Below are 47460 nucleotides of genomic sequence, written 5' to 3'. Positions count from 1 at the left end.
GCCGGGGAGATCGGGGTGATGGCGGCGATGCTGGGGGCCGGGGGGATTCTCGGGTCGTTGGCCGCGCCGTATCTGCATCGGTGGCTTAGTGCGTATGGGCTGGTCATCGGGGTGTTTTGGGCGTTGACCGTGCTGACGCCGCTTGCGGTGTTCGTCCATAATGGGTATGTGATGGGGGCGTTGTTCGCGGCTATTGCGTTTTTGCCGCCTGCTGCTAATACTGCTATTGCTACTTATCAGTTGCTGTCCACTCCGGACGGGTTGCGGGGGCGGCTCGGGGGAGTGCTCGGGGTGACTGGTGGGTTGGCTGCTGCTGCCGGGCCTGCGTTGGGTGGGTGGTTGGTTGAGGCGTTGCCTGCGGTGTCTGCTGTGTTGGCTTGTACTGGGTCTATTGCGGTGGTGACTTTGTTGACTACGTGCAGCCGGACTTTGCGAGGGTTGCCTGCTGCGCCTCGGGTTCCGGAGCTTGAAGAGACTTCTGGTCAGTGACGGAGGAAGGGATTTTCTGATGAATGACGACGCTGTGTTTCAGGTTTTGGTTAATGACGAGGAGCAGTATTCGCTTTGGCCCGCGGACAAGGAGGTTCCGGCCGGGTGGCGGGCGGACGGGACCCGGGGGAGTCGGGAGGAGTGCATGCGGCATGTCGACGAGGTGTGGACGGATATGCGGCCTCGTTCTCTTCGGGAGAGGATGGCTGCTGAGTAGGTCGTTGCGGGGTTCGGCTCGTCGCCTGGCGGCGACATTGCCGTGGGGGTTGCGTGGGGCACCCCGAAGCTGATTGTGCTGACGGTCTTGGGGTGCTTGTCAAGGCGGGAAAGATGCCTTGACAAGCACCCCAAGACCGCAGGGAAGGCTTCGTATCGGGGTGCGGGGGAGGGGCTGGGTGCCTCGATAGTTGGGTGCGCCGGTGCGTTGGTGCGGTGGTCGGGTGGTCCGTGAAGGGCCCCTTGAGGGAGTCTGGGTCCGTGAAGGGGCCCCTCACGGACCTATCGCGGGCGTGCGGAGCTGCTTGGGGAAGCTGCGTCCGTGAAGGGCTCCTTGAGGGAATCTGGGTCCAATGCCAGGGACTTAAGCGGCGTGGCCTCACGCCTACCGACCGTCCTCAAAGGACGTCACTTTCGCCGAAATGCCCGAACTATGCCCACTTAGCCGCTTCCGCGCGTCCGTGAGGGGAACCCTGAGGGACTCTGAGTCCCTCAGGGTTCCCCTCACGGACAGCAAACCCTGTGCCACCCCCACGACCAGGACAGGCACTTCGAACCGCGCCCACAGCGCCGCCTTAAGTCCCTGGCATTGGAATCTGGGTCCGTGAAGGGGCCCCTCACGGACCTATCGCGGGCGTGAGGAGCTGCTGGGGAAGCTGCGTCCGTGAAGGTGGCCCTCACGATCGGGCGGAGGGCCGTGAGGGGAACCCTGAGGGAATCAGAGTCCGTGAAGGTTCCCCTCACGGACTTGAGGTTCCCGGCATAGGGTCTGAAGTGGACTGCTACTCCGTCTTTTCCGCGTTCAGGCGGGCGGCTTCGCGGCGGACGTCGGCTTGCGTTTCGCGTTCGCGTTGCAGCCAGGTGGGGTTGTCGGCCTTCAGGGCCTCGATCTGGTCCGTCGTCAGGGCTTCGGTGACGCCGCCTCGGGCCAGGCCGCCGATGGAGATTCCCAGTTTCGCTGCCACTACCGGGCGCGGGTGCGGGCCGTTGCGGCGCAGGTCGCGCAGCCATTCTGGCGGGTCGGTCTGCAGGGCGTTCAGTTCGTCGCGCGAGACGGCGCCCGCGCGGAACTCTGCGGGGGTGGCTTCGAGGTAGACGCCCAGCTTCTTCGCTGCCGTCGCCGGCTTCATGGTCTGGGGGGTCTTCTGCGCCGTCATGCCCACCAGCGTAACCGGCACCCCCGCGCCGGTAGCCTTGCCACGTGACAGGAGCCGACCAGACCTCGGCGTTCCGGCTCGCCTACGTTCCGGGTGCGACCCCCGCGAAGTGGGTCCGGATCTGGGGCGAACGCAATCCCGAAGTGCCGCTTGACCTGGTCGCGGTCACCGCTGCCGACGCACCCGAAACGGTGCGCGAGGGGCGCGCGGACGCGGCGTTGCTGCGGTTGTCCGAGGACCGCGAGGGTCTGCACGCGATCCCGCTCTACACCGAGACCACGGTCGTCATCGTTCCCAAGGATCACCTGGTCGCGGCGGCCGACGAGGTGTCCATTGCGGACCTCGCGGACGAACTCGTCCTGCATCCGCTCGACGACACGCTCGGCTGGGACGAACTGCCCGGCAAGCCCGCGCTCGAGCGGCCGGAGACGACGGCGGACGCGATCGAGCTGGTGGCTGCGGGCGTCGGTGTGCTGCTGGTGCCGCAGTCGCTGGCTCGGTTGCACCATCGTCGTGACCTCACGTACCGGCCGGTCGACGACGCGCTGCAATCTCGGGTCGCGTTGTCCTGGCCGGAGGGCGAGACCAGCGACCTCGTGGAGCAGTTCATCGGCATCGTTCGCGGGCGCACGGTGAACAGCACCCGCGGGCAGCAGGAAACGCAGTCCAAGACGGGTAAGGCGGCTCCGGCGAAGAAGAAGCCGCCGCCGCAGCAGCGCGAACCGGCTCGTCGGCGGAACGTGCCCAAGTCCGGCGGGCGCGGTAAGCCTCGTCGGCGTCGTTAACGCTTAGGGGAAATCGTGGATCTCGGTCTGCAGGGCAAGTGCGCGGTCGTCACGGGGGCCAATCGCGGGATTGGGCTGGCGGTCGCCGAGGTGCTCGCGGCGGAGGGTGCTGATCTCGCGCTCGTGGCCCGGGACGCCGAAGCCCTCGACTCGGCGGTGGAGAGCGTCGGCAGCCACGGCACGAAGGTCGTCGCGATTCCCGCCGACACCACTGACGACGCTGCGGTCACGGCGATGGCGGAGCAGGTCAAGGCGGAGTTCGGCGCGGCGGACGTCTTGGTCAACTGCGCGGCTCCGGCGTCTAGCGGGGTCCGGACGCCGCTCGAAGACCTGCGCGACGACGACCTGCGCCTCGAGATCGAGACCAAGGTGCTCGGCTACCTGCGCTGCGCCCGTGCGCTCGCGCCGGGGATGCGGGAGCGGGGCTGGGGCCGGATCGTGAACGTCAGCGGGCTCAACGCGCGGCTGGCCGGTTCGACGTTCGGGTCGATTCGCAACGTCGCGGTCGCGGCGATGACCAAGAATCTCGCCGACGAGCTGGGGCCGCAGGGCATCACCGTGACGGTCGTGCATCCGGGATACACGGTGACCGAGCGGACGCCGGAGAAGTTCTCCGAGATCGCTGCGGCGCGCGGGATTTCGGTGGCAGAGCTGGAAAAGGGGCTTACCGTCGGGGTGAGCATCGGGCGGTTGGTGACGGCGGCTGAGGTGGCGGACGTGGTGGCGTTCCTGGCGTCTCCGCGCAGCGTCGCGATCAACGGGGACGCCATCGCGGTCGGCGGCGGCGTCCCCGGCCAGATCTACTACTGAACCGCCTGGAGTTCCCGCGCCGGGAGCGGATAGCCGAGACGGCCCTTGGTCGCCGCGAGCACGATCAGCGCGGCGGCGGCGAACGCGGCGAACAGCAGATGTTCGGCGAGTTTCGGGTCCGCGCTGGGGAATAGCTCTGCCCAGGCGACGGACAGGTAGTTGTTGATCCCGGCGTGCAGCAGCAGCGCGATCGGCAGGCTTTCGCCGGTGCGATTGAACACCCACGTCATCACGAAGCTGATCGCGATGGCGGTCGCGACGAACTCCAGCACCGACCAGACTGTCACGTTCGGCCAGTGGCCCCATTCGGTGAAGAACAACGGCAGATGCCAGACGCCCCACAGAGGACCGAGGATCAACGTGCCGCGCAACGGACCGTACTTCGGCTGCAAATGCGGCAGGGCGAAATCGCGCCAGCCCGGCTCTTCGGCGAGGCCGGTGGTGAGCACCTGCAGGACAAAACCCAAGACCCACACCAGGATCAGCGACGCGGCGGGGATCCGGAACGCTCCGGCGAACGGCAGACTGGAGAGCGTCAGCATGACCGGGACCGCGAAGAGGGCGAGTGCGTACCAGCGCCAGTTCACCCGCCAGCGCAGCAACCGGCCGACCCACGCGCGCAGCCCGGGACGGCCTTCGGCGAGTGCGGTGACGAGGAACGCGGAGAAGATCGGGCCGAGGTAAGCGCCGGGGAGCATGCCCAGGATTTGCGTCGTGCCGAGTACCGGCGGGAATCCGAAGTGGACTATGCCGAGGCCGTTGTCCGAGAGCACGTACGGGAGCCACGCGAGCCAGCTCAGGGCGATGGCAAGGGTGAAGAAAGTTGTGATCGGGCGGCGTGCGACGAAGGCGCGCAGGGTGGTCATGGCGGTCGTCCTTCGTTAGTCCGTTGTGGACGGTCGGGTTCAGTGGCGGGTGCGGTAGTTGGCGATGAGGGCGATGCCCGCGGCGAGGGTGACGACGCCGAAAACGGTGCTCAGCACAAGGTTGACGCCGAGGGCCGACGTGACGGCGTTGGCTGCGGCGCTCAGCACCAGCACGCCCCACAGCAATGGCCGGGCGCTTGGTCGCGGAGGTGATTTCGTCATGCCGCAAACGCTACGAATCGGGGCTCGCCATAACGATCCCGTGCGCGGGAGGATTGAGGTACAGCAGGCTGTACTTTCGCGCTTCACGGCAGCAACGGGGCGGATTTCTCGGCTAGGGTTCGGCGGCGTAGGAGGTGCGATGGCAACCGCAGGCGAACCGCGGCCTCGGCCGTGGACTGTGCGCGTTCGGGCCGCGCTTGACGCCTTGGAACACCTCGTCGGCGGGATCGGGACCTCGGTGCTGGCGTTGCTGGTGCTGCTCGGCGTGGGCACGGTCGCCTTGCTGTGCCTGGTCGGCGTCGGTTTGCTGCTGGCGCGGCCGATGTTGAGCGTCGTGCACGCGGTCGCCGACCGGGAGCGGATCCGGCTCACCGCGATGAAACCGGACGTCATCAGCCCCGGCCCGGGGCCCGATCGGCTCGGTGCGGCGTTGCGGGACCGGACGGTGCAACGCGAACTGCTGTGGGTCGCGGTGCACGGCGTGGCGGGCCTGCTGCTCGGCTTCATCGCGTTGACGATCGTGCTCAACACCGCGCGGGACGGGCTTTTCCCGCTCTACTGGTACTTGCTCCCGCCGGACGACGCGACGGCATCGCTCGGCTGGCCGGTGCACAGCCTCGCGGAAGCGCTTCCGGTGTCGCTGCTCGGCGTCGCGTGGGCGTTCCTGTCGGTCGCGCTGCTGCCGGCCATGGCGCGGCTGCAGGCGTTGCCCGGTCGACGGCTGCTGCCCGCGGGCTCGGACGCAGACGTCACGCTCCGGATCGCCCACCTCACCGCCACCCGAGCCGCCGCGCTCGACGCGCATTCCACCGAACTCCGCCGCATCGAACGTGCGCTGCATGACGGCACGCAAAACCGGCTGGTCGCGGTGAACGTCCTGGTCGGTGCGGCTCGCCGGGCAGCCGCACGAGGCTCGGAAGACGTCGACGAAATCCTTGGCCGCGCGCAGGACGCCACCGAGGCCGCGCTCGCCGAATTGCGGGCGGTGGTGCGCAGTATCCTGCCGCCCGTGCTCGCGGACCGGAGCCTCGCCGACGCCTTGACCGCGCTCGCCGCGGACTGTCCAGTGCCGTGCACGATCGACGCCGACCTGCCTGGCCGGTACGCCGTTTCGGTGGAGGCGTCGGTGTATTTCGTGGTCGCCGAGGCGCTCACGAATGTCGCCAAGCACAGCGGTGCCCGCCGGGTCGAGGTGGTGTTGCGGCGGCAGGACGACGTGCTCCACCTTCGGATCACCGACGACGGCCGCGGCGGCGCGGTCGAAACCGGCGGCTCGGGGCTCGGCGGGATGCGCCGTCGGATCGAGGCGCTCGACGGAACTTTCGCGCTGGCGAGCCCCGCCGGCGGACCGACCACTCTGACTGTGAGCCTGCCATGCGGATTGTGATCGCCGAGGACGACCCGTTGCTGCGCGAAGGACTCGCGCTCCTGCTGCGCGCGGAAGGCCTGGACGTCGTCGCGACCACCGACAACCCGACAGATTTCCTTGCCGCAGTGGACAAACACGAGCCGGACATCGCGGTCGTGGACGTCCGGATGCCGCCGACGCACACCGACGAGGGCATCGTCGCGGCCGTCGAAGCTCGCCGTCGGCGTCCGGGGCTGGCGGTGCTCGTGCTGTCGGCGTATGTCGAGCAGGCCTTCGCGACGGATCTCCTCGGCATCGGCAGCGCGCGGCTCGGGTATCTGCTGAAGGAACGCGTCGGGCGGGTCACGGAGTTCATGGAAGCGCTGAACCGGGTGGCCGACGGCGGGACGGCCATCGATCCGGAAGTGGTGGCGCAATTGCTGACCCGGACGCGCGCGGATTCCGGACTGGAACGGCTCAGCCCGCGGGAACGCGATGTGCTGGCGTTGATGGCGGAGGGATTGGGAAACGGCGCGATCGCCGAACGGTTAGTGGTGACGGAGGGCGCGGTGCACAAACACATCCGCAGCATTTTCGCGAAACTGGATTTGGCTCCGGACGACCGCGCGGATCGACGGGTCACCGCGGTGCTGCGGTATTTGGAGGAAGCGCGTCGTTGATCTTTTGCGTAACGCTGGATGAATTCGTGAGGATCTGGCGATACGCGGCATGGATCGACCGGCCCAGGGCGAAATGCCCCGCATTCACCGACCTTCGGCGTCGCCCAGTTCACCCGGACGAGTGCAGTCTCGAAGGTGCGAACCGGTGACACGGAAGTGGCCTAATCGCGTCGTCGCGCCGGGTGCGGACGCGCGCGAGCGCCGCACCGGAGAGCCGGTGCGGCGACAGGGCCGGCGGCTACTTGCCCGAGCCCGCCTTCTTGGTCTCGTCCGTGCCGCTCTTGCCGCCGGCCGGAACGTCCTCTTCGGACCAGTCCAGCCCGGCCTCGGCGACCACGCCGTCGAAAATCGGGGTGGCCACGGCCTGTTCGGCGCTCACGACGCGCTCACCACGTCGATGATCGCGTCGGCCGCGATCCACTGCGGATCCGCGTCTCTCGCCTGGCCGTCGACCTGGACCGGGACCCAGGTGACCGCGGTCGCGTCGTCGATGACCGGGGCTCCGCTGACCACCCCGCGCCTGCACAATTGCCGCCTGCCGGTGCGCTGGCCGACCAGGTAGGTGACCCGGTGGCCGGTGGACAGTTCGGGCCGGTGCTGTTCGCCGTCCATGTGTTCCTCCCTGCACGCCACCCTTGTGGGCGACGCTCGCTTCATCGACGCGACTTGCTCCCCTCGGATCGATGACGCACTCCCGGTCCATGATCTGGGTCACATCGAAGCAACTGCCGCCGTGAACACGACCGCTGCATCGAGGCAGACCCGACCACTGACAGTCATCCCTCTATACCCAAAGTAACAGGTACAGTGCCGTATCCGATATGTGACCCGGCGATACACTCGCGCGGATGACGTCCTCAGGTACTCCGCCCGACGGGCGGGCCACCCGGTGGGCAGGGCAGCGGGAACGCCGGCGCCGGGAGTTCGTGGAAGCCGGGATGCGCGCGATCGCCCGGTTCGGGCCGGAGGTGTCCACCGAGCAGATCGCCGACGAGGCCGGCGTCGCTCGCACGCGCATTTACAAGCATTTCGCCGACACCGCGGATCTGCAGCGCGCGATCGCGTTGCGCGCGGCGGAAATGATCGGCGCGCAATTCTCCCCGCTGTGGGGAGTTTCCGGAACTCCGCGCGACATGGTGCACGCGACGATCGGCGCGCATATCGAATGGCTTTCCGAACATCGCGAGCTTTACCAATATCTGATGCGGCAGTCGGTGACCGGGCCGCGCGACGTCGTCGCGGACTTCAAAACCGCGATCGCCCGGCAGCTGACCGTGCTGTTCGAGTACTACCTCGGCCTGTTCGGCGCGGACCAGCGGGTCGGCGAGACCATCGCGTACGGACTGGTCGGGCTGGTCGAATCCAGCACCGCGCACTGGCTCGAGGCCCCGCGCGGCATCGACCGCGACGACCTGCGCCAGCTGCTCGCCCGCTGGGTCTGGTCGATCCTCGACGACACCCTGCGCACGGTCGGCGTGGCGCTCAACCCGGATTCTCCGTTGTCCGACCTGGACTACCGCACCCTCGACTGACCGTGAAGGGCCCCTTGAGGGAATCAGATTCCCTCAAGGGGCCCTTCACAGACTTTCGGACGAGAGCGTCAGGCCTTCCGGCCGACCGCGCCCGCGATGCACTCCTGGACCTGGTTCAGCGGCTGGTAGCGCGGGCCGTCCGGCCACCAGTCCTCGCACAGCACCAGGCCCGGGTCGACCAGTTCGGTGCCGCCGAACATCCGCCCGATCTGCTCCCACGTGCGGAAGACGCCGCTGCCCATCGGGCTGTGCGTGAACTTGTCCTCCATCCGGCGGGCGATCTCGCTGTGCTCGGGCGTCTCGGGGTCGAGGAAGTGCGCGATGACGACGAACGACCCGGACGGCAGCGCGTCCACGTAGGTCCGCATCATCTCCGCGTAGTCGTCGCCGAGGTAGTGGTGCAGGGTTCCGTTGTGCAGCAACGCGATCGGCTTGGTCCAGTCGAGGAACTCGCGCGCGGTCTCGTTCTGCAGGATCTGCTCGGGCTTGAAGATGTCCGCGTCGACGAAGCGGGTGTTCTCGTTCTCCTCGAGCAGCGCGCGCCCGTGCGCGAGGACCACCGGGTCGTTGTCCACGTACAGCACGCGGGCTTCCGGGATGATCCGCTGCACGACCTGGTGCGTGTTCTCCGCGGTGGGCAGGCCGGAGCCGCAGTCGAGATACTGGGTGACCTTGCCCTGGGTGGCGAGGAACCGGCAGGCGCGGATGAGGAAGTTGCGGTTGGCCCAGGCGAGGTCGGCGACCTCCGGGGCCACCGTCGCGACCTGGGCGAGCACCCTGCGGTCGATCTCGTAGTTGTTCGTGCCGTTCAGCGCGGCGTCGTACACCCGGGCAATGCTCGCTCGCGTGATATCGACCCCGACCGGGTGCGAACTGGGCGATTCGACGGCCTCGGTCATTTCTGGCGTCACCTCGGATGTGTCGGACGTCTCTTTGGCCTACTCACCGTAGACCTCCCCGGCTGTCAAGCGACCGCCAGGAGGAGGACACCCGGTGTGGGTGACAGATTCTTGATTCATTCCAGAAAATCCGGCAGACTCGCGGGCATGCCGACGACCACGGACTTCGAGCAGCTGCTGCGCGGAGTGCAGTTGCGGATCACGCGCCCTCGGGTGGCCGTGCTCTCCGCGGTGCACGCCAACGCGCACGCGGACACCGAATCCGTGATCGGCATGGTGCGCGCGGATCTCGGCGAGGTTTCCCACCAGGCCGTTTACGACGTGCTGCGCGCGCTGACCGAGGCGGGGCTGCTGCGGCGCATCCAGCCGCCCGGTTCGGTCGCGCGGTACGAGGCCCGGGTCGGGGACAACCACCACCACGTCGTGTGCCGCTCGTGCGGTGCCATCGAGGACGTCGACTGCGCGGTCGGGGAAGCACCTTGCCTGACCGCTTCCGAAGCACACGGTTTCGTCATCGACGAGGCCGAGGTCGTCTACTGGGGCCGATGCCCCGCCTGTTCGACGGCAGCAAACTGATTCTGATTTCCGGAAGGATTCCCGTGTCTGACACCCCGAACGCCGAAGTCGGCGAGATGAACGAGGAGACCGCTGGCGGGTGCCCGGTCCGCACGGGCCGCTTCGCGCACCCGACCGAGGGCGGCAGCAGCCGCGACTGGTGGCCGAACCAGCTCAACCTGAAGATCCTCCGGAAGCATCCCGCCGTGGCGGACCCGATGGACGACGGCTTCGACTACGCCAAGGAGTTCCAGAGCCTCGACCTCGACGAGGTCGCCCGCGACGTCGACGCGGTGCTCACCGACTCGCAGGACTGGTGGCCCGCCGACTTCGGCAACTACGGCCCGTTGTTCATCCGGATGGCCTGGCACAGCGCGGGCACTTACCGGATCGACGACGGCCGCGGCGGGGCCGGTGCCGGGCAGCAGCGGTTCGCGCCGCTGAACAGCTGGCCGGACAACGGGAACCTCGACAAGGCGCGCCGCCTGCTGTGGCCGGTCAAGAAGAAGTACGGCAAGAAGATCTCGTGGGCGGACCTGATGGTCTTCGCGGGCAACCGCGCGCTCGAGACCATGGGCTTCAAGACCTTCGGCTTCGCCGGCGGCCGCGCCGACGTGTGGGAGCCGGACGAGGACGTCTACTGGGGCCCGGAGCGCACCTGGCTCGGCGACGAGCGCTATTCCGGCGACCGCCAGCTGGAGAACCCGCTGGCCGCGGTCCAGATGGGGCTCATCTACGTGAACCCGGAAGGCCCGAACGGCAACCCGGACCCGATCGCCGCGGCGCGCGACATCCGCGAGACGTTCGGCCGGATGGCGATGAACGACGAGGAGACCGTCGCGCTGATCGCGGGCGGGCACACCTTCGGCAAGACGCACGGCGCGGCCGACGCGGACGTGCACGTGGGCCCGGAGCCGGAAGGCGCCTCGATCGAGCAGATGGGCCTCGGCTGGAAGAACAGCTTCGGCAGCGGCAAGGGCCGGGACGCCGTCACGAGCGGGCTGGAGGTCACCTGGACCCCCACTCCCACGAAGTGGAGCAACTGGTTCTTCCACAACCTCTTCACCTACGAGTGGGAGCTGACCAAGAGCCCGGCGGGCGCGCACCAGTGGAAGCCGAAGAACAACGCCGCCGCGAACACCGTGCCGGACCCGGAGACCGGTGACCTCAACCGGGCGCCGAGCATGCTGACCACCGACCTGGCGCTGCGCTTCGACCCGGTCTACGAGCCCATCTCGCGCCGGTTCTACGAGAACCCGGACCAGTTCGCGGACGCCTTCGCCCGCGCCTGGTACAAGCTCACCCACCGCGACATGGGCCCGATCCAGCGCTACCTCGGCCCGCTGGTGCCGCAGGAGGAACTGATCTGGCAGGACCCGATCCCGGCCGTCGACCACGAGCTGGTCGACGACGCGGACGTCGCGGACCTCAAGGCGAAGATCCTCGAGTCCGGCCTTTCGGTCGCGCAGCTGGTGTCCACCGCGTGGGCGTCGGCGTCGACCTACCGGCACAGCGACAAGCGCGGCGGCGCGAACGGTGCCCGCATCCGCCTCGAGCCGCAGCGCGGCTGGGAGGTCAACGAGCCCGACGAGCTGGCTCAGGTGCTGCGCACGCTCGAGGGCGTCCAGGAAGCCTTCAACAGCGCGCAGACCGGCGGCAAGAAGATCTCGCTCGCCGACCTGATCGTGCTGGCCGGCGTGGCGGGCGTGGAGAAGGCGGCGAAGGACGGCGGCGTCAGCGTCACCGTCCCGTTCACGCCGGGCCGCACCGACGCGACGCAGGAGCAGACCGACGCGGACTCGTTCGCGCCGCTCGAGCCGAAGGCCGACGGGTTCCGCAACTACCGCGGCAAGGCCATCCCGCTGCCGTCGGAGTACCTGCTGGTGGACAAGGCGAACCTGCTCAACCTGAGCGCGCCGGAGATGACCGTGCTGGTCGGCGGCCTGCGAGTGCTGGGCGCGAACTACCAGAACTCGGCTCAGGGCGTGCTGACCGACCGGCCGGGCACGCTGACGAACGACTTCTTCGTCAACCTGCTCGACATGGGCACCGAGTGGAAGCCGGCCGACGGCGAGGGCCCGAACGCGGAGTCCTTCGAAGCCCGCGATCTCGCCACCGGCGAGGTCAAGTGGACCGGCACCCGCAACGACCTGGTGTTCGGCTCGAACTCCGAACTGCGCGCCGTCGCCGAGGTGTACGGCAGCGACGACGCCAAGGAGAAGTTCGTCCGCGACTTCGTCGCCGCGTGGCACAAGGTCATGAACAACGACCGGTACGACCTGGTCTGAGTTTCCTGATCGGCTGATCGGAGAAAGGGCTCCTTGCGGGAATTCCCGCAAGGAGCCCCTTTTTTGTCGCCGGTTTCAAACCGCGCTGGGTCAGCTCTGGACGAGCTTGCCCATCGCGTTGACCTCGTCGACGTCGCCGGTGCTGAAGAACGACCACGGCACGGTCACGAAACCGCTTGCGCCCCAGCCGGATCCCCAGCTGTTCTCGATCTTCACGCCCTGGTCGTTGTAGGCCACGATGGTCACCTCGTGCCCGCCGACGACCGGGTCGCTGCTCGAGTCGCCGGGCATGTACGAGTAGTCGCTCGCGGTCGAGGAGTCGAGGTTCATGAAGCTCTGGTGCACGTTGAACCCGATCGCGACCGGCTCGCCCTGGGAAATGGCGTTCTCGATGTCGTTCCGCGCCGCGTCGCCGCTCGTCGACAATTGCGTGTAGCCGGACAGCTTGTAGTGCGCGGCATTCGCTTTTTCGTTCTGGTCGGGCTGAGTGGTGTAGTCGAAATCGCCCTGCCAGTAGTCGGATTTGGTGTCGATGCCCTGCTGCTGTTCCATCGGCAGCGCGACGCTCGCCCAGGTGCCCTGGTCGTTTCCTTGGGCGATCTGGGAGTAAATGAACATCGGGGCCATCGGGCCGCCGGTGATGCCCTGCTCGTTCATCAGGACGCCGTAGCCGGTGTATCCGGTGGCCCAGGTGACGCACGCGCCGACCTGGCCCTGGTCGCCGGGGGCGTTGGTGTACTGGGTGAGGTCGCCGCTGGAGGGCAGTTCGGCGGTGGTGCGCGGGTGCACGGGGAGCGCGGAGTGCGCGTGGGCGTGCATCCTGGCCTGCGAGGCCTTCAGCCCGGCGACGTTCAGCCCCAGGCCGTGCTTGAGGTGCTGCGGGTGGTGCTGGGCGGCGGCGGTGGCGGCAGGAGCCGCGCCCATCGCCGCGGCCAGGCCGGCCGCGGCGAGCAGGGAAACGAGTGCGGACGTTTTTCCGATCTGCATCCTGGTACTCCTTTGGACATGCAGAAAAAGAAAGCGGAAAGGGTGGAGAGGTGGATCCGACCACTGCAAAGGTAGATCGGCGGAAATTTTCCGGGAACCTACGAAAGGAGGGAGCGCATCAACTGCCGGAAATGGAGAGGATCGATCAAGCGGACATTACGCCCGTTAACGCCGCTATTCCGGCGTACTAGTCCATTATGGACTCTTGGGGAAGGCCTTGTGCTCGCGGTGCGGTTTCTCGGCAGCGGGTGCGGTGTCGGCGGTCCGCGGTGCGGATGTCCGTGAGGGGAACCCTGAGGGACTCAGAGTCCCTCAGGGTTCCCCTCACGGACGTTGCGGATCGCGGCTGAGCAAACCGGCGGTGGTCTGAACCAGTCAGTCGGGCAGCGGGGTCGTGCGCGCGCCGTTGAGGAGCGCGTCGATCGCCCATCGGGAACGCGTGTCCGCGTTGCCGGAGAACAGGTTCTCGCTCGCCGCGACGATGTTCGGATGCGTTTCGGGCGAGAGGCCGCGGACGGTTTCGGCGAGCGCGTCGTGCTGCCGTTCGGCGTCCGGGCGGTCCTTGCGGGTGCTGTGCTCGACCGCGCTGGCGGTGGCGACGAGCAGTAGCAGGTCGACCGTCCACGCGGCGGGGCCGGACGGCACCCCGGCTTCGGCGAGCAGGCCGAGCACGGTGTCGACGATCGCGAGGTAGTTCGGCCCGTTCAACGGGGTGACGAGCGCGACGCGGGCGAGCCCGGGGTGGGCGTACAGGACGTCGCGGTAGGTCGACACGACTGTCCACAAGCGACTCCGCCAGTCTCCTTCGGCTGCCCTGGGGACTTCGCCGAGAAGTTCGTCCAGCACCGCGGCGTGGAGTTCGTCGGTGTCGCGGACGTAGACGTAGAGCGAGGCCGGACCGGTGTCCAGTTCCTTCGCGAGCCGCCGCATGGTGACGCGCTCGGCCCCTTCGCGGCGCACGACGTCGAGAGCGGCCGCGACGATGCCTTCGCGGCTCAGCGCGGGCTTGGCGGGACGTTCCCGGCGGTTGTAGCCACTCGCGGTCATCCGCCCATGGTAGGCGCACGCCGCCCGAACGGTCTGGACCTTGGCCGGTCTACTCGGCGAGCACGCGGTCCAGGGTGGGCTGGACGTCGGTGCGCAGGACCGCGCCGAGATAGACCGCCGCGACCCGTTGCTGCTTGTCCACGACGAGCGAGATCGGCACCGCGGCCAGCGGGAGGCCGCGCAGCTGCAGCGCGACCCGGCCGGACGGGTCGAAGATCGATTCGTAGCCGAGCTTGAGGTCCTTGACGAAGTCGGCGGCGTACTTCGGGTTGTCGCGGACGTTGAGGCCGAGCACCCGGATCCCGCGGCCCCGGCCGGAGTCCGCGATAGCCTGCAGGGTGCGCGATTCGGCGCGGCACGGGCCGCACCAGGCGCCCCAGAGGTTGAGCAGGACGACTTTGCCGGAGTAATCGGCCAGCGAGATGTCCTTGCCTGGCTCGCGCAGGCTCTGGCCTTTGAGGTTCGCTACCTTTTTGCGCTGCGGCACGGGATAGTGGATGGTCGTCTGCCCGCCCGGCGAGACGAATTCGAAGGTGTCGGACCGGCCGGCCGCGTCCTTGCCGGTCGCGCACGCGGTGAGGGGCAGCAGTGCCAGCAGAAGAAGGAGCCGAGCGAAGCGCACGCGGCATGGTATCGCCGGTGCGCCCGGCGGCTTCCGACGCGGTTTTCTAGGCTGGACCCCGTGTGGGAGACAGTGAGGGACCGGCTGCGGAGCCGACTGGCGGACGGCCTGGCCCGGTCCGGGCTCACGCTGCCCTGGTGGGTCCCGATGTGGACGACGGCGTTCACGGTGATCGGGCTGATCGTCGCGGTCGGGCAGCGGGTCGGGCCCGCGCTGCCGGTCGCGATCGCCGGGTTTCTGCTGGCCACGTCGTCGACGCTGCTGTTCGCGTGCACCGGGCGGCTCGCGCCGTCGTGGCTGAAGGCGCTCGGGATGCTCGCCGGGATCGGGCTGCTGCTGGCCTATCCGGTCGTGCCGGACTTCGCGCCGGTGCCGTTGGCCGTGCTCGCCGGGGAGCTGGGGGCCATCGCATCGGCGCGGGTCGCGTTCGCGGCCGCCGGAGGGGCGGTCGCGGTGCTCGGGACGGCCGCGCTGACCGTCGGTTTGGTCGGGTTTCCGGTGTACCTGCTCGCGGTGCTGGTCGGGACGGCCGCCGGGTTCATGCTGCGCTGGTACGTGCGCGCGCTGGACGCCGAGCGCGGCAAGCAGGAAGCCGTGCGCGAACAGGCGCGGCTCGGCGAGCGGCAGCGGATCGCGCGCGAGGTGCACGACGTCGTCGCGCATTCGCTGAGCATCACGTTGCTGCACGTCACGGGCGCGCGGCACGGGTTGCGCACGGATCGGGACATCGACGAAGCCGTCGCGGCGCTCACCGAGGCGGAGCGGATCGGACGGTCGGCGATGGCCGATATCCGGCGCACGGTTGGATTGCTCGCACAGGAGTCGTCGGGAACGCGGCCGTTGCCCGGTGCGGGCGACATCGCGGACCTGGTGGCCGAGACGTGCGCGGCCGGGCTGGTCGCGGAGTACGAACTGGAGGGCGACGTGACCGCGGTCGACACCACGGTGGGGCTGGGGCTCTACCGGATCGTCCAGGAGTCGCTGGCGAACGTGGTCAAACATGCCCCGGCGGAGAAGGCGTTGGTACGGCTGGAGATCGACGCCGCGGACGCCCGGCTGACTGTCCGCAATGGACACAACGGTGCCGCGCGCAACTCGGGCGGCTCGGGGTTGGCGGGTATGACGGCGCGCGCGGACCAGCTTGGCGCGCGGCTGACGGCCGGGCCTGCTGGCGGCGAGTGGGTCGTCGCCGTGACGGTGCCGCTGGCCCGCGAGGCCGCGTCGTGACCGCAGCGTCGGAGGAAATGCGGGTACTGCTCGTCGACGACCAGGAATTGGTGCGGTCCGGGCTGCGGTTGATCCTGCGCCGCCGCGACGGATTCGTGGTGGTGGGGGAGTGCTCGGACGGTGACGAGGTCCCGGCCGCGCTCGAAGCGGCCGGCGAGGTCGATGTCGTGGTGATGGACCTGCGGATGAAGCGCGTCGACGGCATCGAAGCGACGCGGCGGCTGCGTGCGTCCGGCTCGCGCCCGCCGGTGCTCGCGTTGACGACGTTCGATGACGACGAGCTGCTCGCCGGAGTGCTGCGGGCGGGCGCGGTCGGATACGTGTTGAAGGATTCTCCGGCGGAGGACCTGATCCGCGCGGTGCGAGCGGTCGCGATGGGCGAGGCGTGGCTCGACCCGGCGGTCACCGGACGCGTGCTCACGACTTACCGCGCGGCGGCTTCCGATCGCCCGACGATGCCGTCCGGGTTGTTGACGCCGCGCGAACTGGATGTGCTGACGGCGGTGGCGCGGGGTTTGACGGACGCGGAAATCGCCGGAACGCTGGGGATTTCCGCGAGCACGGTCGAGGCGCATTTCGAGCGGCTGTGTGTGAAACTCCGCCTCCGCGACCGGGCGGCGGCGATCGTTTACGCCTTCGACCACGGCCTGGTCACCCCTGGCGCGGCACCGGCTCCGGCCGGGCCGGACTCGTTGCGGTTCAGCGTCCTCGGCCCGTTGCGGGCTTGGCGGGGACCGAACCTGCTCGACCTGGGCCCGGTGCGGCAACAGGCGTTGTTGGCGGCACTGGTCCTGCGCCCCGGCGAGACGGTCAGCCCGGGGGAGTTGCTCGACGGCGTATGGGGGCTGGAACCGCCGGGCACCGGAGGCCGGGTGGTGCCGGTCTACGTGCACCGGCTGCGGAAATGCCTGCGTGCGGTCGGTGAACGAACGGAAGACTCGGTCATCGGCAGCGATCGCGGCGGATACCGCTTCGCCCGGGAGCGGGTGCGGCTGGACGTCACCGAGCTGACCGACCGGATCTCGGAAGCCGCCACCGCCACCCACGGCGGCGATCCGGCGGCCGCGGTCGATGCTTACGCCGGTGCGCTGGCCCTGTTCCACGGCGAGCCGCTGGCCGGGTTGCCGGGCCCGTTCGTCGAGGGGGAGCGCCTGCGCCTGACCGAGCGGCGGTTGACGTTGGTGCAGGAGAAGGCCGTGCTGCAGCTGAAGCTGGGGCGGACCGACGACGTGGTGCACGAGCTGTCGGCGCTGCTGGCGGTGCATCCGCATCGGGAGCCGTTGGCGGTGCTGCTGATGCGGGCGCTCCATGGCGGCGGCCGACGGGCGGACGCGCTGGCGGTCCATCGGCGGATGCGGGAGCGATTGCGGACGGATTTGGATGTCGAGCCGGGGGCGGAGCTGGACCGGGAACTGCGGGTGGTGCTCAGCTCGGACCGGGGTCCCTCGTGAGTGAACACGGGACCCTGCACCATGTCGAGTTGTGGGTGCCGGACCTCGCCCGCGCGGTCGCGTCGCTGGGATGGCTGCTGGAAGAGCTGGGATATCAGCTGTTCCAGAACTGGGAGGCCGGACGCAGCTGGCGGCTCGGGCCGACGTATCTCGTGGTCGAGCAATCCCCGGCGCTGACTGCGGAGCGGCACGATCGGTGTCGACCGGGGCTGAACCACCTCGCTTTTCACGTCGAGGACGCCGCGACGGTCGAGCGGCTGGCCGCCGACGCCGCCCGGCACGGGTGGCAGCTGATGTTTCCGGAGAAACATCCCCATGCGGGCGGCGCGGAGCACTATGCCGCGTACCTGCAGAACGACGACGGCTTCGAGGTCGAACTCGTCAGCTCTGCTGGGCCGAGCTGACCGGAGTCCGCGGGCGGCTCTGGCCCGGGTACTGGGAATCCGACGAGTCCGGATCCGAGTCCGAGGAATCCGAGTACTGCGAGCCTGACGAGTTGGAGTACTGCGAAGACGACGGATACCGCGACGAAGTCTGCGAAGAATCCGAAGAGCTGGAATCCTCCCCGGAACCGCTCTTCGAAGCCTCGCTCAGCTTCGTCATCAGCTGTGTTGCCGCCTCCAGCCCCTGAGTCACCGAGGTGATCAGCTGCAGCAGATTGTCCGAATCCGAAAGCAAAACCCCGAGCTTCTGCGCGATCTGCCCGCCGTACTGGGTAGCGATCGCCACCGCCTGCGGGATCGCCGCCGCGATGCTCGCGCCGAACGTCGCCTGCGCCGCGGCGAACGCTTGCGTCATCAGCTGGATAATCTGCCCGACGGCCTCCGAAATGAGCCCGCCGACCTCCTGCTGGGCCTTCGCGACCACCTTCCCGGCCCCAGTAGCCGCCTTCGCCATCGCGATGCCCGCCTGGCCGACTGCCTCGACGCAGTCCGCGTGCTGCGAACTGTTGTCGCGGTAGCTGGAAGCCGAAGAACCGCTCCAGCCCGACGTTTCCGGCCCTGCCGACTGCCGGTAATCGTCCGCGACGGACGACACCTGCTGGCCGCCGCCTTCCATGCCCTGCGAGTGCGACGACACCGAATCCGGGTTGCCCTGCAACTGTTTCAGCGGTTCTTCCAGGAACCGCACCAGCTCGGTGATCATGCCGAACCCGGCCGACGTCAGCGCGGCGAGCGGGTCCTGCGACGCGCCGAGCAGGTCGAGCGCGGTGGTGGCGCCACCGAGTCCCGCGGACACCCAGTCGTGGTTTTCGACCGCCTGCGTGGTGGTTTTCAGGTCTGCCAGCAACTGGCTGGAGTCGGTCACGGAAGCTCCTTCCCCGGCAGCGAAGCAGCGTTGCCCTGGTCGCGGCGTTCGTAGCTTTCCGCCGCCTGGGTCAGGTTCGCGCTCACTTTGTCCACAGTGGACGATGCATGCGAGACGGCGTCGTTGGTCTTGCCGACCGCCGACTGCAGGCCCGCGGTGAGGAACTGCACGAAGACGCCGAGTGCCTGGTCGCCGAGTCCGGACGGGGCGCTGCGAACAACATTGCCGAGGCGGTCGGCAAGATCGCCAACAGTCGCCGCGTGTCGCCGCAGCTGCGCGGGGTCGACCTCGAAGCCCGCGGTCACGAGATGATCCCCGGGTTTGCGAAGTAGTCGTCCTCTTGGCGCGGCGCGGCAGGAGCGGCCTCGACCGGCAGGTTGTCGCGGACCAGCTGGAGGGCTGGGCCGTCGCCGACGTAGTCGGTCATGATGTCCACGACCTGCGCGCCAGCCTGGCGGTGCGCGTCGTGGACGGTCGCGAGGATGAGCCGGGCTAGCGCGTCGGCTTCGAGTGCTCGGGCGGCGGGGCTCAGCCGCAGGTCGGTCAGTGCGCCGCTCGGGCCCACCTCGACTTCGACCTCGCCGCGCGGAGACGCGGCCCGTCCGCCGACGCGGCTGAGGCTCGCGCTCGCGGCCTCGGCGTTGGCCTGCATCCGGGACAGGTTTTTCTGGTAGTCGGCGAGCCAGGCCGCCGAGTCTTGGATCGGCACGGAAGGTCCTCCGGTCGGGTTCGGTGCGGTCATCGCGGCCGCCGCGCGGCGGTGGCCAGCTCGCCGAGGGCGAAGCGCAGGTCGGCCTGGCGCAGCGAGTTCACGCTGAGCCAGCCGTCGCGCGCGGGGTTGATCCGGACGCGGCCGCGCGGACCGTCCATCCAGGACAGTTCGCGGCCCTCCCGGGTGCGCCCGTCGCGGGTCGCGCCGAGCTGGCCGCGGCCGGTCAGCGGGACGACCAGGCCGACGAGACTGTCCAGCGCCGCCGGGTCGCCGCCGCTGTCGCGGACCAGATCGCGAAGCCGGTGGGCGCGGGAGACGTCGTCCTCGTCGTCGGTGAGCGCCATTGCCTCCTTGACCGCGTGTGCGGGCAGTGTGACCGGCATCGTGCGGGCCGCCTCCACCTGCGGAATTTCCGCGAGCACGGCGTCCACCAGCGCGGTCTCGTCTACGCGGCGCACCGACAGCGTGTCGGCCTCGAGTCGCTGTCGGCAGATCAGCGCTGAGGACCGATAGACGAGTGCGGTGACGGCGGTCGCCCCCTCGGCGTCCGCCACCACCAAATCAACGATGCCGCGGCGTTCGCGCAGTGCGGTCACGGCTTCCGCGGCGAGGCCGTCCGGCCCGGAGTCGTCGGCGAGCCCGCGTGCCTGCAACGCCTGTCCGGCAGTGGCGAACAGGATCTCGCGTTCGCCCTCGATCCGGCCATAAGACGGGACCTGCAGCGGAAACGGCCAGCTCGCCCCGGCGTGCGCGGCCAGCAGGTCGGCCTCGACAAGTCCGATATGGACAGTCTCGTCACCGGCGCGGGGCAGTACGGCGGTCATTCGGCTTGCCGTTCGAGCCGCTGAAACGCTTGCTGCACCCCGGATTCGTGCTCCTGATAGCGCCGGATGCCTGCCTGCAGCGCCTCGTGGAACCCAGTCAGTTCAGTGTCGGCCGCGCCCAGTTCGCCGGTGAGCCCGGCGTGCCCGGCGGCCTCGCGCAGCCGCTGCGCCAGGTGCAGCGCGGGCGGCGCGGTGCCGAGCTGCGGGAGCCGGTCGGCGAGCCGTCCCGCCGAACCGACGAGTTCCCCGGTCTGCTCGCCGAGTCTGCCCAGCGCCGCGACCTGGCGGTCCAGCGCGTTCGGGGCGACCTCGTGGCCGGTCATCGGGTGCTCCTGTCTTTCTTGCCGATCACAGCCCGATCACCGGGCTGATGGTCTTGTCCTCGGGGTGCAGGAGCGGCTGGTCGAGCACCGGCATCTTGTTCTTGTGCTCCTCTTCCTCCTCCTGCGAGGCGCCCGCGCCGCGGCCGGGCATCATGCCGTTGCCGCCGGCCGCGCGAGCGGCGGCCATCTCCGCCATCGCGGCGTTGCGGGCGAGCATCGCGCCCTCCATGCCGAGCGCGGAACGAAGCCCGGCGGACAGGCCCGATTCGACCGGGGCCGCCGTGGTCAGCGCGCCCCACGGCATTCCGCTGCCCGCGCCGGATCCGGCTCCGCCGAGCGGACCGACGTAGCTCGACGCGCTGGTCGACTCGTCCGCGCCGTAGGAATCCGCGGTCGTCGCCCCGGCGGGCGGCGGATTGATGGCGTGCGAACTCCTGTGCAGGCTGGCTTCGTAGCGCTGCATCACGTGTACCGCTTCGGCTTTCTGCTCCGCGGCCGCGACATTCGAGGCGAACAGGCTCGCCCCGCCGCCCGCGACCGCGCCGATCGCCGCGCCCATCAACGCACCGGGGCCGGCTCCGATCCCGCCCGCTCCGGCCCCGAGGATTCCGCCGATGACCGCGCCCGCACCCGCTCCGGCCGCCGCGGCGGCGACTGCGCCCCCAGTCGGGTCGCCTGGCGGCTTCGGCATGGTGTTGCGCGCTACGGCGAGCGAATCGCCCGCGTTCTGGGCCGCGCCGCCGACGGTTCCGGCGCGGTCGCCGATCCCGGACGCGCGGTCGCCGAGCGAACCCAGCCGTCCGGACGCGCGTTCGGCGGCCTGTCCGCTCCAGTTCTCGTGCAGCGTCCCCTGCTGCGATTTGAGCGAATCGGCGTGCGTGCGCATTTCCGAACCGTGCCGCTGCCATTCCGCGGCGACCGTGCTGACGTCGCCGACGTCGGCCTTCTCCCACAGCATCTGGTACAGCTGCTGGTGCGTGTAGGCATTCCAGTTGGTGCTGCCGGGCGGGACCGGGGCCCCGAAGTAGCCCTCCCACACGTTGCGCAGCGCGGACACCACCGGCCGCGCCAGGTCGCCCACCGGTCCTGCCTTGTCGAGTCCCGCGAGCGCCGAGTCCGCCAGGTTCTCCACCCCGGCCGACGCGGCGTCGACCACCGATCCGGATTCTCCGGTCATACCCCCGCCTTCGCCTTTGCCCGGCGAGCTGCCGCCGGGCACTCGCGCACGGTAGGGGGCGGCGATGAAATCACGATGAAAGCTGTGCTCACCGGGGCGGGACGAGGTCTCCGCTCTCGATCCGGTCCGCAGTGCGGGCGAGCCACACCGCGTCGTGCCGGAGCCGGGAAACCAGGAAATGCACCTCGATCATCTGCATTTCCGGCAAATCGGCGTTATCGAGCGTCGTGGAAAGCTCGCGATTCTGGTCCCGGACTCGTTCGGCCCGGTCGCGCAGCAGGGTCACCGCGCGCGCCGGCGGCAGCGCGCCGAGGTACGCCAGCGCGATCAGGAACCGGGAGTCGAGGTTGGGGTCGGCGTCGCGCAGTTGCCGTTCGATCCGCTCGCGGAAATCGGCGAGGCCTTCCTCGGTCAGCCGCACCGGCTGCGGGTCGCCTTCGTCGTCCGGTGCGACGAGCCCGTGCCGGGTCAGTGTGCCGACCAGCGTGTACACGGTCGACGTCTTCGGGTTCAGGAACGGATAGCGCGTGCGGAGTTCGCGCAGGAGCGCGTACTGGTGGCGCGGGGTTTCCACGAGCAAGCCCAGCATCGGCAGCACTAGCGGATTGTCGAGAGCGTTCGTCGGCACCGGACCAGGGTAGCGCACGCTAGTCGTATACGAGTACGTTGCTCGTATACGACTACTGAAGAGGGATGGTCATGATCACCTTTGGCGTGTGGCCCGGCGTCGTCAGCTCGGATCTGGTGCGGTTGGAAACCTTCATCGACGCGCCGCCGGAGGACGTCGAACGGACTGCGGACGCGTTGCGGGACTTGGCGAAGGGCACGGAACGGTTCTACGTGCGGTGCTATCGCAACTACCGGGGCCCGCACGAGCCGACGCCGCCTGACGCGGTGCCGTACCTCGGCGACGGGCGGGTGGTCGACTACGTGCTCGGCTACGGGAGTCCGGAGGTCGATCCGCACGGATTCGCCGATGCGGTGCGCGCTGCCGTGCGCGAGGTCGCCGAGTTGGGCGGCGGGAAATTGCAGGTCTGCGAGGAGGTCAACGTGGCCGCGCCGCTGGACGGCGGCAGTCCTGGTTGTTACGAAGCGCTCGGTGCCGGGCTTGCCGCGGCGTTGGACGAGCGGGCGCGGCTCGGGGTCGACGTGGCGATTGGGTTCAACGCGGCGGTCGCGCTGCCTGGTGATCCGTTCTGGGAGGCGGTGCGCTCGGCGGTAGACCCGGAAGTGCTGAGTTGTATTCATTTCCTGGGCTTGGACTTTTTCCCGGATGTTTTCCGTCCAGTGCCTGCCGATGCATTGATCGGTGCGGTGACCCACATGGTGCGGTCGTTTCGCGAGTCCGCGTCGGCGATCGGGATCCCCTCAGGGGTGCCGATTCACATCACCGAGACCGGTTGGCCGACCGGGCCGGAGAATTCGGAGGAAAAGCAGGTTCAGGTGATGGAATCCGTCGCGCGCACGGTGTTCGGGCTGGCTTCTGAGATCGGGGTCGACACGTACGAGATTTTCGGGCTGCGGGACGGGTTGTCGAGCGGTCCGCGAGAGAATCGGTTCGGACTGCTGCGGGACGACTATTCCGCGAAACCGGTGTACGAGACGGTGAAGCGGCTGATTGCCGAGCATTCTTCCTGACCGCGGAGGCGGCGAAAGATGGACATTCCGCCGCGCGCAGGACTCGGTTAGTTCCATCTGGCCCCTGGTAACCGGGAAGGCGAGGCACGATTCTGGATCGGTCATAGATCACCAGTGCCCTCAGGGAGATACCGTGCGCAGAAATAAGTGGGTGGCAGGCGCGTTGGGTGCCTGCGCACTGGTCATTGGCGTGGCGCCAGCGGCCAGCAGCCAAAGCGGCCAGCAGTCGCCCGAAACGGCCCGGCAACCGGCCGGGGCGGCTTACCGCGACGGCGACTCCGCCTCCGCCACGCTGAAGGACGCAAAAGGCGACAAGGTCGGCTCCGCGTGGTTCACCGCCGACAGCCGTGCGAACGCCGTCTGGGTCGAGGTGTACCTCACTGGTCACTTCACGCCCGGTTTCCACGGCATGCACGTCCACGAAAAGGGAAACTGCACCGTCGGCGACCCGAAAAACCCGTTCACCGCGGCGGGCGGCCACCTGATGCCGATGGACCCGCATACCGGGCTGCCCATCGGACAGCTTCCGTCGGTGCTCGTGCAGCCGAACGGACGCGGGTATACGAAGTTCGTGCTGGACACCTTCACCTTGGACCAGTTGTTCGGTCCTAACGGGACTTCGATCATCGTGCACTCGAAGTCCGACAATTTCGCGAACATTCCCGCCGACCGCTACGCCGTCCGCAACGATCCCAGCGCACCGGTGCCGGACGAAAAAACCAAGGCGACCGGCGACGCCGGCTCCCGGTTCGCCTGCGGCGTGATCACCCGGGACCAGAACTGACCAAGTCCTTTGTGGACGCCAGTTCGGGTGTGGTCCGTGAAGGGCTCCTTGAGGGAATCTGATTCCCTCAAGGAGCCCTTCACGGACCGAAAGCCCCGGCGGCTACTACGATCGCCGCATGTGCTGCGCAGGTCTTCGATGAGTAGTCAGCCGGTCACGCTCTCGCGGCCCGTGCGGTTCTTCAGCTTCGCGTCCGCGGCGAGCCTGCGCTGGACCGGTTTCGGCGGGGTGCTGCTGCTGGCCGTCGCGGTGTACGCCGGGGCCGCCGGGATGTCCGGGGTGCTGCCGTTCGCGGGCGGCATCGCCGGGGTCGGCCTGGTCGTGCTCGCGTGGGCGCTGCTCGGCGGGCGCGTGCTCGCCTCGGACACCCCCGACGCGGGCTGGCTGAAGTGGACGCTCGCGTTGTGGTGCGGGCCATTGCTCGTCGTGCCGCCGTTGTTCAGCGGGGACGTTTTCAGCTATCTCGCGCAGGGTGCGGTGGCCGCGCACGGGTTCGATCTCAACGCCGTCGGCCCGCAGCAGGCGCTGGGATCGGCGTCGGACATCGTCGGCCGGGTCAGCGTTTACTGGCGCGAGACGCCGTCGCCGTACGGGCCGCTGTTCGGTGCGGTCGAGCGGGTCATCGCGCAGGTGTCCGGCGGGAATCCGATCGTCGGCGTCGCGCTGCACCGGCTGGTCGAAGTGGCCGGGCTCGTGCTGATCGCGTGGGCGGTGCCGCGTTTGGCGACTGCGGCGGGTGCGTCGCCGCGGGTCGCGTTGTGGCTGGGCGTGCTGAACCCGCTCGTTCTGTGGCACGTGGTCGCCGGTATGCACAACGACGCCCTGATGGTCGGCCTGATGGTCGCGGGCGTGGCGGTCGCTCTGGAAGCGCTGGGCGACCGGATTCGCTGGTGGCCGCTCGCCGGCGGGGTGCTGCTGATCGCGCTCGGTGCCGAGGTGAAGGTGCCCGCGCTGGTCGCGCTGGCTGCGGTCGGGACGGCGATCGCGCGTCGCCGAGGCAAGATCGGCGAATTCCTGCTCGCCGGCGCGGGGATGGTCGTTGTCTTCGTAGCGGTGTCTGCGGCGGTGTCGCTGGCGACCGGGATCGGTTTCAGCTGGGTGTCGGCGCTGACGACCTCGGGGGAGGTCAACAGCTGGATGGCGCCCACGAACTGGTTCGGCTTCCTCGTCGGCGGCATCGGTTCGCTGTTCGGCGCGCACATCACGCAGACGATGATCGGAGTCGGCAAGATCATCGGATACGTGCTCACCGCGGCCGGGATCGTCGTGGTGCTGCAACGTCAGTGGACCGGCCGGATCGACGCGGTCCGCTCTCTCGGGCTGTTGCTGAGCGCGGTCGTGATTTTCGGGCCGGTCGTGCAGCCGTGGTACCTGCTGTGGGCGGCGGTTCCGCTTGCCGCGTCGCTGCCCGCCGGACGCGTGCGGTCCGTGCTGATCACGCTCGTCGCGGTGTTCTCTCTCGTGCTTCCGCCGGTGGGCGGCAATTTCAGCGGACGCGTCGGGTTGCTGGTGCTCGCGTATGTGATCGGGCTCGCGGTGGTGGTCGCGGCGTTCTTCGGACTGCGGAAAGCCTCCACAGTGGACTAGTGCTTCGCCAGCCCTGTTCGGCGGCTCGCGCGGACGCGATCACCAGCGGGGCCGCCGGGTCGAGGGAGGCCGTGCGGCTTCAGCATGCCGATCCGTGCCCTCGTGGCCGTTTGCTCGTGTCCGTGAGGGGAACCCTGAGGGAATCAGAGTCCCTCAGGGTTCCCCTCACGGACAGCGCACCCCGCACCCACAGCGCCGCCTTAAGTCCCTGGCATTGGGTCGTGCAGGCCGTCTCGGGTGCAGGCCGCGATGATCGCCGGAACCCTGACCGAACGGCTGGACGCGCTCGCGGACGTCACGGCAGGAATCGCGCATCGCGCGGGAGCCTTGCTGAAGGTAGCGGCGCAAGCTGAAGGTGCGGAGTCGGAAATCGCGGAGGCAGCACAGTCCGGGCGGCGAGAGACGGCGCGGCTGTGCAAAGAATTCTGGTCGCGCACGGCGGCGGACGGGTTGGTGGAGTCCACTGTGGACGATACGCAGCTCGCGAACACCATGGACGCCTTGCTGTGTGCGGACACGATGGTGCACCTGCGCCGAGTCCACGGCTGGTCCGCGAAGGAATACGGCCGCTGGTTGCGAAAGGCGTTGCGTGCGCTGGTCGCCCCGGATAGGTTGCGGTGAGCAGCCGCCGTCGGGGGAGAACACTCATGGACATCGATGTGCTCGTGTTCGACGTGCTCGGCACGCTCGTCGACGAACCGGCCGGAATCCGCGCAGGGATCCGGAAATTCGCGCCGTCGCTCGCTGACGCAGAGGTCGAACAGCTGCTCTCGGTATGGCAGAAGCATGTTGAGCAGGAGCAGGGCCGGATCGTCGCCGGGGAACGGCCGTACGTCGCGAGCGAAGTCATCGATCGCGAAGCCGCGCAGGCCGTCGCCGATGCGGTCGGCACTGGCAATGCGGCCGAACTGGCGCTCGCGGCCCGGCGACTGCCGCCGTGGCCGGACACGGTCGCCGGGCTCGCTCGCCTTGCGGAACGATTCCCGCTGGTCGGCCTGTCCAACGCGAGCCGGACCGTGCTGCTCGACCTATGCGCGAACGCCGGACTGCGCTGGCACACCGTGCTGTCCGCCGAGGACGCTCGCACCTACAAGCCCGCTCCGGACGTCTACCGCCTCGCCATCGACGTCGCGGGCCGCGCGCCGGAGCGACTGCTGATGGTCGCCGCGCACGCTTGGGACCTGCGTGGGGCGCAGGAAGCCGGGTTCCGGACCGCGTACGTCGGCCGTCCAGTGGGCGACCCGCCCGCTTCCACCGACAATTTCGACCTGCAAGCCGACGGACTCGCGGACCTCGCCGACCAGCTTGAGCGCGTTACTCGTCGCGGCTGAGCCCCGGACCAGGCATGATCTCGGGCGTGACTGCGCCCCGGGTGACCGATCTCAGCGACTTCGAACGCCGTTTGGTCGAGCTGGCCCGGGAAGGCGAGCTGCTGGGCGGCAAGCAGCTCGACGTCGCCGAGCTGGCCGAAACCGAAAGCCCGGACCACGTCGTGCGCGCGGAGGTGTTGCGGGATGTCCTGCTTGGCAGGCACGGCGACCTCGACCCGCGCGGGATCATGCTGGCCCGGGCTCGCATCACCGGCGAGCTGAACCTCGACGGCGCCACCGCGACCGCGGGCCTGATGCTGCTCACCTGCGTCTTCGACCAGCCGGTGCTCGCGCGCCAGGCGAGGTTGCCGCACCTGTACCTGATCGGCGGACGACTGCCGGGCCTGCACGCGTCCCGGGTGCGCATCGAGGGCGACCTGCACCTGTCCGACGGCGTCCGGATCACCGGGAACAGCCCGGACGGCGCGATCCGGCTGATCGGCGCGCGCATCGGCGGCAGCCTGCTGTGCCGGGACGCGGAGATCTCCAGTCCGGACGGACTCGCGCTGGAGGCGAGTTCGGCGGAGCTGGGCAGCGGCCTGTACCTGCATCAGGGGACGCGGATCACCGGCTCGTCGACCGACGGCGCGATCCACCTCAACGGCGCGTGCATCGGCGGTCCGTTGGAGTGTCAAAGCATTAAGGTCTCCAATGACCTCGGACCGGCCATCGAGGCGGACACCCTGACGGTAGGCCGCAGCATGCTGGTCCGGGACTCGGAACTGAGCGGCAACGGCGAAATCGGCGCGGTGCGGTTGCAGGGCGCGCAGATCGGCGGACAGCTCGAATTCTCCGCGACCACGCGCATCACGTCGCCGGAGGGGCGACTGCTCGGGCTCTCCGACGCGAAAGCCACCACGGTGTTCATGCCGGGCGACCTCGTTTGTCCCGACGGCAGCACGGGTGCCGATTGCGAACATTCCGAACTGGCTTGGCTGGACGGATTCACTTACACGGCAATCGATCCGTCCTTCGGCTGGCGTCGGTGGCTGCACCTGCTTCGCTGCCACACCGAGTACTACGACGCCACCGGTTACCAGAAACTGGCGGCGGTCGAGCGAACCGCAGGCCACGACGGCAACGCGCGCACCATCCTCATCGCCCAGCAGGACGACCTGCGCCGCCGCTCGCCGGACGCCCTCGGCGGGCGAATGTCGCGGCTGTTCCACTGGATCTGGGGTGCGCTGGCCGGATACGGCTACCGCGCCCGGCGTACGGCGGCGGCTTTGCTGCTCGCGCTGGTCGCTGCCGGAGTGCTCGGTTTATGGGCTGGGGCAACGGAAACCCGGCCCGGGCATCATGCCGCTGAACGTGTCGCGAGCGGTGCTGCGTGCTCGCCGGTCGAGTTGATCGGCCTGGGGCTCGACCGGGGTCTGCCGATCGCGCCGACCGGCCTGCGGAGCCGCTGCGACCTCGATACGGCGAGCGTCTCCGGCCAGGTGTTCACCGCGGCGATCTGGGGTGTGCAGATCGCGGTGTGGGGCCTGGCGACGCTGGCGCTGGCCGGGTACACGAACCTCGTCCGCAAGACCGGCTGACTTCCCGCGCTGCTCACAGCAGATCTGCCGTCGGCAGAGAAAGCAGCCGTGCCGGGGTCCGCGGCGGCACAGTCGGGGACATGACCAACGAATCGACTCCGCCGATGTTCGACCAGCGGCTTCGGGAACGGTTCCTGAGCCAGCGGGTCCTCGTACTGGACGGCGTGCTCGACGACGACAACGGGACGGTCCTCGCGACCCAGATGCTGTCGCTGGCCGGCGAGGACCCGGTCAAGGACATCGCCTTGTGGATCCATTCGCCCGGCGGTTCGGTTCCGTCGATGCTCGCGATCCGCGACGTCATGCGGCTGGTGCCGTGCGACGTGTCGACGCTCGCCCTCGGGCTGGCCTGCAGCGCCGGGCAGTTCCTGCTGTCGGCGGGCACTCCCGGGAAGCGATTCGCCCTGCCGCACGCGCGAATCCTGATGCACCAGGGTTCCTCGGGGATCGGCGGCTCGGCCGTGGAGGTCGAGGTTCAGGCCGACGACCTGCGCTACACCCGCGACACCGTGCTGGGCCTCACCGCGCAGGACACCGGACAGCCGTTCGACCGCATTTTCGCCGATTCCCTGCACGACCGGTGGTACACCGCCGAACAGGCGCAGGACTACGGCTTCATCGACCAGATCGTCGACCGCCTGGAGCAGGTCGTGCCGGTGCGCACGCACGCGATGGGCCTGGGGGTACGCGCATGAGCACCTACACCATCCCGAACGTCGTGACCCGCAGTCCCGGCGGCGAGCGGATCATGGACGTCTACTCGCACCTGCTGTCCGAACGGATCGTGTACCTGGGCACGGCGATCGACTCGGGCGTCGCGAACGCGTTGATCGCGCAGTTGTTGTTCCTGGAGTCCGACAATCCGGAGCAGGAAATCAACCTGTACATCAACTCCGAGGGCGGCGACCCGGCCGCGATGCTCGCGCTGTACGACACGATGCGCTTCATCAAGGCCCCGGTGGCGACGACCTGCGTCGGCCAGGCGGTCGCGACGGGTGCGGTGCTCTTGGCGGCCGGTGCTGAAGGCCGACGATCGGTGCTGCCGCACGCGCGGGTGGTGCTGCATCAGCCCGCCGCGCAGGGCCGCGGCACGATCCCGGACCTGATCCTGCAGGCGGACGAGGTAGTCCGCGTCCGGACGCAATTGGAGGAGATCACTTCCCGGCACACCGGCCACGACGTGACGGAATTGCGGCACGACACCGACCGCGACCGGGTGTTCGACGCGGCTGGCGCGGTGGAGTACGGACTGGCGGACCAGGTAATCGCGGCCCGTCCGTGAGGCGAGGTCCGCAGGCCGGTCTGGGGTTCCGGCCTGCGGCTTCGTTCGTTCAGGCAGCCATCAGCACCGGCCCGGCCGGACGGCGCGACGGCCGCGGCCCCACCACGCTGATCCGCCGGATGTCCCCGGCGATCCCGCTCAACAGCCCGGCCAGATTCACCCCGAGCGCCCCCGTCACCGCGGCGATCATCTCGCTCGACGGTTCCTTCCGGCCGCGCTCGATCTCGGACAGGTACTGCGGCGAGATCCCGGCGCGCTCAGCGACGTCGACGAGCCGCTCGCCCTGGGTCTCCCGCTCGCTGCGGAGACTGCGGCCGAGCACCTCGCGCCACAACGGTTCCGCCTCGTCCTCCCGGACGGGGGCGCGGCGCTGGTGGAAGGGAAGGATGTCCGCCATAGGCCCCAGCCTGGCATCCGCCGGGGTTGCGGCGACAGTGGTTCCGCTCAGGGCAGAACGCCGGTTGTCATGCTGCGGCGAGGTTGCCGGGCACTGGGGCGGTTGGTGATGCGGCGATGTCTGCTGCTGGTTTTCCGGTGTCTCGGGGTCGCGCCGACGGTGGTTCCGCTCAGGGCTGAACGTCGGTTGTCATGAGGCGGCGAGGTTGCCGAGCATGATGACGCCGAGCACCAGCGCGATTGCTGATACGGCGATGCCCACCGCTGACACCGGTTTTCCGGTGCGCTGCCCGATGACGCCGACGAGTCCGCAGGCGAGCCCGGCCAATCCGAAGGGGAGCGCGAGGTACGCCCGGATGCCGGTCAGGTCGATCGGCAGCAGCGGGAGCACGCAGCCGAGGATGCCCAGCACCAGCGCCGCCACTCCCAACCAGACGCCGTTCGCCGGAGCGGGCGCGGGCCACGACTGGGCTGGCGGGTAGGGGGAGTAGCCCGGGTACTGCTGAGCGTTCGGCTGAACGGGCCAAGGCTGCCCGGGCACCGGTCCGGCGTGTGCTGGGCCGGGTGTCGGTGTGGGCCAGGGTTGACCGGCTACCGGCTGAGTTGGGCTGGGAGACGGCGCGGGCGAAGGTTGCCCGGCGACCGGTTGCACTGCGCCGGGCGTCGGCGCGAGCCATGGCTGCCCGGCCGCTGAGCCGGGCGTCGGCGAGGACGAAGGTTGTCCGGCGACCGGTCCCGCTTGTGTTGGGCCGGATGTCGGCGCGGGCGAAGGTTGCCCGGCGACCGGTTGCACTGCGCCGGGCGTTGGCGCGAGCCATGGCTGCCCGGCCGCTGAGCCGGGCGTCGGGCCGGACCAGTCCTGCGGCATCGGCTGCTGCGCGGGTCCGGCGGCTGGCACGGGCTGCTGCGATGAACCCGCCATAGCCCCCTGCGCGTCCCCCGAATGCGGCGTTCCCGCTGGCGACGCAGAGTCCCCCTCGCGCAGCGGAGCCGGTTCGGACGCTGGGCCATCGGTCATCGGAAAGCTCCTCACCGCGCGAAAGAAACGTCGTCACACCTTAGAGCGCCAGCGCGAGAAGCCCAATCCGCTGCCCGCGGGGTCGATAGGGTGCCCAAGAGGCAGCCACAAGCGACCGACGAGGTGACGCATGGACCGGCGCGAACTGATCGACCAGGCTCTCCGGGGTGTGGAGGCGTGGGAACGCAAATGGGGTCCCTACACCCCGTCCCCGGCAAGCCAGCCGGACGTCGATCTCCCCGCCCTGCTCGACGCCTACGCCGCCCGGATGGACGCGTCCTTCCCGTTCTTCCACCCCCGCTACGCAGGCCAGATGCTCAAACCGCCGCATCCGGTCGCGGTCGCCGCCTATCTCGCCGCGATGGTGGTCAACCCGAACAACCACGCGCTCGACGCCTCGCAGGCCACCTCGCCGATGGAGGTCGAGGTCGTCGCGGACCTGGCGCGGATGTTCGGGTTCGCGCAGCCGTCGCTCGGCCACCTCACCTCCAGCGGGACGATCGCGAACCTCGAAGCCCTCTGGGTCGCCCGCGAACTGGCTCCGGGCAAGGCAGTCGTCCATTCGCAGGACGCGCACTACACGCACGGCCGCATGTGCCAGGTGCTCGGCGTGGAATCCCGCGCGGTGCGGGCACTTCCAGACGGACGAGTTGATATGTCAGCCGTCGAAGCTGAAGTCCGCGGCGGCGGGGTAGGCACGGTGGTGCTGACTCCAGGCACTACCGGACTCGGTGCGGTCGACGACATCCAGCAAGCCCTTGCGCTGAAAGAACGTTACGGCGTCCGCCTGCATGTCGACGGCGCGTACGGCGGCTTCTACACCTTGCTGGACGAATACGAGGCTTACCGCGCGATCGGCTCATGCGATTCCGTCGTCGTCGACCCGCACAAACACGGACTTCAGCCATACGGATGCGGTGCGGTGTTGTTCGCCGACCCGGCAGTCGGCCAGTTCTACAAACACGATTCTCCCTATACCTACTTCACTTCCGACGAGCTGCACCTAGGCGAGATCTCCCTGGAATGCTCCCGCGCGGGTGCCGCCGCCGGAGCACTTTGGCTTACCTTGCAAGCATTTCCACTGGAGCGCGACCGTGGCCTGGGCGAACTTCTGGCCGCATGCCGTCGGGCAGCGAACGATTTTGCCGCACTGCTCAAGGAATCCGACCGTTACGCGCTGCACCTTGAGCCCACTTTGGACATTGTCACCTACTGGCCAAGGCGGGCACGGATGAGCGAGATCACCGAAGCCGCCAACACCATCCTCCAGGACGGCATGGCCGATCAGGAAAACCCGCTGTACCTGTCCACTCTGCGCGTCGACGCGGACGCTTTCGCCTCACTGCACCCGGATGTCGAACGCGACGCCGAGACCGTCACGATCCTCCGTTCGGTGTTGATGAAGCCGGAGCACGAGGCCTGGATCCCGCAGCTCAAGCAAGCGCTCGACCGGTTGGCGGAGTGAGTCCCGGACAGCGGGACTGACCCGCTCAATCCGGACGGACCGCCGGTTACATCGGTGCGCATGGCTGAGGAACCGCGCACCGCAGAGCGGTCGACCTGGTATTACGTGGCGATCGTCGTGGCGATCGCGCTCCTGACCGAGAACGCCAACTTCGAGTTCACCCTAGTCGGGGTGGGCCTGCCCGACATCGCCGCTGCCTTCGGCACCGACCAGGTGGCGCTGGTGATGACCGTCGTCTTCGTCGCGTCGCTTGTGTTCCTGCCGATCGCCGGGAAGCTCGCCGACGCGCATGGCAAGAGGAAAGTCCTCCTTGCCGCCGCGATCATGTTCGGCGTCGGCTCGCTGATCTGCGCGCTGGCACCGGTGTACTGGCTTTTCTTGACTGGACGCGTACTCCAGTCAGCTTTCGTCGTCGCATACGTCGCCGGTTACGGTCTCATCCGCGACCTCTTCCCGCCGCGACTCGTGCCGCTCGGCGTCGGCGCCCTGGGCGTTGGCACCGGAGTCGCCGCGTTCGGCGGTCCGCTGCTCGGCGGATATTTGGTCGACACCTACGGTTTCCGCAGCGCCTTCTGGTTCACGCTCGGCTACGACGCCATCGTCTCGACGCTCGTGCTGCTCGTAGTCCCTGAAACCCGGGTGCGGATCAAACGCCGCATCGACGTCGCCGGCGGCTTGCTGCTCGGCGGCGGAATGGCGGTCCTCGTACTCGGGCTGGTCGAAAAGGAGTTCCTCGGTTACGCGGCAGCACTTTCCGTTTTGCTGCTGGTACTTTTCGTGCTTGTCGAGCGCCGCCGCGCTGAACCGCTGATCGATCTCGCACTGGTGTCCGAACCCAAGGTTTGGCTGACGTTGCTCGCCTCGGGCACCGCCATTTTCGTCACTACCGCCAACAGTTCCGTGCTCATCCCGCAGTTGCTCCGGACTCCGCACGTGCCCGGAGTGACGGACCGCGGTCTCGGCATGACGGCGTTGGAATACGGCGTGAGCTACGGACTTCCGTTCGGCCTCGTCGGCGCGGCCGCGGGTTACGGTGCCGGATGGGTATGCCGGAGATTCGCTCCGAGAACCGCTTTGCTCACCTCGATAATCGGCACACTTGGGGGAGTAGTGCTGATCCTCTTCGGACAGTTGAGCGGACCGGCCCTGATCGTGGTGATCGCCGCGCTAATGGGCATCGGACTAGGTTTCCTCTATGCCGGGGCCAACAATCTCGTCATCGAGGTCGTGCCCGCGGATGCGCAGGGCGTCACGACTTCGCTCCTGTACACCGCACTCGGCGTGATGAACACGCTCGGCACCGCAATCGTCGGCTCGATCACCGCCACCCACCAAGTCCGGCTCAGTTCCGGCACGTCGATCACCAGCGACGGCGGGTATCAAGCAGCGTACTTCGTACTGCTCGGCGTCAGCGTGCTCGCGCTTCTGTTGACTCTCCTGATGCGCCACGGCCGGACCCCGGCCACCGGTGGCGCGGCAACGGCGAAAACCTCTGAACCCAGGACGGTTTCGTCAACCTAACTGGAGGTTTTCTCACTGACCCTCTACGCCCAGGTTGGGTGTGCCTGCCTTCGACTAGTCCAAAGTGGACAAACTCCGCCGCGCTGCTCGACGCCGCCGTTGGAACGGAACGATTCGCCGCCGGAGCGGAGACGGTCAGCGGGATCCATCCGACTGGATCCGGCGGACGATATTCCGCGGACTGAATCCAGCAAACGACATGTAGCAGATTGTATACAAAGGGCAACATCCTGCCGACGCGGATTCAGTCAGCAGGATGCGGCCGACTGGATCTCTTCGGCTGAACCTTCCGGGCTGCACCGCGCCGATCGGATCTCGCAGGCCGAGCTGCGCGGACTCAGCCTCGCGGGCTGAATCCTGGCCGCCGGATCTCGTGTGCTGAGTCGCTCGGACTGGTTCGCGGACTGAACTGTCCCGCCTGAACCGTGCTGCCTGAACCGCGCGGACTGAGTCGTCGGGGGGGGTGTGCCGACTGGGCTGCTCCGAGGGCCGCGCCGACTGAGCCGCCCTGACTCGGCCTGCCCCGGCCGGCCGAGTCGACTGGGCCGCCCCGGCCGGGCTGCCCCGATTGGGCCGCCCCGACCGGGCCTGCCCTGGCGGGCCGTGTCGACTGAGTCTCGCGGGCTGGGCTGCCCCGAATGGGGCTGCCCGGTGCCGTGCCGACTGAGCCTCGCGGTCCGGGCTGGCCCGACTGGGCTGCCCTGGCGGGCCATATCGACTGGGCCGCACGGATTGAGCTGCCTCACTGGGGCTGCCCCGGCGGGCCGTGCCGACTGAAACCTCGCGGACTGGGCCGCCCGGCGGGTCGCGCGGACTGAACCGTCCCGGCTGGATCTCGTCGACGGGTCCTTCCGCTGCCCGGTCGGCTTCTGGTGTCCGGAAGTCGCGCGGATCCTGCCGAGTGGGTCCTGCGGAGCGGTGTCCTGGAGACCGCCGACTCCATCCCGTCCACTGTCGACCTGTCACAGGTATGCCGGTCGATTGCATACCGTCGACCCGTCTTCTGAGGGCAGCCGACGAACCCCGTGAACGGCGAACCTCGCGGATGTCGCCGCGTGGTGATGGCTGAAGCGGTCCCTCCCTCCTGTCCGGGGTGGCCCGGCCCCGCCTCAAGTGGCCACAACTGTGACCCTCATCAACAACACGCGCAAACAACAAGACGCGTATGCAATTATTGCTGAAGCCGACAAGCGGCACCAACACGCAGACCGAGACGTACACCAAGGAGACGCGGGCTCATGCCATTAGCACTGGTAGCGCTGGCCATCGGGGCCTTCGGGATCGGTACCACCGAGTTCGTGATCATGGGCCTGCTCCCCGAGATCGCCGCGGACTTCGGTGTCTCCATCCCGTCCGCGGGCCTTCTGGTGACCGGGTACGCGCTCGGGGTCGTCGCCGGCGCCCCGGTGATGACCATTCTCGGCACGAAGATCAACCGCAAGACCATGCTCATGCTGCTCATGGGCCTGTTCATCGCCGGGAACCTGTTGTCGGCGGTCGCGCCGGCGTTCGGGGTCATGCTCGCCGGGCGGATTGTCGCGTCGCTGGCGCACGGGGCGTTCTTCGGGATCGGCTCGGTCGTCGCCGCTGAGCTGGTCGCGCCGGACAAGCGAGCCGGGGCGATCGCGATCATGTTCACCGGGCTCACCGTCGCCAACATCGTCGGCGTGCCGCTCGGCACGTTTGTCGGGCAGGCGGTCGGCTGGCGGGTCACTTTCGGGATCGTCGCGGCGCTCGGCGTCGTCGGGCTGGTCGGAGTCGCGAAGCTGGTGCCGGATCTGCCCCGGCCGGAAGGCGCGCATCTGCGCAAGGAGCTGGCCGCGTTTCGGAACGTTCAGGTTGTCCTCGCGATGGCCATGACGGTGCTCGGTTTCGGTGGCGTCTTCTCCGCGATCACCTACATCGCGCCGATGATGACCGAGATCGCCGGGTACTCGGCGGGCGCGGTGACCTGGCTGCTGGTGCTGTTCGGCATCGGCATGTTCCTCGGCAACCTGACCGGCGGCCGGTTCGCCGACCGCAAGCTCATGCCGATGCTGTACGTCAGCCTCGGCGGCCTCGCGATCGTCTTGGCCCTGTTCACCGTCACCGCGCACAGCAAAATCCTCGCCGCGGCAACGATTCTGCTGATCGGCGCGCTCGGGTTCGCCACGGTGCCGCCGCTGCAGAAGCGCGTTCTCGACCAGGCGCACGGCGCGCCGACGCTCGCCTCCGTCGTCAACATCGGTGCCTTCAACCTCGGCAACGCACTGTCCGCGTGGCTCGGCGGCGTCGTGATTTCCGCCGGATTCGGTTACACCGCACCGAACTGGGTCGGGGTCGCGCTCGCCGCTTCCGCGCTCGGCCTCGCGTTCTTGTCGGCTGCCCTCGAGCGCCGTCCTCGCGTCGCGATAGCCGAACCCCTTGTCCAGCACTGAGAAAGGCAAATTTCGATGACTGTCCCTAACCTCCGCCTCAACAACGGCGTCGACATTCCTCAGCTCGGCTTCGGCGTCTTCCAGGTCCCGGAAGACCAGACTGCCGCCGCGGTGACCAGCGCTCTCGAAGCCGGCTACCGCAGCATCGACACCGCCGCGATCTACGGCAACGAAGCAGGCGTCGGCCGCGCGATCGCCGAGTCCGGGATTTCGCGCGAGGACCTCTTCGTCACCACCAAGCTGTGGAACGACGACCAAGGCTACGACTCGACCCTGCGCGCCTTCGACGCCAGCCTCGCCAAACTCGGTCTCGACCACGTCGACCTGTACCTGATCCACTGGCCGACGCCCGCCCGCGACCGCTACCTCGACACCTGGCGCGCACTGGAACACCTCGCCAAGGACGGCCGCATCCGCGCCGCCGGCGTGTCCAACTTCCAGCCCGCGCACCTGCGCCGCCTGCTCGACAACAGCGACCTTGTGCCCGCAGTCAACCAGATCGAACTGCACCCCGGACTCCAGCAGGCGGAGTTGCGCGCCTTCCACGCCGAGCACGGCATCGCGACCGAAGCGTGGAGCCCGCTCGCCCAAGGCGCGGTCCTGACCGACCCGGCGATCGCCGAAATCGCCGCGCGCACCGGGAAATCCGCCGCGCAGGTGGTGCTGCGCTGGCACCTGCAGCTGGGCAACGTCGTGATCCCGAAGTCCGTGACGCCCGCCCGGATCCGGCAGAACCTGGACGTCTTCGACTTCGCCCTGACCGACGCTGACCTCACCGCGATCGCCACCACTGACCGCGGCCTGCGCACCGGCCCGGACCCGGACCAGCTCAACTGACCTTTCGCTGCAACGGAAACCCGGTCGCCGGTTCGAGTATCGGTGGAGTGGTCGCCAGCGCTTGCCTAGTTCCGCACAAGGCGGGTGGCCGTGACCCCGTTCGGGAAGGCCGTTCGTTCGGTCACGGAGAACACCGTCGGGTCGAACTCGCCGTCCACCATGGGGATGCCCGCACCGGCCACTACCGGGTAGCTCTTCATGACGATCTCGTCGATCTCCGGCAGCAGTGCCCCGGCTAGTTTGCCGCCGCCGCAGAGCCAGATGTCGTAGCCGGTTTCTTCCTTCTTCAGGTCTCTCACCAGGCCGACCGGGTCGCCCGGGACGACCGTCACTGCTGGGTCGATGTCCGGTTTCAGGGTGCTCGACACGACGTACTGCCGCAGGTGGGCATACGGACTCGGCACGGTCGGGTCGAGCTGGTGCGTCGTGCGGCCCATCAGGACGGTGTCGAACCGGCGGTTCGGGGCGTCTTCGACACCGGCCATGGCGCGGAAGGCGGTCGGGACCGTTTCCGGGTACAGCGAGTTCATGAATCCCAGGTAGGCGGCGGTCTGCTGAGCATCACCTCCCGGGAAGAAGTCGAATTCGTCCCCGGGGCCGGCGATGCGGCCGTCGAGGGTGACTGCGATGTAGTACACGAGCTTTCGCATCTAGTGACTCCGTCTGTAGTACTCTGGTTGAAGTGGTTTGAACCGTACAACTACAGCTGGAGTGGTGTCAAATGGTGCGGAGGAACGACCAGCGGCGGGCCGCGCTTGTCGACGGGGCGATCGAGGTCTTGGCGCGGGAGGGGGCGCGCGGGCTGACGTTCCGGGCGGTCGACGCGGAGGCCGGTGTGCCCGCGGGGACGGCGTCGAACTACTTCGCCAATCGGGACGAGCTTTTCACGCAGGCTGGGGCTCGGGTGTACGAGCGACTGCAGCCGGAGGACGACTCGCTCCCGCCTGGGCTGGAGGACCGGGAGTCGTACGCGCAGTTGATGCGTGACCTGGTCGGCCGGATCGCGGCGTTCCGGACCGGGTATCTCGCGTTGCTGGAGCTTCGGCTCGAGGCGACGCGTCGGCCGGAGTTGCGCAGGGTGCTGACGGAACGGGTCCGCGACGATGTCGAGGGGAACGTCGCGTACCACGTGGCGTCTGGGCTGCCCGGTGACGCCACGGCGGTCAAGTTGCTGATTCTCGCGTTGAACTGGTTGATCGTCGAACAGTTGACGTTGCCGGACGTGTTCTCCGAAGCGGATCGGGAAGAATTGATCACCGAAGCGGTCAAACGCATCATCGGCCCCGAATAAGGACTATCCGGGAGGAAAAGAACCGTTTCCCGGCCCGCCCTCGACCGGCAATTTAGGTTTGCCTATCGTAATCTGCGTGCAGTGGGCAGACGCGGTTCCGAACCTGATGATCGGCTTGCGCGAAGGGCTGGAAGCGGGCCTCGTGGTGAGTATCCTGCTGGCCGCGCTGCGCAAGATGCGAGCGGAAAACGGCGCGGTCTCCACCGCCCCGGTGTGGCTGGGCGTGCTGGGCGCGGTGACCGTAGCGGGCAGTTTCGCCACAATTCTCACCTTTTCCACCGATGTCCTTTCTTCCCGGGCGCAGCAGATCGTCGGCGGCTCGCTGAGCGTGCTCGCGGTATTCCTCGTCACCGGCATGGTGTTTTGGATGCGCCGGACCGCGATGGGGCTTTCGGCGCAATTGCGCGGCGAAGTCGAACGCGCGGTGGCGATCGGCGCGGGCGCGCTGACGCTCACGGCGTTCCTGGCAGTCGGCCGCGAAGGCCTGGAGACGACGCTGTTCCTCTGGACGGCGGTGAAAGCGTCCGGCACCACGGTCGCGCCGCTGACCGGGGCGGCGCTCGGGCTCGGCATCGCGATCCTGTTGTGCTGGCTGCTCTACCGCCGTGCCGTAAAACTCAACCTCGGCGTTTTCTTCAGCCGCACCGCTTTCGTATTGATCGTCATCGCGGCCGGTGTCCTGTCTTACGGCCTCGGCGACCTGCAGGACGGGGGCGTGCTGCCCGGCCAGAGCTGGGTCGCGTTCGACCTCACCGGCACGCTCGATCCGAACTCGTGGTGGGTTTCGCTGATCAGCGGCGTCACCGAGCTGACGCCGCGGATGACCGTGCTGCAGGTGACGGCCTGGCTCGTCTACCTCGCCGTCGTGATCCCGTTGTTCGTCAAGGCCGGTCGGCAGCCGGTTGAGCGAAAGCCGGAAAGCGAAGCCGCACCAGCCGGGAAGTGGGAACGGCTCGCGGGCAAGCACACCGCGATCGTCGCGGGCGCGCTGGTGCTGGTGCCGGTCGCGGTGGCGGCTCTGGTGATCACCGCGCTTCCCGAGGCCGCAACGGGTTCTACGGTTTCGGTGGGCGAGCACGACTGTGCGCCGGAGTGGAAGTCCGCGCAGGCCGGAGCGCAAAGCATCACCGTGACCAACAAAACCGCGAAGGCGGGTGAGATCCGGCTCGACGACAGCAGTGGCGGCATCGTCGCGGAGATCGAGACGATCGGCCCGGCTACGAGCGCCACGATGTCCGCGACGCTGGGCGACGGTTCCTACACCTTCCACTGCCTGATGTCCGGACAGACGACCACCGCGTCGGCTCCGGTGCAGGTCAGCGGTGGTGCCGCCAACGACGGTCCAGCGCCGGTCAAGCCGGTCACCACAGAAGATCTCACCGGACCGAATCAGAAGTATCTCGCGTACGCCGCTCAGCAGCTCGGCACGGTGTCGACCGCGGTGGGCACGGTTCGCGCGGATCTGGCCGCAGGCAACGCCGAGGCAGCGAAGAAAGACTGGCTCACCGCGCAGCTCGCGTGGGAGCGCGTCGGCGCGTCCTACAACAGCTTCGGCGACGCGGGTACTGCGGTCGACGGCTTGCCTAACGGATTGCCTGCCAGCACGGCAGATCCCGGCTTCACCGGATTGCACCGCCTGGAGTACGGCTTGTGGCACGGTCAGGCTCCGGCGTCGTTAGTCCCGGTCGCCGACCAGCTCACTCAGGATCTCGCGGCCCTGCGCGGAAAACTCGCCACCGACGACGTCGCGGGCGATCCCACGAAGCTGCCGATCCGCGCGCACGAAATCCTCGAAGACGCGATCCGCGACCATCTGTCCGGAATGGACAATCAAGGCAGCGGGACTGCTTACGCCGCAACGGATGCCGACGTCGACGTCACCCGCACCGTTCTGGCCGAGCTGACTCCGCTGCTCAACGAGCGCGCCCCCAATCTCGTCCAAATCGCGACAGCGCAGCTCAACACGCTCCACGAAGCACTGGCCAACCACGCGCCGACCACCCTCGCCCAGCGCCAGGCGGTGAACGGCGCGGCCGGAGCTGTCGTCGAGACGCTGTCCGCGGTGCCCACTCTGCTCGAAGTTCCTCCGAGCCACTGATCGGCTGGTGAATCCCGAAGTGACGAACGTCAATCGCCGCAACTTCCTGAAAGGCGCGGCCGCCGGCGCGGCAGGCACCGCGCTCACCGGAGGCGTGCTGATCGGCGGCGCCCAGGCCGACGAACGCTCCGCTGGCGCGGCACCAGCCCCGGCGACGGAGCACCCGTTCCACGGCGCCAACCAGTCCGGCGTGCTCACCCCGGCTCCGGCAGAGAAGCAGGCTTCCGCGGCCTTCGTGGCCTTCGATCTGCTCAGCAGCTCGAAGACGGACTTGATCGCGCTCCTGCACACGCTCACCGACCGGGCCCGGTTCCTCACCACCGGCGGAACGCCGCCGAACCTCGGCGTCGGAAGGCCGCCGTCGGATAGCGAGGTGCTCGGCCCGTCCGTCCTTGCCGACGGCCTCACTGTCACGGTTTCGTTTGGTGCCAGCCTCTTCGACCGCGTCGGCCTCGCCGCGCACAAGCCGAAAAAGCTGACCCCGATGAAGATCTTTCCGGACGACGCACCGGAAGCCGCCTGGATGCACGGGGACCTGCTGATCCAGCTGTGCGCCAACAACCCGGACACGGTGCACCACGCGCTCCGCGACCTCACCCGGCACACCCGCGGCGCGATGCAGCTGCGGTGGAAGATGCACGGCTACAATCCGCCGCCGCGGCCGTCCGGCGCGGGCCGGAACCTGCTGGGATTCAAGGACGGCACGGCGAATCCGGTCGGCGGCGAGGCGAACGGGCTGGTGTGGGTCGACGATCCGGCCGAGCCCGCGTGGGTGCGCGGCGGCAGCTACCAGGTGGTGCGGCTGATCCGGATGCTGGTCGAGTTCTGGGACCGGGTGTCGATCAACGAGCAGGAGAAGATGTTCGGCCGACGCCGCGATTCGGGCGCCCCGCTCGACGGCAACACCGAGACCGACAACCCGAACTACTCCGCCGACCCGCACGGCGCGGTGATCCCGCTGACCTCGCACATCCGGAAGGCCAACCCGCGCACGCCCGCGACCGACAATCAGCGGCTGGTCCGCCGCTCCTACAACTACGACCTCGGCGTGGACGCGAACGGGGAACTCCAGGCCGGGCACGTGTTCGTCTGCTACCAGCAGGACGTGCAGCGGCAGTTCGAGACCGTGCAGCAGCGGCTCGCCGGGGAACCGCTGGTGGACTACGTCCAGCCGTTCGGCGGCGGGTACTTCTTCACGCTGCCGGGCGTTCGCGATCAGGCCGACTGGTACGCCAGCGGGATGTTTGCTTAGCCTACCCTTGCTTCGAGTGCTTGAGGTGCGGTGCAATGAGGCATGGACCTGTACTCGATCGGCGAGGTGTCGGCGCGCTTCGACGTGCCGGTGTCGACGCTGCACTACTGGGAAAGCTGCGGCCTGATCGAGCCGCGCCGCCGCTCCGGCTGGCGGTTCTACGACCAGGACCAGCTCTACCGGATCGCGCTGATCCGCACCTGGCGGGAGACCGGTCATTTGAGCCTCGACGACATCGCCGCGCTGCTCGGGACCCACGGCGAGCGCGGCGACTGGCGGCGCACGGTCACTGCCCGGATCGAGGCGATCCAGGATGAAGTGACGCGGCTGCTCGACGCGCAGGCGTACTTGCAGCACCTCATGACGTGCACATACGAAGGCGCCCTGGACGAGTGCCCTAGCTTCCGCGCCGGGATCGATTTGCCGGTCGCGAAGGCGGTCGTCAAGTAGCGGCTGTCCGTGAAGGGCTCCTTGAGGGAATCAGGTTCCCTCAAGGAGCCCTTCACGGACTTCTAGCAGGGCGGACGGGCGTGATCGGACCGGTGGCACCACGTCGGCTCGGCTATTTTTCGCGTGGCACCATGCTTTGACCTGCAGTTTCACCACTGTCTGAGCCGTAGTGGTGCCAAACTGAGCCACGATGGCTTGTGGTGGTGCCAAGCGTGTGCCATAGTGGTGCCATGGACTTGACCACGTACGTAAGCAACCTCGGGCGGGAATTCGCGACGCTGGCCGAGGCCAGCGGCGAAGAGGGACGCGCGCTGGTCGAGCGGCTGACCGGATCGCTGGAGTCGGCGATCCGGATGACCCTCCTGGACACGCTGTCCGGCGCCGTCGACGAGATCACCCGGGACCTCGCGCCCGGCTCGGTCGAACTGCGCCTGCGCGGACGCGACCCGAACTTCGTCGTGACCTCGCCGCCCGCCGAACCCGCCCAGCCCGCCGCGCCCGCGGCCGAACCGGCTCCGGAAGCCAGCGAACCGCTGTTCGCCGAGGACGGTCCGTCGGCGCGGATCAACGTGCGGCTGCCCGAGCAGCTCAAGGCCGCGGTCGAGGAGGCCGCCGCCAAGGAGGGCCGTTCGGTCAACGCCTGGCTCGTCCGGGCGGCCTCCTCGGCACTGCAGCAGCGACCCGAACGCGAGCAGCGCTTCGAGGCGCCCGGCGGCAGTTTTTCCAAGCAGAGCTTCACCGGCTGGGTCCGGTAGCTCCTTTCTTCGCTGACTCCTTCACCCGTCTCTGACCTGCGGAGACGGCACACCTAACCGAAATGTGGGGACAACCATGCCTAAATTCGACACTCCCAGCCCGATTTCCGTCACCCTCGACCTCGGCGTCGGCCAGGTCCGGTTCGCCGCGAGCGACCGTGCCGACACGGTCGTCGACGTCCGTCCGACCGACGAGTACGACGACTCCGACGTCAAGACCGCGAAGCAGATCCGCGTCGACTACAGCAACGGCACGCTGCACATCACCGGGCCGAAGATGCGGGCGTTCGACTTCTCCCGCAAGACCCGCTCGGTCGACGTGACGGTCGAACTGCCCACCGGCTCGCGGGTTTCCGCCGAGGTGCAGGCGGGCGCCTTCCAGGGCTCCGGCGAACTCGGGCAGGCGCGGCTCAAGACCGCGGCTGGGAACGTCAGCCTCGACCGCACCGGCCCGCTGCGCGTCGACACCTCGGTCGGCCACGTGACGGTCGACGGGGTCGCGGGCGATGCCGAGGTCTCGACCGCGTCCGGGAAGGTCCGGCTCGGCCCGGTCGACGGGACCGTGGTGGTCAAGAACTCCAACGGCGACACCACGATCGACTCCGCCGCCGGCGAGGTCCGGGTGCGCGCGGCCAACGGCGACATCGAGGTCGAGCACGCGGGTGCCGGGGTCGACGCGAAGACGTCCAACGGCGCCATCTCGCTCGGCGAGGTCGTCCGCGGTTCGGTCGTGCTCGAGAGCGCGATCGGCGACCTGCGGATCGGCATCGCCAAGGGCACCGCGGCCTGGCTCGACGTCAAGACCAACTTCGGCCACGTGCGCAACCAGCTGGAGACCTCGGCCAGCCCTGGCGAGTCCACGGAGACCGTCGAGGTCCGCGGGCACACCGCGTTCGGCGAAATCGTCATCCACCGCTCCTGATCACAGTCTTGGAGAAACCTATGTCCAGCAACCATTCCCGGCCGGCGATCGCCGCCACCGGACTGCGCAAATCCTTCGGCGACCACCTCGTGCTCGACGGCATCGATCTCAGCGTCGCCCGCGGCACCGTCTTTTCGCTGCTCGGCGCGAACGGCGCGGGCAAGACCACCACGGTCAAGATTCTGTCCACTTTGATCAATGCCGACGCCGGTGCGGCACAGGTCGCCGGATACGACCTCGCCTCGGAAGCCGACGGGGTGCGGGCCTCGATCGGCGTCACCGGGCAGTTCTCCGCGGTCGACAATCTGCTGACCGCCGAGGAAAACCTGCTGCTGATGGCGGATCTGCACCACCTCGACCGGGCCGCGCGGAAGCAGCGCGCGGCGGAACTGCTCGAACAGTTCGATCTCGTCGAAGCGGCGAAGAAGCCGGTGTCGGCCTACTCCGGCGGCATGCGGCGCCGGCTCGACCTGGCGATGACGCTCGTCGGCAGCCCGCAGGTGATCTTCCTCGACGAGCCGACCACCGGCCTGGACCCGCGCAGCCGCCGGGCGATGTGGGGGATCGTGCGCAAGCTGGTGGCCAGCGGGGTCACGATTTTCCTTACCACGCAATACCTCGAAGAGGCCGACGAGCTGGCCGACCGGATCGCGGTGCTCGACCACGGGCGGATTGTCGCCGAGGGCACTGCGGACGAACTCAAGCGCCAGATCCCCGGCGGGCACGTCCAGTTGCGCTTCGAAGAAGAGACGGACCTCGACCAGGCGCAGCGCGCGCTGAGCGAGGCGTCCCGGCAGAACGACGCGCTGGTGCTGCGCGTGCCCAGCGACGGCAGCCTGCAGTCGCTGAAATCGCTGATCGACCGGCTCGACTCGCTTTCGGTGAAGGTCGACGAGCTTTCCGTGCACACCCCCGATCTCGACGACGTTTTCCTTGCCCTCACCGGCAACCCCACTGACGAAAAGGTGACTTCCCGATGACCGCACCCGCTCTCGCCGGACCCGATCTGCGTTTCCACCCGGTCCGCGACTCGATGACCATGCTGCGCCGGAACCTCAAGCACATGCTCCGGTATCCGTCGCTGACGATCATGCTGGTCGGCATGCCGGTCGTGTTCCTGCTGCTGTTCGTTTACGTTTTCGGCGGCACACTGGGCGCCGGGTTAGGCGGGGCCGGAGGCGGCAGAGCCGAATACGCCAACTTCGTCGCGCCGACGATTCTGCTGATGACCATCACCGCCACTGTGCAGGGAACGGCGATTTCGGTGGCGATGGACCTGACCGAAGGCGTCATCGCCCGGTTCCGGACCATGCACATCGCCCGGGTTTCGGTGCTGACCGGGCACGTGCTCGGCAGTGTGCTGCAAGCGTTGTTCGGGCTCGTGGTGGTCACCGGGGTCGCGTTGCTGGTCGGCTTCCGGCCCGCCGCCGGGGTCGGTTCGTGGTTCGCCGCGGTCGGATTCCTCGTGGTGGTGGCGCTCGCGCTGGTGTGGCTGTGCGTCGCGCTCGGACAGGTGAGCAAGAGTGTCGAATCGGCCAGCAACACGCCGATGCCGTTGCTGCTCCTGCCTTTCCTCGGCAGCGGGTTCGTGCCCGCCGATTCGATGCCGGGCGCGCTTCGGTGGTTCGCCGAGTACCAGCCGTTCACGCCGATCATCGAGACCCTGCGCGCGCTGCTGCTCGACAAGCCGCTCGGCGACCACCTGTGGTTCGCGCTCGGCTGGTGCGCCGTGATGGGCATCGGCGGCTATCTCTGGTCCAAGAAGCTTTTCAATCGCGAATACGCCCACTGAAAGGGGTTTGGGGATGACTGGGGAAGAGATGGTGCACGGGGTTCCGGTGGGGCGGGCGCAGGGGTGTCCGTTCGATCCGCCGCCGTCGCTGACCGCGGTGCGGGACCGGGCTCCGCTGACGCGGATGACGTTCCCGGACGGGCACGTCGGCTGGCTGGCCACCGGGCACGCGGAGGTCCGGGCGATCCTGGGGGACCAGCGGTTCAGCAACCGGTACGAATTGTGGCACTACCCGTTTCCCGGGATGGAGCAGTTTCCGGAACTGCCGCCGGCTCCGGTGGGGGACCTGACGGGGATCGATGCTCCGGAGCACACCCGGTTCCGCAAGCTGCTGACGGGAAAGTTCACTGTCCGGCGGATGCGGTTGCTCAGCGATAGGGTGGCCGAGGTCTCCGGCGAGTACCTGGATTCGATGGAGAAGGCCGGGCCCGGGGTCGATCTGGTCGCGGCTTATGCGCATCCGGTGCCCGCGGTGATGATTTGCGAATTGCTCGGGGTGCCGTATTCGGATCGGGCGTCTTTCCTGGGAACCGCGAAGGCGATCAACGAGGTCGGTCTTTCCGAAGAGGAGAGGATGACTGCTTATGGCCAGTTGCAGGAGTATGTGGCTTCGTTGGTGCCGGCTAAGCGGTCCGCGCCTACGGACGACTTGTTCAGTGATCTGACCAGCAGTGATTTGACTGACGAGGAACTGGCTGGGCTGGGTACGTTCCTGCTGGCGGCCGGGCTGGACACGACGGCGAATATGTTGGCGTTGGGGACGTATGCGCTGTTGAGCAATCCGGAGCAGTGGGCGGTGGTTCGGGACGATCCGGAGGCGGCTGGCGGGGCTGTCGAGGAGTTGATGCGGTATCTGTCCATTGCGCACACCGGGGCTCGGGCCGCGTTGACGGATGTCGAGGTTGGCGGCCAGGTGATTCGGGCTGGGGAGACTGTGGTGCTGTCGGTGCAAGCCGCCAATCGGGATCCCTTGAAGTTCGAGCGGCCGGACGAGTTGGATGTGCGGCGGGTCGCGACTGGGCATGTGGGGTTCGGGCACGGGATTCATCAGTGCTTGGGGCAGCAGTTGGCTCGGGTGGAGATGACTGTGGCGTTGCCTGCGTTGGTTCGGCGGTTTCCTGGGCTGCGGGTGGTGGGGGAGGTGCCGTTGCGGTCTGAGTATCAGAATATTTACGGTGTTGTGAAGCTGCCTGTTGCGTGGTGAGTTCGGGGTGGGGTGGACTCCCTCGCTTTTGATTGTTTAGCACTGGCTCGGCGCTATCAAGGGCGCCTTCGGCGTCGCTTCGCGATGACCGCTGGCGCGGCCACCCTTGACAGCGCCGAGCCAGTGCTAACTGCGGCGAGGGGATGGGGTGGAGTGGTCGTCTTGGTGGGTTGCGAGGGAGGCTGGCGGTTGTGGTTGACGCGGATGCGGTGTGTGCGGGGGTTCGGGAGTTGGGGGTTTCCGATGGCGGGGTGGTGATTGTGCATTCGTCGTTGTCTGCGTTGGGGACCGTGGACGGCGGGGCGGATGCGGTGGTGC

General features: G+C 68.4%; 52 protein-coding genes. 33 read left to right on the top strand and 19 right to left on the bottom strand.

From position 1 onward, the window contains the following. Together D0D37_RS47500 and D0D37_RS27255 are read left to right on the top strand one after the other, a co-directional pair. Nucleotides 1–489, top strand: a 489-nt coding sequence (locus tag D0D37_RS47500) for an MFS transporter (RefSeq protein WP_482746750.1), incomplete at its 5' end; no start/stop codon positions are given. A 19-nt stretch (nucleotides 490–508) separates the two neighbouring features. Then, complete coding sequence (locus D0D37_RS27255; RefSeq protein WP_116203453.1) at nucleotides 509–706, top strand: MbtH family protein; 198 nt, start codon at nucleotides 509–511, stop codon at nucleotides 704–706. A 781-nt stretch (nucleotides 707–1487) separates the two neighbouring features. Here D0D37_RS27255 and D0D37_RS27250 read toward each other — a convergent pair. Further along, entirely contained in the window at nucleotides 1488–1862 is a 375-nt protein-coding gene (locus D0D37_RS27250; RefSeq protein WP_116203452.1) for a DUF5997 family protein, read from the bottom strand. Between the two features lie 44 nt (nucleotides 1863–1906). Here D0D37_RS27250 and D0D37_RS27245 point away from each other — a divergent pair, with 44 nt between their 5' ends. Beyond that, complete coding sequence (locus D0D37_RS27245) at nucleotides 1907–2647, top strand: LysR family substrate-binding domain-containing protein (protein WP_116203451.1); 741 nt, start codon at nucleotides 1907–1909, stop codon at nucleotides 2645–2647. 15 nt (nucleotides 2648–2662) lie between these two features. Then, entirely contained in the window at nucleotides 2663–3457 is a 795-nt protein-coding gene (locus tag D0D37_RS27240; RefSeq protein WP_116203450.1) for an SDR family NAD(P)-dependent oxidoreductase, read from the top strand. On the opposite strand, the gene D0D37_RS27235 is transcribed toward D0D37_RS27240, so the two are convergent. Next, nucleotides 3451–4323, bottom strand: a complete 873-nt coding sequence (locus D0D37_RS27235) for a CPBP family intramembrane glutamic endopeptidase (RefSeq protein WP_116203449.1) — start codon at nucleotides 4321–4323, stop codon at nucleotides 3451–3453. The genes D0D37_RS27240 and D0D37_RS27235 overlap by 7 nt on opposite strands. 39 nt (nucleotides 4324–4362) lie before the next feature. Further along, entirely contained in the window at nucleotides 4363–4545 is a 183-nt protein-coding gene (locus D0D37_RS46865) for a hypothetical protein (protein ID WP_162834496.1), read from the bottom strand. A gap of 139 nt (nucleotides 4546–4684) precedes the next feature. Here D0D37_RS46865 and D0D37_RS27230 point away from each other — a divergent pair, with 139 nt between their 5' ends. Both D0D37_RS27230 and D0D37_RS27225 read left to right on the top strand, forming a co-directional pair. After that, nucleotides 4685–5932 carry a sensor histidine kinase gene (locus D0D37_RS27230; protein ID WP_116203448.1) on the top strand — a complete coding sequence of 416 codons (1248 nt, stop codon included), beginning with the start codon at nucleotides 4685–4687 and terminating at the stop codon, nucleotides 5930–5932. Beyond that, nucleotides 5920–6573 carry a response regulator gene (locus tag D0D37_RS27225; protein ID WP_116203447.1) on the top strand — a complete coding sequence of 218 codons (654 nt, stop codon included), beginning with the start codon at nucleotides 5920–5922 and terminating at the stop codon, nucleotides 6571–6573. Before D0D37_RS27230 ends, D0D37_RS27225 begins: the two co-directional genes overlap by 13 nt. A 238-nt stretch (nucleotides 6574–6811) precedes the next feature. On the opposite strand, the gene D0D37_RS46860 is transcribed toward D0D37_RS27225, so the two are convergent. Together D0D37_RS46860 and D0D37_RS27220 are read right to left on the bottom strand one after the other, a co-directional pair. After that, nucleotides 6812–6952, bottom strand: coding sequence for a hypothetical protein (locus tag D0D37_RS46860; RefSeq protein ID WP_162834495.1), 141 nt, complete (start codon nucleotides 6950–6952; stop codon nucleotides 6812–6814). After that, nucleotides 6949–7185, bottom strand: coding sequence for a hypothetical protein (locus tag D0D37_RS27220; protein ID WP_208720165.1), 237 nt, complete (start codon nucleotides 7183–7185; stop codon nucleotides 6949–6951). The genes D0D37_RS46860 and D0D37_RS27220 overlap by 4 nt, the downstream gene beginning before the upstream one ends. 236 nt (nucleotides 7186–7421) lie before the next feature. Between D0D37_RS27220 and D0D37_RS27215 the strand changes: the two genes are divergently transcribed. After that, nucleotides 7422–8105, top strand: coding sequence for a TetR/AcrR family transcriptional regulator (locus D0D37_RS27215; RefSeq protein ID WP_116203445.1), 684 nt, complete (start codon nucleotides 7422–7424; stop codon nucleotides 8103–8105). 68 nt (nucleotides 8106–8173) lie between these two features. Here the strand turns inward: D0D37_RS27215 and D0D37_RS27210 are convergent, their stop codons facing one another. Continuing rightward, entirely contained in the window at nucleotides 8174–9004 is an 831-nt protein-coding gene (locus D0D37_RS27210) for an SAM-dependent methyltransferase (RefSeq protein ID WP_116203444.1), read from the bottom strand. Nucleotides 9005–9151: 147 nt separating this feature from the next. Between D0D37_RS27210 and D0D37_RS27205 the strand changes: the two genes are divergently transcribed. Both D0D37_RS27205 and katG read left to right on the top strand, forming a co-directional pair. Beyond that, nucleotides 9152–9580, top strand: a complete 429-nt coding sequence (locus D0D37_RS27205) for a Fur family transcriptional regulator (protein WP_116203443.1) — start codon at nucleotides 9152–9154, stop codon at nucleotides 9578–9580. 23 nt (nucleotides 9581–9603) lie between these two features. Beyond that, nucleotides 9604–11847 (top strand): catalase/peroxidase HPI, encoded by a 2244-nt coding sequence (gene katG / locus D0D37_RS27200; protein ID WP_116203457.1) that lies wholly within the window; start codon nucleotides 9604–9606, stop codon nucleotides 11845–11847. Nucleotides 11848–11937: 90 nt separating this feature from the next. Here the strand turns inward: katG and D0D37_RS27195 are convergent, their stop codons facing one another. The 3 genes from D0D37_RS27195 to D0D37_RS27185 form a co-directional block, all read right to left on the bottom strand. Beyond that, the gene (locus D0D37_RS27195) at nucleotides 11938–12834 is read right to left on the bottom strand and encodes a C1 family peptidase (RefSeq protein WP_208720164.1); all 897 of its coding nucleotides are present in this window, start codon (nucleotides 12832–12834) and stop codon (nucleotides 11938–11940) included. Between the two features lie 375 nt (nucleotides 12835–13209). After that, on the bottom strand, nucleotides 13210–13881 hold the full coding sequence (locus tag D0D37_RS27190; protein WP_116203442.1) for a TetR/AcrR family transcriptional regulator: 672 nt from the start codon (nucleotides 13879–13881) through the stop codon (nucleotides 13210–13212). A gap of 49 nt (nucleotides 13882–13930) precedes the next feature. Beyond that, nucleotides 13931–14503: a TlpA family protein disulfide reductase gene (locus tag D0D37_RS27185; RefSeq protein ID WP_116203441.1), complete on the bottom strand. Its 573-nt coding sequence runs from the start codon at nucleotides 14501–14503 to the stop codon at nucleotides 13931–13933. Between the two features lie 60 nt (nucleotides 14504–14563). Here D0D37_RS27185 and D0D37_RS27180 point away from each other — a divergent pair, with 60 nt between their 5' ends. From D0D37_RS27180 to D0D37_RS27170, 3 genes are read left to right on the top strand one after another with little or no spacing between them, the layout of a single operon-like run. Then, nucleotides 14564–15730: a sensor histidine kinase gene (locus D0D37_RS27180; RefSeq protein ID WP_116203440.1), complete on the top strand. Its 1167-nt coding sequence runs from the start codon at nucleotides 14564–14566 to the stop codon at nucleotides 15728–15730. Further along, on the top strand, nucleotides 15727–17181 hold the full coding sequence (locus D0D37_RS27175; protein ID WP_116203439.1) for a BTAD domain-containing putative transcriptional regulator: 1455 nt from the start codon (nucleotides 15727–15729) through the stop codon (nucleotides 17179–17181). The genes D0D37_RS27180 and D0D37_RS27175 overlap by 4 nt, the downstream gene beginning before the upstream one ends. Then, the gene (locus tag D0D37_RS27170) at nucleotides 17178–17585 is read left to right on the top strand and encodes a VOC family protein (protein ID WP_116203438.1); all 408 of its coding nucleotides are present in this window, start codon (nucleotides 17178–17180) and stop codon (nucleotides 17583–17585) included. The genes D0D37_RS27175 and D0D37_RS27170 overlap by 4 nt, the downstream gene beginning before the upstream one ends. Here the strand turns inward: D0D37_RS27170 and D0D37_RS27165 are convergent. The 7 genes from D0D37_RS27165 to D0D37_RS27135 all read right to left on the bottom strand — a co-directional run bounded on the left by D0D37_RS27165 (nucleotide 17563) and on the right by D0D37_RS27135 (nucleotide 22153). Then, nucleotides 17563–18489: a hypothetical protein gene (locus D0D37_RS27165; RefSeq protein ID WP_116203437.1), complete on the bottom strand. Its 927-nt coding sequence runs from the start codon at nucleotides 18487–18489 to the stop codon at nucleotides 17563–17565. The two genes, D0D37_RS27170 and D0D37_RS27165, sit on opposite strands and share 23 nt — an antisense overlap. Beyond that, the gene (locus tag D0D37_RS27160) at nucleotides 18486–18794 is read right to left on the bottom strand and encodes a type VII secretion target (protein WP_116203436.1); all 309 of its coding nucleotides are present in this window, start codon (nucleotides 18792–18794) and stop codon (nucleotides 18486–18488) included. Before D0D37_RS27160 ends, D0D37_RS27165 begins: the two co-directional genes overlap by 4 nt. Continuing rightward, nucleotides 18791–19198, bottom strand: a complete 408-nt coding sequence (locus D0D37_RS27155; RefSeq protein ID WP_312872147.1) for a YbaB/EbfC family nucleoid-associated protein — start codon at nucleotides 19196–19198, stop codon at nucleotides 18791–18793. Before D0D37_RS27155 ends, D0D37_RS27160 begins: the two co-directional genes overlap by 4 nt. A 29-nt stretch (nucleotides 19199–19227) precedes the next feature. Continuing rightward, nucleotides 19228–20025 (bottom strand): ESX secretion-associated protein EspG, encoded by a 798-nt coding sequence (locus D0D37_RS27150; protein WP_116203434.1) that lies wholly within the window; start codon nucleotides 20023–20025, stop codon nucleotides 19228–19230. Then, complete coding sequence (locus D0D37_RS27145) at nucleotides 20022–20348, bottom strand: hypothetical protein (protein WP_116203433.1); 327 nt, start codon at nucleotides 20346–20348, stop codon at nucleotides 20022–20024. Before D0D37_RS27145 ends, D0D37_RS27150 begins: the two co-directional genes overlap by 4 nt. Before the next feature lie 25 nt (nucleotides 20349–20373). Continuing rightward, complete coding sequence (locus tag D0D37_RS27140; RefSeq protein WP_116203432.1) at nucleotides 20374–21525, bottom strand: WXG100 family type VII secretion target; 1152 nt, start codon at nucleotides 21523–21525, stop codon at nucleotides 20374–20376. Nucleotides 21526–21613: 88 nt separating this feature from the next. After that, nucleotides 21614–22153: a PadR family transcriptional regulator gene (locus D0D37_RS27135; protein ID WP_208720163.1), complete on the bottom strand. Its 540-nt coding sequence runs from the start codon at nucleotides 22151–22153 to the stop codon at nucleotides 21614–21616. A 71-nt stretch (nucleotides 22154–22224) separates the two neighbouring features. Here D0D37_RS27135 and D0D37_RS27130 point away from each other — a divergent pair, with 71 nt between their 5' ends. From D0D37_RS27130 to D0D37_RS27095, 8 genes are all read left to right on the top strand, one after another. Then, nucleotides 22225–23163 carry a hypothetical protein gene (locus tag D0D37_RS27130; protein ID WP_116203455.1) on the top strand — a complete coding sequence of 313 codons (939 nt, stop codon included), beginning with the start codon at nucleotides 22225–22227 and terminating at the stop codon, nucleotides 23161–23163. 133 nt (nucleotides 23164–23296) lie between these two features. Then, nucleotides 23297–23947: a superoxide dismutase family protein gene (locus D0D37_RS27125; protein ID WP_162834494.1), complete on the top strand. Its 651-nt coding sequence runs from the start codon at nucleotides 23297–23299 to the stop codon at nucleotides 23945–23947. A 138-nt stretch (nucleotides 23948–24085) separates the two neighbouring features. After that, nucleotides 24086–25534 carry a polyprenol phosphomannose-dependent alpha 1,6 mannosyltransferase MptB gene (mptB, locus tag D0D37_RS27120; RefSeq protein WP_116203429.1) on the top strand — a complete coding sequence of 483 codons (1449 nt, stop codon included), beginning with the start codon at nucleotides 24086–24088 and terminating at the stop codon, nucleotides 25532–25534. Nucleotides 25535–25783: 249 nt separating this feature from the next. After that, complete coding sequence (locus D0D37_RS27115; protein ID WP_208720162.1) at nucleotides 25784–26155, top strand: hypothetical protein; 372 nt, start codon at nucleotides 25784–25786, stop codon at nucleotides 26153–26155. 26 nt (nucleotides 26156–26181) lie between these two features. After that, nucleotides 26182–26865 carry a haloacid dehalogenase type II gene (locus D0D37_RS27110; RefSeq protein ID WP_116203428.1) on the top strand — a complete coding sequence of 228 codons (684 nt, stop codon included), beginning with the start codon at nucleotides 26182–26184 and terminating at the stop codon, nucleotides 26863–26865. A 26-nt stretch (nucleotides 26866–26891) separates the two neighbouring features. Beyond that, nucleotides 26892–28442: a hypothetical protein gene (locus tag D0D37_RS27105; RefSeq protein ID WP_162834493.1), complete on the top strand. Its 1551-nt coding sequence runs from the start codon at nucleotides 26892–26894 to the stop codon at nucleotides 28440–28442. A gap of 80 nt (nucleotides 28443–28522) precedes the next feature. Then, nucleotides 28523–29137, top strand: a complete 615-nt coding sequence (locus D0D37_RS27100) for a ClpP family protease (protein WP_116203426.1) — start codon at nucleotides 28523–28525, stop codon at nucleotides 29135–29137. Next, a complete protein-coding gene (locus D0D37_RS27095) occupies nucleotides 29134–29724 on the top strand; it encodes a ClpP family protease (RefSeq protein ID WP_116203425.1) in 591 nt (196 codons plus the stop codon). Before D0D37_RS27100 ends, D0D37_RS27095 begins: the two co-directional genes overlap by 4 nt. A gap of 49 nt (nucleotides 29725–29773) precedes the next feature. On the opposite strand, the gene D0D37_RS27090 is transcribed toward D0D37_RS27095, so the two are convergent. Beyond that, a complete protein-coding gene (locus D0D37_RS27090) occupies nucleotides 29774–30121 on the bottom strand; it encodes a helix-turn-helix domain-containing protein (protein WP_116203424.1) in 348 nt (115 codons plus the stop codon). A 189-nt stretch (nucleotides 30122–30310) separates the two neighbouring features. After that, nucleotides 30311–30661: a hypothetical protein gene (locus D0D37_RS27085; RefSeq protein ID WP_162834492.1), complete on the bottom strand. Its 351-nt coding sequence runs from the start codon at nucleotides 30659–30661 to the stop codon at nucleotides 30311–30313. Between the two features lie 607 nt (nucleotides 30662–31268). On the opposite strand from D0D37_RS27085, the gene D0D37_RS27080 reads away from it, so the two are divergent. From D0D37_RS27080 to D0D37_RS27065, 4 genes are all read left to right on the top strand, one after another. After that, nucleotides 31269–32603, top strand: coding sequence for a pyridoxal phosphate-dependent decarboxylase family protein (locus D0D37_RS27080; RefSeq protein WP_116203422.1), 1335 nt, complete (start codon nucleotides 31269–31271; stop codon nucleotides 32601–32603). A 60-nt stretch (nucleotides 32604–32663) separates the two neighbouring features. Beyond that, entirely contained in the window at nucleotides 32664–34124 is a 1461-nt protein-coding gene (locus D0D37_RS27075; protein WP_116203421.1) for an MFS transporter, read from the top strand. A gap of 1238 nt (nucleotides 34125–35362) precedes the next feature. Then, nucleotides 35363–36541 carry an MFS transporter gene (locus D0D37_RS27070; protein WP_116203420.1) on the top strand — a complete coding sequence of 393 codons (1179 nt, stop codon included), beginning with the start codon at nucleotides 35363–35365 and terminating at the stop codon, nucleotides 36539–36541. Nucleotides 36542–36556: 15 nt separating this feature from the next. After that, on the top strand, nucleotides 36557–37378 hold the full coding sequence (locus tag D0D37_RS27065; RefSeq protein WP_116203419.1) for an aldo/keto reductase: 822 nt from the start codon (nucleotides 36557–36559) through the stop codon (nucleotides 37376–37378). Between the two features lie 65 nt (nucleotides 37379–37443). Here D0D37_RS27065 and D0D37_RS27060 read toward each other — a convergent pair whose 3' ends face one another. Continuing rightward, nucleotides 37444–38028 carry a dihydrofolate reductase family protein gene (locus D0D37_RS27060; protein ID WP_116203418.1) on the bottom strand — a complete coding sequence of 195 codons (585 nt, stop codon included), beginning with the start codon at nucleotides 38026–38028 and terminating at the stop codon, nucleotides 37444–37446. Nucleotides 38029–38099: 71 nt separating this feature from the next. Here D0D37_RS27060 and D0D37_RS27055 point away from each other — a divergent pair, with 71 nt between their 5' ends. From D0D37_RS27055 to D0D37_RS27015, 9 genes are all read left to right on the top strand, one after another. Next, on the top strand, nucleotides 38100–38669 hold the full coding sequence (locus D0D37_RS27055; protein ID WP_116203417.1) for a TetR/AcrR family transcriptional regulator: 570 nt from the start codon (nucleotides 38100–38102) through the stop codon (nucleotides 38667–38669). Nucleotides 38670–38745: 76 nt separating this feature from the next. Further along, the gene (gene efeU, locus D0D37_RS27050) at nucleotides 38746–40767 is read left to right on the top strand and encodes an iron uptake transporter permease EfeU (RefSeq protein ID WP_162834491.1); all 2022 of its coding nucleotides are present in this window, start codon (nucleotides 38746–38748) and stop codon (nucleotides 40765–40767) included. 19 nt (nucleotides 40768–40786) lie between these two features. Then, nucleotides 40787–42019: a Dyp-type peroxidase gene (locus D0D37_RS27045; protein WP_162834490.1), complete on the top strand. Its 1233-nt coding sequence runs from the start codon at nucleotides 40787–40789 to the stop codon at nucleotides 42017–42019. 42 nt (nucleotides 42020–42061) lie between these two features. Next, a complete protein-coding gene (locus tag D0D37_RS27040; protein WP_116203415.1) occupies nucleotides 42062–42469 on the top strand; it encodes a MerR family transcriptional regulator in 408 nt (135 codons plus the stop codon). Between the two features lie 230 nt (nucleotides 42470–42699). Further along, on the top strand, nucleotides 42700–43224 hold the full coding sequence (locus D0D37_RS27035) for a YlcI/YnfO family protein (protein WP_116203414.1): 525 nt from the start codon (nucleotides 42700–42702) through the stop codon (nucleotides 43222–43224). 76 nt (nucleotides 43225–43300) lie between these two features. Further along, nucleotides 43301–44146 carry a DUF4097 family beta strand repeat-containing protein gene (locus tag D0D37_RS27030; protein ID WP_116203413.1) on the top strand — a complete coding sequence of 282 codons (846 nt, stop codon included), beginning with the start codon at nucleotides 43301–43303 and terminating at the stop codon, nucleotides 44144–44146. A 20-nt stretch (nucleotides 44147–44166) separates the two neighbouring features. Next, a complete protein-coding gene (locus D0D37_RS27025) occupies nucleotides 44167–45126 on the top strand; it encodes an ATP-binding cassette domain-containing protein (protein WP_116203412.1) in 960 nt (319 codons plus the stop codon). Further along, nucleotides 45123–45938: an ABC transporter permease gene (locus D0D37_RS27020; RefSeq protein ID WP_116203411.1), complete on the top strand. Its 816-nt coding sequence runs from the start codon at nucleotides 45123–45125 to the stop codon at nucleotides 45936–45938. Before D0D37_RS27025 ends, D0D37_RS27020 begins: the two co-directional genes overlap by 4 nt. A gap of 13 nt (nucleotides 45939–45951) precedes the next feature. Beyond that, on the top strand, nucleotides 45952–47142 hold the full coding sequence (locus tag D0D37_RS27015; protein ID WP_116203410.1) for a cytochrome P450: 1191 nt from the start codon (nucleotides 45952–45954) through the stop codon (nucleotides 47140–47142). Nucleotides 47143–47460 lie beyond the last annotated feature (318 nt).

Origin of the sequence: Amycolatopsis circi (assembly GCF_003385235.1) — a bacterium.
Lineage (GTDB): Bacteria > Actinomycetota > Actinomycetes > Mycobacteriales > Pseudonocardiaceae > Amycolatopsis > Amycolatopsis circi.
The sequence above is the reverse complement of the archived record's forward strand: the minus strand, read 5'-3'. Positions and strand labels throughout refer to the sequence as shown.

What these genes read in the sequence shown, in the direction of transcription:
- D0D37_RS27255 (WP_116203453.1), top strand. Translation starts at nt 509, where the DNA reads ATGAATGACGACGCTGTGTTTCAGGTTTTGGTTAATGACGAGGAGCAG.
- D0D37_RS27250 (WP_116203452.1), bottom strand. Translation starts at nt 1,862, where the DNA reads ATGACGGCGCAGAAGACCCCCCAGACCATGAAGCCGGCGACGGCAGCG.
- D0D37_RS27235 (WP_116203449.1), bottom strand. Translation starts at nt 4,323, where the DNA reads ATGACCACCCTGCGCGCCTTCGTCGCACGCCGCCCGATCACAACTTTC.
- D0D37_RS46865 (WP_162834496.1), bottom strand. Translation starts at nt 4,545, where the DNA reads ATGACGAAATCACCTCCGCGACCAAGCGCCCGGCCATTGCTGTGGGGC.
- D0D37_RS27230 (WP_116203448.1), top strand. Translation starts at nt 4,685, where the DNA reads ATGGCAACCGCAGGCGAACCGCGGCCTCGGCCGTGGACTGTGCGCGTT.
- D0D37_RS27225 (WP_116203447.1), top strand. Translation starts at nt 5,920, where the DNA reads ATGCGGATTGTGATCGCCGAGGACGACCCGTTGCTGCGCGAAGGACTC.
- D0D37_RS27220 (WP_208720165.1), bottom strand. Translation starts at nt 7,185, where the DNA reads ATGGACGGCGAACAGCACCGGCCCGAACTGTCCACCGGCCACCGGGTC.
- D0D37_RS27215 (WP_116203445.1), top strand. Translation starts at nt 7,422, where the DNA reads ATGACGTCCTCAGGTACTCCGCCCGACGGGCGGGCCACCCGGTGGGCA.
- D0D37_RS27210 (WP_116203444.1), bottom strand. Translation starts at nt 9,004, where the DNA reads ATGACCGAGGCCGTCGAATCGCCCAGTTCGCACCCGGTCGGGGTCGAT.
- D0D37_RS27205 (WP_116203443.1), top strand. Translation starts at nt 9,152, where the DNA reads ATGCCGACGACCACGGACTTCGAGCAGCTGCTGCGCGGAGTGCAGTTG.
- D0D37_RS27195 (WP_208720164.1), bottom strand. Translation starts at nt 12,834, where the DNA reads ATGCAGATCGGAAAAACGTCCGCACTCGTTTCCCTGCTCGCCGCGGCC.
- D0D37_RS27190 (WP_116203442.1), bottom strand. Translation starts at nt 13,881, where the DNA reads ATGACCGCGAGTGGCTACAACCGCCGGGAACGTCCCGCCAAGCCCGCG.
- D0D37_RS27150 (WP_116203434.1), bottom strand. Translation starts at nt 20,025, where the DNA reads ATGACCGCCGTACTGCCCCGCGCCGGTGACGAGACTGTCCATATCGGA.
- D0D37_RS27145 (WP_116203433.1), bottom strand. Translation starts at nt 20,348, where the DNA reads ATGACCGGCCACGAGGTCGCCCCGAACGCGCTGGACCGCCAGGTCGCG.
- D0D37_RS27140 (WP_116203432.1), bottom strand. Translation starts at nt 21,525, where the DNA reads ATGACCGGAGAATCCGGATCGGTGGTCGACGCCGCGTCGGCCGGGGTG.
- D0D37_RS27130 (WP_116203455.1), top strand. Translation starts at nt 22,225, where the DNA reads ATGATCACCTTTGGCGTGTGGCCCGGCGTCGTCAGCTCGGATCTGGTG.
- mptB (WP_116203429.1), top strand. Translation starts at nt 24,086, where the DNA reads ATGAGTAGTCAGCCGGTCACGCTCTCGCGGCCCGTGCGGTTCTTCAGC.
- D0D37_RS27115 (WP_208720162.1), top strand. Translation starts at nt 25,784, where the DNA reads ATGATCGCCGGAACCCTGACCGAACGGCTGGACGCGCTCGCGGACGTC.
- D0D37_RS27110 (WP_116203428.1), top strand. Translation starts at nt 26,182, where the DNA reads ATGGACATCGATGTGCTCGTGTTCGACGTGCTCGGCACGCTCGTCGAC.
- D0D37_RS27100 (WP_116203426.1), top strand. Translation starts at nt 28,523, where the DNA reads ATGACCAACGAATCGACTCCGCCGATGTTCGACCAGCGGCTTCGGGAA.
- D0D37_RS27095 (WP_116203425.1), top strand. Translation starts at nt 29,134, where the DNA reads ATGAGCACCTACACCATCCCGAACGTCGTGACCCGCAGTCCCGGCGGC.
- D0D37_RS27090 (WP_116203424.1), bottom strand. Translation starts at nt 30,121, where the DNA reads ATGGCGGACATCCTTCCCTTCCACCAGCGCCGCGCCCCCGTCCGGGAG.
- D0D37_RS27080 (WP_116203422.1), top strand. Translation starts at nt 31,269, where the DNA reads ATGGACCGGCGCGAACTGATCGACCAGGCTCTCCGGGGTGTGGAGGCG.
- D0D37_RS27075 (WP_116203421.1), top strand. Translation starts at nt 32,664, where the DNA reads ATGGCTGAGGAACCGCGCACCGCAGAGCGGTCGACCTGGTATTACGTG.
- D0D37_RS27070 (WP_116203420.1), top strand. Translation starts at nt 35,363, where the DNA reads ATGCCATTAGCACTGGTAGCGCTGGCCATCGGGGCCTTCGGGATCGGT.
- D0D37_RS27065 (WP_116203419.1), top strand. Translation starts at nt 36,557, where the DNA reads ATGACTGTCCCTAACCTCCGCCTCAACAACGGCGTCGACATTCCTCAG.
- D0D37_RS27060 (WP_116203418.1), bottom strand. Translation starts at nt 38,028, where the DNA reads ATGCGAAAGCTCGTGTACTACATCGCAGTCACCCTCGACGGCCGCATC.
- D0D37_RS27055 (WP_116203417.1), top strand. Translation starts at nt 38,100, where the DNA reads ATGGTGCGGAGGAACGACCAGCGGCGGGCCGCGCTTGTCGACGGGGCG.
- D0D37_RS27040 (WP_116203415.1), top strand. Translation starts at nt 42,062, where the DNA reads ATGGACCTGTACTCGATCGGCGAGGTGTCGGCGCGCTTCGACGTGCCG.
- D0D37_RS27035 (WP_116203414.1), top strand. Translation starts at nt 42,700, where the DNA reads ATGGACTTGACCACGTACGTAAGCAACCTCGGGCGGGAATTCGCGACG.
- D0D37_RS27030 (WP_116203413.1), top strand. Translation starts at nt 43,301, where the DNA reads ATGCCTAAATTCGACACTCCCAGCCCGATTTCCGTCACCCTCGACCTC.
- D0D37_RS27025 (WP_116203412.1), top strand. Translation starts at nt 44,167, where the DNA reads ATGTCCAGCAACCATTCCCGGCCGGCGATCGCCGCCACCGGACTGCGC.
- D0D37_RS27020 (WP_116203411.1), top strand. Translation starts at nt 45,123, where the DNA reads ATGACCGCACCCGCTCTCGCCGGACCCGATCTGCGTTTCCACCCGGTC.
- D0D37_RS27015 (WP_116203410.1), top strand. Translation starts at nt 45,952, where the DNA reads ATGACTGGGGAAGAGATGGTGCACGGGGTTCCGGTGGGGCGGGCGCAG.